Below are 57,671 nucleotides of genomic sequence, written 5' to 3' on the forward strand. Positions count from 1 at the left end.
AAGTACTTGATAATGGTATTAAAAAGGCAATTATGTTTGACGAGTATGGGGTCGGTTCTGCCATGGCTTCCAATAAAGTTAAGGGTATGGTTACCGCAAACGTTAATGAAGAGCGGACCGCTCATATGACGGCAATGCATAATGGTGCAAAGGCAATTGCACTTGGCAGCGGAATAGTTGGTGAGCAACTAGCTTACTCAATTGTTCAACATTATCTTGATACAGACTATGCTGGTGGTCGTCACCAAGTTCGGCTCGATATGCTAGAAAAAATGATTTAGGAGGGATAGGCAAATGTTAGATAATGATCGACCTCAACCAGAATACGTTGATCCTAGAATTGATCAGCAAAAAGTAATCGCTCTAGGAAACGACCATATTGTTACCGCAGTTAAAATGGCAATCTCTGATCACTTAAAGGCGGAAGGCTACCAGGTAATTGATGAAGGAACCCACGATAATACTAGGACGCATTATCCAATCTACGGTAAACGGGTTGCCGAGGATGTTTCTTCTGGCCGAGCTGATTTTGGTATTGTTCTTTGCGGAACAGGAATTGGTATTTCAACAGCTGCTGATAAAAATGAAGGTATTAGAGCCGCAATGGTTGGCGATGCTACACAAGCGCAGTATGCTCGGCGCGAATTAAATGCTAATATTCTTGGCTTTGGTGGTATCGTGTTAGGACGCGACTTTATTTTTGATATTGTCGATTCGTTTCTTACCACAGCTTATGAACCAAGCGACGAAAATAAGCAATTGATTAGTAAGATTGCGGCTATTGCTAAGCCTAACCCAGACCAAAAAGATAATGCTCACTTTTTTGATGAAGAAAATAAAAAATGGGCTGAGGGCGTTTACCACGATTAAGTGGAAATAATTGTTAATAAAAAAGAAAATATTAATCGCACACTAAAAGTCATGACGGTAATTGTCATGACTTTTTTAATACTCTCAGAGCCGCTGCTTTTCTAAAAAAGCGTTTGCATTTCAGGTTATATTTACCTATAATAGCAATAGGCAAGTGAACAAATTCAAACATAAATAAACAAAAATGAAAGCTTGCCATGAGAGCAAAAGGAGTTAGTGCTGTGAGTGAGAATAGCTTGTTTTTACCGAATGCTGTTTTTGTCAGTGATTCAACTAGTGTGACCGATATTTTTCATGAAATTGCTAACCAGCTTAGTGCAGAGAAGCTAGTCAAAAAGCAATTTTTACCTGAAATCATTAAGCGAGAAGAAAAGTATCCAACTGGCATTGATCTTTCGCCTGTTAATAAAAATTTACCTAATATTGCAGTTCCACATACTGAAGGTGAATTTGTCAATACTCGTTTGATTGTTCCGGTTTCCTTAATGACTGCAGTACCATTCAAAAATATGATTGATCCTGACCAAGAATTGCCCGTGAAATTTTTATTTTTAATTTTAAATAATGATCCAGCCGGACAAGCAAACATTTTGGCGCAAATTATGGACTTTCTGCGATTAACACCTGTTGCCAATTTACAAGAGTTATTTAAGCTGACCGAACCCGATAAGATTTACCGGTTTTTAAGTGAGCATTTTAAATAATAGGAGGGTTTTTCTGATGAGTAGAGAAGTTAAATTTATTGCTGCATGTGGTGCGGGAGTTAATTCGTCCCATCAAATTAAGGATGCGGTCGAAGAAGAAATGAAAAAAAGAGGCTACAACGTTAAAGTTGATGCCTATATGGTGAAGGATGTCAACGAAGACTTGCTTTCAAATTATGACGGTTATTTGACAATTGCCAAAACCGATCTTTCATTTAAGCCAAAAGTGCCGCTTATTGAAGCTGGTGCAATCTTGTACCGAATTCCTGCAATGGCTAAGCCAGTCTATGATGAAGTTGAAAAAGTTGTAAAGGATGTTAACGCTAAGTAACTCTTTTTTGAAAGGAGAAAAAAATGAATGGGATAATTAATTTCGCTAATTCTCTTTTTAAACCCCTAATTGACATGGGGGCGGCAACAATCATGCTAATCGTTTTAACACTGATTGCAGTGCTCTTTCGGGTAAAGTTTACTAAAGCGCTTGAAGGTGGTCTAAAGTTAGCGATTGCGATTACTGCAATTGGCAATATTATGAATATGCTGACGACGGCTTTTCAAAAGCCAATGCTGCAATTCGTCAAGCATACGGGAATTCACATGGATATGCAGGATATGGGCTGGGCACCGTTAGCCACAATTACTTGGGGCTCACCTTATACACTGTTTTACTTATTAGTTTTAATTATTTTAAATGTTGTTTTATTGCTCTTGAATAAAACTAATACTTTGGATGTTGATATTTTTGATGTCTGGCACCTAGCCTTTGTTGGTTTGTTTTGTGTCTATGTCGGCGCGCCGCTTTGGCTATCAACTATTCTAGTTTTATTTATTGGTACGATGAAAATCATCAATTCAGATTTAATGAAGCCAACCTTTAACGATCTCTTGGATGCACCTGAAGGCAACCCAATGACGACTACGCACATGAACTACATGATGAACCCGATCATTATGCTCTTTGATAAGTTTTTTGATAAATGCCTCCCTTGGCTTGATAAATTTGACTTTGACTCAACTAAGTTAAATGAAAAAATCGGCTTTTGGGGTAGTCGATTTGCAATCGGTGTCTACTTAGGTATCTTTGTTTCTTTGCTTGCCGGCAACAATTTTGCGACCGAACAAGGTTGGAAAGATATGTTCACGCTATCGTTTATTGGCGGCTCTTGTATTGAACTGTTCTCAGTTATTGGTTCTTGGTTTATTGCGTCAGTTGAGCCCTTATCACAAGGAATTGCCGATTTTGCTACCAAGAAGTTTTCTGGTCGGACCTTTAATATTGGCCTTGACTGGCCATTTTTAGCAGGACGTTCAGAGATTTGGGCAGCAGCTAACGTCTTAGCTCCAATTATGATGCTTGAAGCAATGGTCTTACCGGGCAATCGGTTAATGCCACTTGGCGGTATCATTGCAATGGGTGTTACCCCAGCATTGCTAGTAGTTACTAGAGGAAAAATTATTCGGATGATTATTATCGGAACAATTGAATTACCAATTTTCCTTTGAGCAGGAACAATGGTTGGTCCATTTGTTACTAACATGGCGCACTCTGTTGGTGCAGCCATTCCGGCTCATACTCTAGTTTCAGATACCACGATGGAAGGCCCAGTAGAAAAATTCTTAGCTTATCTTGTCGGTAATGCTTGGAAACAACAGGGGATGTTCATCGTTTATGCCTTAATTGCTTTAGCCGTTTATCTGCTCTTATTCATCTGGTACGCTAAGCAAATGAAGAAGAGAAATGCAGAATATGCCGCAGCAGCTAAGAAATTAGGTTAAATAATAGTCATTTTTGCTCAAGGTGATTAAATTGAAAAAAGTAAAGGTGTCAGCAAAAGAACAGGCACGAAGAAACGGCATTTTATTATGGACAGTATTCGTTATTGTGATAAATTTTTTACAGATGATTTGCAAAAATTGGTTAACTACGATAGTGGCCATGGTTGGCACAATTTATGCACTCTACCGAATCGTTGTTTATGATAATCCCCGAAATCGCCTCAGCCAAAAATATTATAATTGGCAAGGTAAAAAACTAAAGAAATAATTTAATACCGTTAGGGAAAGCTTTCTCTAACGGTATTTTTGCTTCAAAACGGGAAGGTAAAGTGCTTGATTTAAGGAGAAAAATATTTTTGAAAAGGTTTACAAATCCAATTGTATTTAACCGCTTTCTTTGCTACACTCGAAGTGGTATCAACCAGTTAAAAAGGAGGGGATGTCAATGCAAAAACCACTTTATCAGCGGGTTATTCTCGACTTAGAAAAGCTAATCAAAAAGATGAAACCCAATGAAAAGTTACCAAGCGAACGGCAACTATTGGTTAAATATGGTGTCAGTCGCAATACTATTAGGTTAGCATTACAAAACTTAGAAGAGCGAGGGCTAATTTACCGACTTCATGGTAAAGGGACATTTGTCTCGAGCATTTATTTGGATCGACCAAATATTGGTGGAATTTACTCTTTTTCTGAAGAAGTAACGCGGGAAGGTCAAAAGGCAACTACGCAAAATCAAAGCTTAGAACTAGTAACGCCGACAAGAAAGATTGCCGAGCAGCTTAACCTAGCTGAAAATGAACAAGCCTATAAATTGGTCCGTTTGCGTCTTGCCAATAATGAGCCGCGAATGTTTAGTACAACTTATTTGCCAGAAAAATTGTTTCCTAAGTTAAAAATTTCCGATCTGAAGAACAAGACATTATACGGGGTACTTAAAGAAAAATATAATCAATTATCCGTGATCGCGTTTGAAGATGTGCAAGCGGTCAGCCTAAGTAAGCCCGAAAGTGAATATTTAGCGGAAAAAGAAGGTTCACCTAGTCTGAAAATTTACCGCAAAACAATTAATGATAAAAATATTCCGATTGAGTTTACTATTTCTTTAGCACGTGGTGATAAGTTTATTTATCGGTCAAGACAATATAACGATTTAGCAAAATAAGGAGAAAAAATGTTTACGAAAACAGATGCAGAACTTGAAAAATTAGGTGCTAAGATTACTACCCGTGAAATTCAGCAACAGCCTGAATTATGGCAACAAACCTGGTCGATTTACCAAGATAATAAAGCCAAAATTGAGGAATTTCTCGCCAAGGTTAACAGTGAATGTGGCAAGGTACGGGTGATTTTCACTGGTGCAGGAACCAGTGCGTACGTTGGCAACACCATCATGCCGTATTTACAAAAGCATGGTGATCGCAGCAAATATGACTTTACAGCAATTGACACTACTAAAATTGTCTCCACCCCCGAAGATTACCTTGAGCCGGAAACGCCGACCATTTTAGTTTCCTTTGCCCGTAGTGGCAATTCGCCAGAGTCGGTTGCGACAGTTGAATTAGCCAAAAAGCTGGTAAAAAATTTATACAAAATTGCTATTACTTGTGCGCCTGAAGGTCATTTAGCCCAAGACTTACAAGGCGATGCAACGGGGCTAGTTTTATTAATGCCGGAAAAATCACTTGACCAAGGCTTTGCAATGACGGGATCATTTTCATGTATGACCTTAGCAGCATTATTAGTCTTTGATACTCTTGGTGACCAAGAAAAAGAACAGATTATTAAGCAAATTGCGACAATGGGCAAGAGCGTGATTGCCAGAGAAGACGAGATTGCAGCACTTGTCAAAACAGATTTTGACAGAATTACTTATATTGGCAGTGGCTGCTTAGGTGGACTTGCTGAAGAAACGCGGTTAAAGATTTTAGAATTAACTGCGGGCGAAGTGGCAGCATTATTTGACACGTCGATGGGCTTACGTCACGGTCCTAAGTCGTTTTTGGATAAAAAGACGATTGTTTTCGACTTTGTTTCCAACAATTCGTACACCAGACAATATGATTTGGATATTCTCAATGAAATTAGGGATGATCAAATCGTGCCGCTGGTAATGGCAGTTGGGCAAGAAAAAGAGGGGCAAGATTTTGCTGGTCAAACATTTACTTTTGCGGAAAAGAAACTTTTGCCAGATGCTTATTTAGCTCTGCCAGATGTCATGTTTGGTCAGACCATTGCATTATTAACTTCAATTAAAGTAAATAACAAACCAGATACGCCATCGCCAACCGGAACCGTTAATCGGGTCGTTAAAGGTGTCACTATTCACAAGTTTTAGTGTAATTACTTTGTTTATATAAAAAAAGATTTTATAACATAACGATAAAATTATTGTCAATAATTAAAAAGTGCATATTGACAAAAATTGGTTGGTACCTTACTATGTAATTGTGAAAGCGTTTTAAATAATATTTAGATTTCCTTAAAGATATGGAGGAAGACATATGAATATTGTGGGTGCAAGAGTTGATGAACGCTTGGTTCATGGTCAAGTTGCTAATCTTTGGACACCAAAGCTGCAAGTAGAACGAATTATCGTTTTAGATGAAAAAGCAGCTAAGGATGATATCCAAAAAAGTGGCCTTAGAATGGCAACGCCAATGACGACGAGACTAAGTATTCTACCAACAAAAATTGCTGCTGATCATTTATTAAAAAATCGTTATGGTAAGCAGAGACTATTTTTAGTTTCGAAAGAGCCAGACAACTTTTTACAACTGCTTAATGCTGGAGTTAGATTCGACTCGCTTAATCTAGGCAATATGTCGCGCAAAGAAAATACGACAGAACTGACTAAGCAAGTAAATGTTACGCCGGACGATGTTAAGATTTTTAACCAAATTGCTGATCAGGGTGTCGAGATCATCGCACAGGTAAATCCAAGTGTTGATGCAACGAATGTCATGAAACTGATTGGCGAAAAGATGAAGTAGGAGGAAGAAAATGATAGCTTGGTGGCAAATATTACTGCTTACTTTGTATGCAGGCTTAGAAATTCTTGATGAATTGCAAATCTATTCGTCTTTAAATACTCCTGTCGGTGCTGGCTTAATTGCTGGTCTGATTATGGGTGATTTACCTACTGGATTATTTATCGGTGCTTCAATGCAGTTAATGGTTTTAGGTGTTGGTACTTTTGGTGGTGCTTCAAGAATTGATGCAACTACTGGTACAGTTCTTGCAACTGCCTTTTCAACAACTGTTAAGGGCATGACTCCTCAGGCAGCTATTTCTTCTATTGCTGTTCCTGTAGCAGCAATCATGGTAGAGCTCGACGTATTAGCAAGATTTGCTAATACTTACTTCTCTCACAGAATCGACCACTTAATTGATCAAGATAAGATTAACTATAAGGCTGTTGAAAGAAATGTTCTTTATGGTGCAATTCCGTGGTCATTATCTCGTGCGATTCCCGTCTTTATTGCCTTAGCCTTTGGTCAAGGATTAGTTCAAACCATTGCCAATGCTTTAAATGGCGAATTCTTATGGCTAGGTCAAGGCTTAACCGTCGCAGGTGCTGCGCTTCCAGCAGTTGGTTTTGCGATTTTACTTCGCTACTTACCAGTTAAGAAACATGTTGCTTACTTAATTCTTGGCTTTACTATTACCACTTTGTTCTCAGTCCTATTCACTGGTCTGCAGACTTTGGGTACTGGTCTAGCTGCTGTTAATAAAGGCTTTACTTCCATCTTCAATGGTTTACCAATGTTAGCAATTGCAATGTTGGGCTTAGCTTTTGCAATCTTACATTACAAGAACATTTCGATTAGCAGACCTGCACCAACAAAGAGCGCTGAAAGTGCAAGCAATGAAGAAGCAAGTTCAAGTGTTAATAATGATGAAGGAGAGATCACTGATGACGAACTCTAAACCTAAATATAAATTAACTGATGCGGACTTTAAACAGATTAACCGGAGATCATTATTCGGTTTCCAGTTAGGCTGGAACTATGAACGAATGCAGAATAGTGGCTATCTGTACACGATTTTGCCGCAATTGAGAAAAATCTATGGCGATGATACTCCGGAATTAAAAGAAATGATGAAAACTCATATGCAGTTCTTCAACACTTCTAACTTCTTCAATACCATTATTACTGGTATCGACCTTGCGGTTGAGGAAAATGAGGGAATTGCTGGCAAAGATACTGTTGAAAGTATGAAAGTCGGCTTGATGGGTTCATTTGCTGCCATCGGTGACTCAATCTTTGCTTCATTAATTCCAACAATTTTTGGTGCTTTAGCTGCATCAATGGCTCATGAAGGTAATCCAATTGGTGTGATTATCTGGGTCGCAGCCTGCTTGTTAATCTGTGTTTTCCGTTGGAAACAATTACATTTTGCCTATGATAAAGGTGTTTCATTGGTAACTGATATGCGGGATCGGTTAAACGCATTAACTGATTCGGCCACGGTCATGGGTGTCTTCATGGTTGGTGCATTAGTAGCAACTATGGTTAACATTAAATTTGCCTGGACACCACAAATCGGCAAGGTTTCAATGAACATTCAAAATAACCTTGATATGATTATTCCAAAACTGCTCCCAGCTGCAGTAGTTGGTTTTGTCTACTGGTTATTAGGCAAGAAAGGTATGACCTCAACTAAGGCAATTTTAATTGTTTTAGTTCTGTGCATCATCTTAGGCGGTACCGGAATTATTGCTAAAGTCTAGCAAGCTGCTTTAACACAGTAATGTCATAAAACGATAGTAAGAGAAAGAATTCATATGGCTGAAAAAGAATTAATACTAATTAGTCACGGAAAAATGGCAGAGGGCGTAAAAGCCAGTGCCGAATTAATAATGGGCGAACAAGAACATGTCCATACTGTTTGCCTACTTCCATCCGAAGGACCAGAGGATTTCAAGCAGAAATTTGAGAATGAAATAGCAGGAATGGATGTTGCTGATATTACCGTTTTCGCTGATTTGATGGGTGGAACTCCTGCAAATGTTGTTAGTAGAATGATTATGGGTGGACAAAAGATTCATTTGATTTCAGGAATGAATCTTCCACTTGTAATTGAATGGTTAAATAGTCAAATGAACGGGGTAGAATCTGACTATATCACTGCCGGAAAGGCAGGAATGGTCGATGTTACCGAAATGTTGGCTAAAATGAATAAATAAAATTACCAAAGTAAAAAAGCCTAATTCGGTGGATCATCGGAGTTAGGCTTTTTACTATGTATGATTAACTAAATAAAATAGGATTAGCATAGGGGGGCCAATCCTATTTTTATTTTGAAAAGATAAGTTGAATTAACTCAAATGGTTTAAGTTCTTCGTTAATGGTTACGAAACTTCCCGTTTGCCGAAGATTGATTTGCTTGCGCGTTACTGTCGAACCATTTTTTCTAATTAAGGTGGCCTGATTATGAAGTAGCTTTTTACCAATGTGCCAGTTAATTTCTTGGTATGAATCAGACGAAAAATTAGCTAACCAGGCAATTTTACCGTCAGCTTGCAGCAATAATTTTACATTAGGCATCTGTTCTAGGTAATCAAGGGATGTGATGCTAGTAAGCATTTGTTGCAGTAACCCTTGCTTATAAGTAGAAAATTGTGCTTCCCAGCCGTGACGTGGATCTTGGTCAACTGGCAGAACAAGTAGATGATTATCGATTACGGCCATAAAATTGCCTAAGCGCTCATCAACTGAATTATAGGCGGAAGACCAAATATTAACGTTACTTTCTGGATCGTAGGTAAGTTGCAGGTAATTACCGGTATGTTGCAGCATCGTAATGCGGGGATTAATGACACCATCAACTTTCTTCCCATCTGCTTGCTCAAAGGACTGGTAGCCAGTACGGCACTTATGCCAAACTGCTTTTTGAATATGAAGTAAGTTTTCTAAGCCGCGGTCCAGCAACACTTGAATGCTTTCACCATCCAACAAGACAACATTGTCCTGCAGAAGTTGCGTAATTTGTTGATTATTAAAATTTCTAAGTAGCTGGCCGGCAATAGCGATAATTTGCTTTTGTAGTTTAGTGTCAGCACTGACTGGCAAAATTGTTGTAGCAAATCCCATGGCACCTAGTAAACTGGCCCAATTTTTTTCATGCGGCAATAATTCCGTTACATCCAAACCACGCTTAGTTTGTAAGTTATAGCAAGAATCCTGGTCGACCAGGACCTTAATGCCACGCAAGTGTTCAATTGGTAGTCTGTTTTGCAATAATTGGTTAACAAAAGGCTTCGTTTCAGCCAGCATTTCTGCGTAATGCCAGCTTTGGTTAATCCCATTACCCATCATATCAAATAGGTTTAGTAAAATTCCCTGGCTACCGATTAAGGCAGCCGTAATTATTTGAAACTGACTAAAAGTCGTTGATTTTACCAGGGGTGAATACATGTAATTTTCAAGTTCAGGATAAAGTTCAGTTTTTTCTCCTAAAAAAGCAGCTGTAATTCTCGTGTACTCTTCAAAAAAACGTCCATATTGATTTGGCGCAATTTCATTATAGGCTGGCAAGTGGGGACGGGCAATTTGGGGATGGTCCTTTCCGGCTTGTGCCAAAAATAGGTTATTCCAATCACGTCCTTCTAATGCATGCCAATCAGGATAAGATGTCATCTGCGCTAAGTCTGTTTCTGGGCTTACTTGGTGAACAGCTTGTTCGAGTAAGTGTTCTGTTTCGATCATTTCAGTTCGTGCTTGATCAAGGTAGATTTTCCGTTCCATGGTCGGTGGACCTGGCTGCAGCATTTTTTTAACGAATTCACTTCTAGCTTCTTTTCGGCCAAGCTTTTTCTCATAAAGGTGCATGTGGTAGTCACAAAAGCACATTAACCCAAGTGGTGTGTGATTATAATGACGAAAATCATCTTCTAACCATAATCGTTTAGGATGAATACTTGCATATTGCGCGTATGTCTCTGTTAGGTATTTTCGCCATGTTGGATCAGCCGGACAGGCCATATCGTTAGCCTTTTGGCCATTAAGATCGACAAACGTGTTAAAGCCAATTTGCGGATTAACATGATAGCCGCGATCTGAATGCATGATTGTTGTCCAAGGATTTAAGCTGGTGGTAACACCAATTGCAGCTAATTTTGCCTGCAGTGGCTTAATTGCATCAAGCCAAACCTGAGTTTCTCTTTTAGTCAAATGGCTATGATTGAGCTCTTCACCATTAATGAAAAAAGCAACATCATCAATCTGTCCTTTTTTTACAAAGTCTAATAATTGCTGGTCTTTTTCTGCTGTATTGGTACGAGGATCAAGCATATAGCGCAAAGTATAAATAAATTTCATGATTTCATTCCATCCACATAGTAAATATGTAATATATTATTTTTTATAATCAATAAATAAAAGTTAATATTTTTCGTTAAAGTATGTCATAAAATCTATACCTATTATATAATTATATAATAAAACGCTTTCCAGAAATCTAGTAATTTTAATTTTTATCAAGGAGATAGCATATGCTAGGTAAAAATAATCGATTAGGTAAACAAAAGAAAGTTAGTAAATGTATTAATCGTTGGTCTATTAGACGGTTAAATGCGGGCGCAGCGTCTGTCATAATCACTACGGGTTTTATTGGTGCTAGTGCATTATATTGCGGTGTAAAGACGGAAAATGTATTGGCTGCTACTACAGAAAACATTAGTGAAAGTAGTAATTCACAATCACAAACTGATAAGCAGGCAATAGGAGAAAATGGCTCTGAGCAAAATCCCGCACCAAATACTGAGCAGCGGCGAGAAACAAGTAAAGGAAATGAAGTAATGCAGCAATCAATTATTAATATAGTTAAAAAAGAAAATTATTTTGAGGTTACGTATGCAAATGGTCAAGTTGCCAGACTATATGTTTTAAGTCCCAAGATGTTCCGCTATTATCTTGACCCAACTAAAAAATATGATGAGCCTGAGCAATCAGAAGCGGATTTGAACGCTAAAATGCTGGCCAAGGGTCAGGATGCTTACGGTAAAAAGGGTTTGAAAAAAGCAACTGCAACTAAAAGTAGTAAGGGCTGGAAGCTTTCGACCGGTGCAATCGAGATTAATTTTGATCAAGCAGCTGGCACTATGAGTGTGACTAAGGGGAAACGCACAATTTTACAAGAAGCTAAGCCAATCGAAATTACGGATAAGTCAAGTACACAGACTTTAAAGGATCCTGCCGGCAGTCATTATTTTGGTGGTGGTACGCAAAATGGCCGTTTTAATCTAACTGGTGACAATATTAAAATCGAAAATACAAACAATTGGGTTGATCAAGGTGTAGCATCACCTAACCCATTTTACTGGTCCTCGAATGGTTACGGCGTTTTACGTTATACCTTTAAGCCGGGACGATATGACTTTGATAGTGCAGCTGACGGTTTAGTAACGACAACGCACGATGAAAACCGTTTTGACGCAATCTACTTTTTCGATGATTCACCGTATGATTTAATCCATGATTATCAAGAATTAACCGGCTTGCCTGCCTTGACACCAATCTATGGTTTTTATGAGGCCCATTTAAATGCTTATAATCGTGATTATTGGGTTGAAGTTACTCCTGATACCAACGGTGCAATCAAATATCCTGATGGAAAATACTATAAAGAGTATCAACCAAAGGAGTTGCCAGCAGAATACAAGGATAAAGCAATTCGTGAAACGCTAAATGGTGAGCATGGCGGCACGAGTTATCAGTTCAGTGCGCGTGCAATGCTTGACCAATATTTAGATCACGACATGCCGATTGGTTGGTTTTTGCCAAACGATGGTTACGGTGCAGGGTATGGTCAAACGGATACTTTAAAGGGAAATATTGCAAACTTGCATGACTTTATTAAATACGCTAATTCCAAGGGAATTCAGGTCGGTTTATGGACTCAACAAAACCTTTCCCCCGCAGATCCGGCTAACCCTAAGCCAGATGACCGTGATTTTGAGCAAGAAATTGCTGCTGGAGTGACCGCTCTTAAGACGGACGTAGCTTGGGTCGGCAATGGCTATTCCTTTGGTCTTAACGGTACGCAAACAGCCGCCAAAATGATCAAAAAAATTAAAGGAGACAGCTTGCGCCCATTTATTGTGACAGTCGATGGCTGGGCCGGCACCCAGAACACAGCCGCAGTTTGGACTGGTGATGAAACTGGAGGAGAATGGGAATATATTCGCTTCCAAATTCCAACCTATATCGGTGAGGGTCTGTCTGGTCAACCTAATGCAGCCTCAGATATGGACGGTATATTTGGTGGAAAAAATGCAATCATTAACACCAGAGACTATCAATGGAAAGCTTTTACCCCAATTCAATTAAATATGGATGGCTGGGGCAGCAATCCGAAGAATCCGTTTGCCTTTGATGATGACACTACGGCAATTAATCGTGCTTATCTAAAGCAAAAATCAATGTTAATGCCTTACATTTATAGTATTGCGTCTGAAGCGACTTTTGCTGGAAAGCCAATGGTACGGGCGATGTTCCTTGATTATCCTGCCGAACCTGCCGCATACACTGATTTGGTTAAGTACCAGTATTTGTGGGGAGACAATTTCTTAATTGCCCCAATTTATCAAAATACTGCTAGTGATCAAGCCGGAAATGATATTCGCAATGGAATTTATTTACCAGACAAGAACCAGGTTTGGATTGACTATTACACCGGTAAGCAATATCAAGGAGGCCAGGTTATTAATAATTTTGCCGCTCCAATTTGGAAACTTCCAGTCTTTGTTAAAGCAGGTGCAATTATACCGGTTGCCCCAGCGACTAATACCCCGCAAGAATATCAGTCACTAAAGAATCAGCGCCAGTTTGAAATTTATCCTAGTGGACATAGCAGTTTTACTGTGTACGAAGATGACGGCATTTCGGCCCAATATCAATCTGGCCAGCACGCCGAAACTACCATTACCAGCAACTTACAAAATACTACTTTAACTATTAATGTTGCTAAGACGAAGGGACAATATGCTGGCTTTGAACCGAATAGGACGACTGAATTTGCTGTGAAAACCACGCAAGAGCCAGCAACAATTAAGGTGAAAGTTGGCAATAAGAATATTTCTTTACGGCAGGCACATGATCTGGCTGACTTTAATAAATCTAATAATGTTTATTTCCTTGATCAGAATTACAGCACTAACTCATACCTAGATAAGATGGCAGGTGCAGTGAAGCAAATTTTCTTAAGAATTAAGTTGGCTGCAACTGATGTAACTCGCGATTCACTTACAGTTTCAATTACCGGCTTTAACAAAGATACTGCTATTGTTAACCAGTTACCGACAGAGAATGCAAATATTGCTCAACCAACTGCTTTAAAACAAGACAATGAGGGAACAACTGAAAATGCAATCACAGTTACTTGGAATCCTGTAGTAGACAGTACAAGTTACAATTTAAAGGTAGATGGAGTTTTACATACCAATATTAAAGAAACCAAATTTACCTTACCAAATATTAAGCCAGAGTCTGCACACACATTCCAGGTTCAGGCAGTTACACCTAACGGAGCTTCCAAATGGAGCGCTATTCAAACCTTCTCAGCGAAAGAAAGTATTTTGAAAAATACCGTAAAAATAACGTCAGTTAAGACTAGTTCCAACATTAAAGACACCAATATTTGGGAAGACGATCAGCCGGTTGAAAATCTTTTTGACCATGACTTAAGCACAATTGCACATTCTAATTGGTTCTCTGATGGCAACAAACAGGCGGCTACGCCAATGACGATAACCGCACAATTAGCTGAGCCGACAGATCTTGATCGTTTTGTTTATCTTCCGCGTAATGATGGTGGAACTAATGGAATTATTACGGCAATTAAGGTTGAAGTAAGTTTAGACGGAACTAATTGGCAAGAGGTTGGTAGTGCTTCGAATTGGGCAAAAGATAGTTCAACTAAGGAAATTAAGTTTGCGCCGGGAACCAAAGCAGCTTGGATAAGATTTATTATTCCAACTGGAGGTTCAGTTAATGAGTTTGTTTCGGGAACCGAATTCTTAATCTATAAAAAAGCCTAAAATAAATGGTTAAAAGTGGAAAAATAGTTTTTACCTTTAATTTTCTAATAAAGGCTGTTAGGGAGCTGTAAACTTTTTCAAAATTGATCTCAAAGCTGAAAAGTTTTTCGTAAATCCGACCGCTTCTTTAAATGCGCTTACAATGAGTATATAATAACAGTGTGCGATTAAAGAGAATGTTAAAGGAGATTTATAATGAGATCAATATCTTCCGCAGTTGCAAAACATCTGGAAAATTTGTCAACTAAAGATGGCGTAATTAGTGCGTTAGCAATCGATCAGCGTGGTTCTTTAAAGAAAATGCTGGCTGATGCTGCTAATAAACCTGCTGATGAAACAACAATTGTTGATTTTAAAAAGGCAGTTTCAAGTGAATTGACACCTTATGCTTCGTCAATTTTGACTGATCCAGAGTATGGCTTACCGGCAACCAAAGTTCGAGACAAGAATTGTGGCTTGCTTCTTTCTTACGAAAAGACTGGTTATGATACTACTGAACCCGGCAGAATGCCAGATTTAATTGCCAATCAATCTGGGTTGCGCATTAAGAATGAAGGCGGGGATGCGATTAAATTCTTGCTTTACTATGATCCGGATGAAGGCCAAGAAATCAATGATAAGAAGAAGGCCTTTGTAGAGCGGGTTGGCGCTGAAGCAAAAGCTAACGAATTACCATTTTTCCTTGAGCTATTGACTTATGACAGCAAGATTGAAGATACAAAAAGTGCAGAGTTTGCCAAAGTTAAAGCTAATAAGGTTTTACAAGCAATGAAAGAATTCTCAGCGCCGCAGTATGATGTTACTGTTTTGAAAGTGGAAATTCCGTTTAATCTCAAGTTTGTCGAAGGCTTTAATGGAAATAATGAGGTGGTTTATACACAAGAACAGGCTAAAGACTTGCTTAAACAGCAATCTGATATTACTGATCTACCATTTATTTTCCTATCCGCTGGCGTAACGAGTGAAGAATTTATTGCTGAAATCAAAATGGCCGAAGAAGCCGGAGCCGACTTTAACGGGGTCTTATGTGGACGCGCAACTTGGAAGCCTGCTATTAAGCCATTTGCCGGTGAAAGTGAAGCAGCTGGTCGCAAATGGCTATCAACTAAAGGTAAAGAAAATATTGAAAACTTAAACCAAGCGCTCAAAGGAGCAAAATCTTGGCGTGATAAATTGACGGTTCAATAACTACAAATAAGTTAATAAAATTATTACAAAAGCACGATTCTGTGATTAATAACGGAATCGTGCTTTTGCTTGTGCGCTTTTTTAATTGTGATATGAATTTACTGATAAAATTTAACAAACTGGCTGACTAGTAGAAAAACTAGCAGCCTTTTTTAGTTAGCCTTGAAAAAGTTGGTTCTGACTGAATACGCATCGCAAAAGATTCTCGTCATAATCTGCAATGGCAAGCGTGAGCGTACTTCATATTCGGGAAAGTAATTTGTTTTTGACTTATAGCCAATGAAGGACAGCGTTGAAGAAGCTAAAATACTGCCAGCAGGATTAGTGGTAAACGTCAAAATAGGAATATCATTTTTTCGCAATGTTTTGGCAGCTTTGACCAATTCATCTGTTTCGCCATTCAGTGTAATAAAAATAGCGAGAGCATCCCGGTTTAATTTATTAGCAATTGTCATGATGATATTGGGATCAGAATGGAACTCACAGTATTTACCAGTTAGCTGCAATTTAACCATCATTTCATGTGCAATCGATTCTGACAGTCCCCGTGCAAACAAATAAACGATTTTAGCCTGTTTAGTCATGGAGATGCTATCTTCGATCGTACTGTAATTGAGATTGTGCAAGGTATTATTCATTTCAATCTCGTTTTTAGTAATAACGCTCCTAATCTTGTCATCTGCTTCATTTAAAACTGCGAAAGTAGAATTAGATTTACTTTTGAGTTTTAATGCTTCGCGATAAGAAGTATAGCCACTGTAACCCATCTTTTGCATGGTGCGAACAATTGTGGCAGTAGAAACATTAGCAAATTGACTTAACTTAACGATTGACATTTTAGCAATTTTATCCGGATTATTTTCGACAATATTCCAAAGATGCAATTCAGCGGAACTTAGTTCTTTTGTCGGCATGATTATACCTCTTTTGTAAATAGTTTTCTGTTATTTTTAGTAAACGCTATCATTTATGAAAATCGTTACACTTTATTCTCTTTATAATAGTACAAAAGGCAAGGAAAAGGAGAAAAAGCATTGATTTATACAATAACTTTAAATCCAGCAATCGATTTAGTAATTGTGACGAAAAAATTAGAACCAAAAGTTGTTAATCGAACGGAAAGTTTTGAATTGCAGCCTAACGGCAAGGGTGTCAATGTATCATTTATTTTAAAAAAGCTTGGCATTAAAAGTGTTGCGACCGGTATTGGTGGTGGGTTCACGCTTGACTACGTTACTAATGGATTGGCGGCAAAAGGAATCAAAACTAAATTTTTGAAGGTGAATGGTTTAACTAGAGTGAATGTTTTCACTAATGTCATTGACCAGAATACTGAATATAAAGAGGTTAATCCTGGACCAGAAATTAGCACAGAAGTGCAGCAGCAATTTTTGGCTTATTTTGAGGAAACACTTACTGAAGAAGATTTAGTGGTAATTTCCGGTAGCTTTGCCCAGGGGATCGAACCAAGTTATTTGGTGCAAATAGCCCGGATTGTCGCTGCCAAAAAAGCGAAGCTGGTAATTGATAGCAGCTATTTGGCGGTGGTTGATACCCTACCGTACCATCCGTTTTTACTTAAGCCTAACGAAACCGAACTGGCCAGTTTTTACCATTATAAAGGTGAAATGACTAGTGCCAAAACAGTTGAATTAGCGCAGAAATTGGTGCAGGCGGGCTGTCAAAATGTCCTAGTTTCGCTTGGTGCAAGAGGAGCAGCACTAATTAATGAAAAAGAAGTTTTATTTGCCAATGCTCCTAAAATCAAAGTGGTCAATTCAGCGTGTGCTGGTGACACGATGTTGGGTACTTTTCTTGCCTTCATAGAAAAAGGTCAGTCAGTTAGTGAGGCACTAAAAGTAGCAGTAGCTGCCGGCAGTGATACGGCAAGCAGAACGGGCTTGACGGATTTTAAATTAGATAAATTATTGCCACAAATTACGGTTAAAGAAGGGATGAAATAAAATGGCTAAATATGATTTAGTGGGTGCGACTGGGTGTGCAACCGGCGTTGCCCATACTTTTATGGCACAAGAGGCTTTGGAAAAAGCCGCCCAAAAATTAGGCTATACAATTAAAATTGAGACTCACGGACAAACTGGGGTCGAAAATCGCTTGACTAGTGACGAAATTGAAGCAGCACAAGCAGTAATCGTCGCTTCAGATATTGATGTTGGTACAGAGAGATTTGCAGGTAAAAAACTAGTAGTTGTCCCAGTTGCCAAGGGATTAAAAGAGCCGGAAGAATTAATTAACAAGGCTCTGAATGCACCAGTTTATCGCCAAGATAAAAAACTGCAGTCAACGGAAACTGTGGCAAGTAATCAAACTATTGGTAACAAGCTTTATACTTCATTAATGAATGGGGTATCCCACATGTTGCCGTTTGTAGTTGCTGGTGGGGTATTGATTGCCATCTCCTTTTTTTGGGGGATAAACTCGGCTGATCCGAAAAATAGTGAATACAACCAATTTGCTGCAATGTTAAATACAGTTGGCAGCACAACGATGAACCTAATGGCGCCAGTTTTAGGAGCTTATATTGCAGAGGCATTAGCTCAAAGGACTGGCTTTGTAGTCGGACTAGCGGCGGGCTTTATAACTTTTAACGGCGGTGGCGGCTTTTTAGGCGCAATTGTTGGTGGTTATCTGGCTGTTATCGTTGTCTGGCTTCTGCAGAAATTATTTCAGCCTTTACCAGATGATAAATTTAGGGGACTAAAATCAATTTTTCTATTTCCAGTCTTAGGCGTATTAATTACCGGTGCAATTATGTACTGGTTAAATACACCGATAAAAGCAATTAATCTGGGATTGATGTCATGGCTAAAAGGCTTTGAAAATACTAGCCCAGTATTACTTGGAATTATCGTCGGGATGATGTGTGCTGCTGACTTTGGTGGTCCGATTAATAAGGCTGCTTATGTAACGGGCACGGTTTTACTAGCCCAAGGCAATTATTACTTTATGGCTGGCGTTTCTGCTGCATGTATTGCACCACCACTAGCTACGGGATTTGCTGTTTTAATGAATCCAAAAGCATATACCAAGAGTGAAAAAACGGCGGGCTATGTCAACTTCTTATTAGGTTCAACGCATATCACAGAAGGAGCAATTCCGTTTGCTGCCAAGCACCCATTATGGAACATTCCTGCTTTTATGGTTGGTTCAGCTGTCGCATCAGTTTTAACTTACCTGACCCGGATCACAGTTCCTGCTCCACACGGTGGTTTCATTGTTTTACCATTGGTCAATAAGCCATTTTTATGGGTACTTTGGATTGTCATTGGAGCGATAATTTCTGGTGCATTACTGGCTTTAATTGCCGGCAGATTTGCTAAAAAAGAAGCTGTAGTTTCAAGTAATGAAAGTTCAACCATTACGGAAACTGCTCAGGATAATCCAGAAGACCATGATCCAAGTAAAATTTTGGCATTAAATAATATTCAAGTTGACGTTGATGTAAAAGACCGTGATGATGCCCTTAAGTATTTAGCTGATTTTGCAGTACAAAATAACTTGGCTACCGATGCCGCTAAGGTTTTGGCCAGTTACAAGCAGCGAGAACAAGAGGGTAGCACGGGAATGACTGAAGGTTTTGCAATTCCGCATGCTCAATCAGCAGCAATTAATAAATCGGCAATGATAATCTTGAAATTAAAGAAACCAATTGATTGGCAGTCGCTAGATGGACAGAAAATCGATACTGTAATTTCGTTCTTAATTCCAGAAGTAGATAGTAACTCACATTTAAAATATCTTTCCAATACGGCAAAATTATTAACTCATGAGGATTTCATTGCTAGTCTAAAAAAGGCTAATACACCGGAAGAAATCTATCACTTATTTAAAAATGAATAGCATATAAAAAAGGCAAGGCTTCGAAGAGGCCTTGCCTTTTATTTAAAACGATAGTTGGCAATATAGTTTAAGTATTTTTGGCGTTTTGACAATTTAGCAAACGTGATGCCGCCAAAATGAAGCCAATGACGCCTCTTCATTCCAAGTTGCTTTAAAGTATGATTGATGAATACTCGTTTAATGGCGTTGCCACAGAAGAATTGAAGATAAAATTTGGGCGAGGTGGAAGTTGTTAGAACATAGGTATGCTTTATGTTGGTCAGTTCACCATGAATGCCAAGAGAAGAAACGGTATGTGAAAGACCAGCTCCTTCCTTCATCACCTTGTCGATAAAGCCTTTAAGCATTCCTGGTATGCTGTTCCACCAAAGAGGTGTAATAAAAATAATACTAGATGAATTTTGTAACATGGTTAAATACTTTGTTACTAATGGATCATGTGTTTCGCCATCATGGTATAACCGTAATTCTTCCTTATCGTAGACCGGATTAAAATGTTCAGCATAAAGGTCAATTATCTGGAAATGTTGCTTTTGCTTGTTTAAGTTAGTTTTTACCATGCTCAAAATGGCGTGATTAAAGCTTTTTTCATAAGGGTGACAATAGACTATTAACGTGCTCAAGTTAGTTCGCCCCCTTCATTATTTCTGTTAAAGTTTTGCGTACTAGGTCGGGGTGATAAGTAGTAACTTTATTTTTAATTAAAAAGGTATATCCCTGGATAAATGACCAAATTTGAATAAAAAAATCTTGATTATTCATATTAGAGTTAGTGTTAATTTGATCAATTAATTGTAGTAATTTATGTAAAAAAGGATAAGTAAGATCTTTTTGCTTTAGAGCGATAATAGATTGGTCATTAAAAAACAGAAATTCCATCTTATTTGGGTGTTTTTGCATTTGATTGACAAAATAATCAGCAATTTGTAACAGCTGTTCAGTAGGTGAACTGCTGTTAAAGTCAATTGCTTCAATAAACTCCTGTGATAATTCTTGGGCTACTGCTTTAAATAAATCGTCTTTATCTTTAAAGTGTTTATAAAAGGCTCCTGTCGTTAGATTAAGCGCAGCCGTAAGTTTACGCAAAGACAAATTTTGATAGCCATTCTTATCAATTACTTGTATAGCCCGCAAAATCAACTGGTCTTTAGTATGTTTCATAGTAATTTTCTCCTTGATAACGGCGTTATCTTTTAACTTATGATAACACTGTTACCCTAATTGAACAAATCTGTAGGAACTCATAGTTCGAACTATTTCTACCATTATATTTAAAAAGTCATTGACTTACTTTTAAGTTTTAGATTAAAGTTGGAGTTATGATAAAGCGCTTTTTTAGCTAAATGTTTAAATTTACCAACCTGTATAATTGCGACTAAAGAGCCTTATTATATCAGCGAAAATAAGCAATTTGCAAAAACAAGTTAAAGACTATCTTGGGAGTATAAAAGGGAGGTTAAATTGAATCTGAAAGAAAAAATTTTTGCCCAAATTCAGCAGCAAACAGCAAGTAATTTATACTCAACTACCGAAATTGCTCAAAATTTAGGAGTGAGAAGAAATACCGTAAGTTATTATTTAAATCAATTAGTAGCAGAGAAAAAAATTATTAAAATCGGTGGTAAACCTGTTGTTTTCGTTGACCGTGCTGCACCAAAATTGCGGGATTTAGCTCTTCAAAATAAGTATCAGAATATGGCTAGTTTTAAAGCTGCCCTGACAAAAAAGGATGTTTTTACTGAAGTTATTGGCTATAACAGTTCACTATATAACCAGATTCGTGAACTAAAGGCAGCTGCATCTTACCCCGGCGGGTTACCAGTTTTGTTAACAGGAGCCACGGGAACTGGCAAAAGCTATTTAGCTGGCAAATTTTATGAATATTGCGTGAATAAGGGTTATCTTCAAAAAGATGGCAAGTTTGTTAGTTTTAACTGTGCCGAATATGCCGATAATCCTGAATTGCTTACCAGTACGCTATTTGGCTATACCAAAGGAGCTTTTACTGGTGCAGATACGGCTAAACCGGGCTTGTTTGATAAAGCCGACGGCGGGATGCTTTTTCTGGATGAGGTACACCGGTTGGATGCAAAAGGGCAAGAAAAATTATTTTCTTACTTGGATAAAGGGGAATTTTCTCCTGTTGGAGCAGCTAGTGCAACGAAAAAAGTTCATGTCAGGTTGATTTTTGCTACAACTGAAAACATTAAAAGTAATTTTTTACGCACTTTTATTCGGCGAATTCCTGTCCAGATTACCCTACCGCCAATAAAAAAGCGGACAAGTGAGGAGATTCGTTCATTAATCTTACACTTTTACCTTGAACATGCTCGAAAAATTAACCGTGAGATTATTGTGGATGACAAAGTATTTTCAACGCTAGTTCATATTGGTTACGAAAATAATATTGGCCAATTAAAAAATATTGTTTTGCTATCTTTGGCAAATGCGTTGAAGCGTCGTTCAGATGAAGAGAAAACTGCAATTTCGGTAAAGCTAGTTGATTTACCGTACAAGGTGTTAATGTCAAATTATGTTAAGGAATATGCCGTTTCAAGTCGTGAAGCTGCCCAACTGGTGATTAAGCCTACTAGTCACATCAAGGACTTTTTGATTCAAAGGTCAGACTCAAACCATATTGAAGAAACGATGCGGCAAATTTTAACGGCCTATACCAAACATTACCCGATTGCTACATTTAAAAAAATGGCTGACGAAAAAATTGCGGAACTATGCGATTTTTTGGTTTTTAAGCAGCAACGATTAGGTGTCGGACCATTACCGCTCAGTTTTTTTCAGGAAATACTAAATCAAAAATTTGGTTATTTACAAAATGATTTTGGTAATGACCTCAATGGTAATGTCATTTTAACCCTGGCATTTTATTTTTATTACAGGCAAGCTAATCAGTGGCACTTGTCTTTATCAGAACAAAAAACTTGTAAGCAAATAATGCAGGAATGGGATATTACCAGTGACAATGATCAGCTTACTTCCCTAATTATGTCCACGTCTACCGAGATTTTTAATCTTCACGTAGACGAATTTGATAACTTATTTTTACTGCTTTTTCTCAATAGTATTCAAAAAAGTGAAAACCCTGATATTATTCATGGCGTTGTATTGGCGCATGGTTATTCAACGGCCAGTAGTATTGCTAATGTCGTTAATAAATTAGAAGGAAAGAATTTATTAGACTCATTTGATATGCCGATTGATATTGAGCCCGAGGATATTGCCCAAAAAATTCGCAGTTATGTCAAAATTCATCAGGTTAAAAATGGCTTGATATTAATGGTTGATATGGGTTCATTGGAACAGATTCCGCAATTGCTAAAAACCAGCCTAGATTATCCCATTGCGATTTTTAATAATGTTTCAACGCAACTAGCTTTGTTTGTGGCAGACTGTCTAAAGAAAAAGATGACCCTAGAAATGATTGTTAAAGAAACTAAGGCAGCCGTTAACAATGATTACAAAATTATTTATCCAGCGGTATTAAAGAAAAATATTTTGATTATTTGTTGTAATACCGGTGTGGGTACGGCCAGCAAAATTAAGCAGCTGCTTCTTGCCAGTTTGCCAAAAAAGATAAACTTATTGATCAAAACCTACGATTATGACTTTTTAAATTTAACCGGTCAAGAAAAATTGCTAAAGGAAAAGTACCATATCTTAGCGATTGTCGGCACGGTTAATCCTAAATACCAGGATATTGCTTATATCTCTCTTGATCAATTAGTTAACGGGGAAAAGATTGAAGACTTGCAAAATGCGCTGGCCGGTTTCTTAACTAAGAAAGAGTCACTGGAATTTAATAGTAATGTTGTTCGCAACTTTACCATTGAAAAAGTGCTGAACTCGTTAACAATTTTGGATACTCACGTAGTCATGAAAAATATCGACCTTGTTTTAAAAGAGCTCGATGCATTTTTAACCAAACCATTGAAAAATCGAACAAGGATGTTACTGTATGTTCACATTAGCTGCATGATTGAACGGATTATTCGAAAGCAGCCGCTAACGTCGGAACCAGAAGGCTTGTCTTTTGCCAATGAACAAGAGCTTTTGGATAAATTAAAAAGTTCGCTCAATATTCTGGAAACAATTTACAGTATTAGTATTCCGAAAAATGAGGTGAAGTATATTTGCGAATTAATCATTAATTCTGAAAGTGATATCAATACGTCTGCAGATGATAACAATTCTTTTGACACTTCTACAATTACCGAATAATGTGTCAAAAATGGTGCAATTAAAATAAGCAAAATAACGCCCAATCATGATTATGGAGGCAATCATGGTTGGGTCTTTTTTATCTGACAGATCTTGGCACGAAATTTGCTATTAAATAAATGAAAGTGGGGGTGAGAAGTAGATGAAGCGGCATTTAGAATTAGCTTCACATGGACATTTGGCATCCGGGGCATTAAGTGCCTTAAAGATTTTAGTTGGAAACAAAAATAATATTTCGGCAGTGGATTGTTACGTGGATAATTCTTTTGATTTGCAAAAAACGGTGGAAAAAGTCATCAGTGATCATAAAGAAGAGGACTTAATTGTGGTAACAGACTTATTTGGCGGCAGTGTCAATAACGAATTCATGCAGCATCTGACTGATAACGTCTTTTTGATTGCGGGGATGAATTTGCCATTCTTATTAGAATTAGCAGTCAATTTAGATTCGCCTGTGCCAACTAAAGAAATTATCCAAAATGCACTGAATGCCTCAGCCAAGAGCTTAAAATTTTGCAACGCAATTGACTTGTCCGAGACACTTCAAGATGAGAACTTTTAGAAAGGAAAAATTATGATTGTTTTAACAAGAGTAGATCACCGTTTATTACATGGTCAGGTAGCTTTTTCGTGGACGTCACATTTATCAGCTAATTGTATTTTATTAGCTAATGATAAAATCGCGCAGGATGAAACCCAAAAGGCAATTACCAAGTTAGCTAAGCCAAGTGGGGTTAAATTAGTAATAAAAACCGTTGCTGATTCGATCAAAGCGCTTAATAGCGGTGTGACAGATAAATATAAATTGTTTATTGTTGTTGCCAGTGTTGACGATGCTTATCAGCTTGTCAAACAGGTGCCACAAATCAAGGCACTTAATTTAGGTGGTACTAAGGCCGGTGAAAACAAGAAATCCTTATCGGCAGCTATTTTTGTTACTGCTGATGAAGAAGCCAAGTTAAAAGAATTAAGTGATGCCGGGATAGAAATCTATTGCCAGCAGGTACCAACAGAAAAGAAAAAAGAGCTTTTTAAGTAAAAGGAGGAGCAATTATGCAAACCTTTTTAATTTTTCTAGTGGCGATCTTTGGTTATGCCGAATATTTTTTATTTGGAAGAAGCCAAACTTATCGGCCAATCGTGATGTGCGCTCTGACAGGATTGGTATTAGGTAACTTATCTGCCGGAGTTATTATTGGCGCACAAATGGAACTAGCTTTTATCGGGGTGCAGGAAATTGGATTGTCAACGCCGCAGGATATGGTTTCCGCCAGCATTGTGGGCACTAGTATTGCAATTCAGTCAGGCAGCAACTTTGCAACGGCAATTGCCTTCGGTTTACCAATTTCGATGGTAGTGCTATTTGTTCAAAATCTCGTCTATGTTTTAATTTCTCCGGCATTTGTTGCTAAATGTGAGCAGATTGCTGGTGAAGGAAAAACTAAATTATTCAGTCGGTTTACTTTTTGGGGCGGAACCATTCTACACTTTGCGCCTTCCATAATTTTAGTTACGGCAACATTTGTTTTAGGTAATCATTTTGCCAAAAGCATTATTAACTTGATTCCCAATTTTGTTCAAGACGGTTTAATTGTTGCAAGTGAAATTTTACCTGCCTTTGGTTTTGCCATGCTACTTGAAGTCATTATGAAAAAAGAAATTTTTCCCTTCTTCTTTCTTGGCTTCCTGATTGCAGCCTATCTAAAAGTCCCAATAATGGGGATTGCCTTCTTTGGCGTAATCTTGATTGCAATTATGTACTATCGTGACCAAAAACTAGCAACAGAAACGGAGAGTGAAGCAAATGACGACGACTTCTAGTAAATTACGGCCGAAAGATTTTCGGCGCGCTTTTTGGCGCACGTTTTCAATGGGTGCTTCGTGGGAGTACAGTAAGCAGTTAGGCGTTGGCTATGCTTATGCAATGACACCGCTATTAGAGCGAATTTTTCAAAATAAACCGGACAAGTTGAAGGAATCATTAAAGCGAAACACTGAGTTCTTCAATGTCTCTAACTTTTGTGCATCAACCATTATGGGCATTTCGGCCTCAATGGAGGAGCGCTATGCTGACAGCGATGATTTTGATCCCAATACAATTAGTAATATTAAGGCTAGTTTAATGGGACCTTTATCAGCAATCGGTGATTCGCTAATGATGGGGACTTGGCGAATTATTTGTACTAGTATCGCTACTGTGTTCGCACTGAAGGGTAATTTCTTAGGACCGCTTTTGTTTATCCTTGCTTACAATATCCCTTGCACATTGGTCAGATGGTATGGCTTAAAATACGGTTACCAATTTGGTGTTGGCTTTTTGGATAAGTTGAACATGTCAGGAGCCTTTGAAAAATTATCATATTATTCTTCAATCTTGGGCATGATTGTGATTGGAGCAATGACCTCTAATTACGTTGTGATTAACACGCCACTGAGCTTTGGCAAGGGAAAAGCCAAATTAACGCTGCAAGGCGATGTCTTAAACCAAATAGTTCCGGGATTATTACCGTTACTAGCAGTTTTTATCATGTATAAATTGCTAAAAAAAGGTGTGAATGTGGGCTGGATAATTTTTGGGACATTTGTTCTGGGAATTGTTTGTTCATACTTTAAAATCTTTGTCCCATAACCAAAAATAAGAAAGAATTTTAAAACTGAGGTAAAAAAATGAAATTAAATGAACAAGAACTAGTTAAGAAGTTAACTGAGCGTGAGATAAGCGACTTTTATTTTGCAGCTTGCGGAGGCTCATTAAATGATCTTTATCCGGCACACTATTTTATTGAAAAAGAGAGTCGCCGGCTCCATTCCACCTATCTGCCAGCAAGGGAATTAACGTTGACTGATCCGCCACGCTGGAATGAGCATAGCGTAACCTTTGTCTTGTCTCATAGCGGTAATACGCCAGAAGTAATTGAAGCAGCAAGATTGGCTAAACAGAATGGTTCGTTTGTCATTGCTATTAGTCATGACCCAGAATCAAAGCTTGCTAATCCTGACTTATACGATGTTTTTTATACCTATGAGTGGGATGAAAAGACGTCACAACAAGATGTTCCAATGGGAATGGAGTTGCGTATTTTAAACGAATACTTGCATCAAACAGAGGATACTTACCAAAATTATAGCCAGATGCTTGCCGGCCTAGGTAAAATTGATCAGATTATTGCTAATGCGGAGAAATATCAGCTGCCAGCTGCCCAAAAATTTGCGCAAAAGTATCGTAAACAGGATTTTATGTATATTCTAGGTTCTGGTGCAGCAAGATCACAAGCGTATGGCTTTGCGATTTGTTCTATGATGGAAATGCAATGGATGGATTGTGCTTTTATTGATTCAGCCGAATTTTTCCATGGTCCATTCGAAGTATTGCAAGATGATAAATTATTCATTCAATGTGTCAATGTGGGGAAAAATCGGGTTCTGGATACTCGTTCCAGAGATTTTATTCAAAAATATCACGGGCAAATTGAAATTATTGATGCTAAAAACTTTGGCATGGAAGTTATTGACGATGCTGTTGTTGATTACTTTAACCCATTTGTCTTTTACAAGATGGGCGTTCTGTACCGTGATCAACTAGCATTAAAGAGAGCCCATGACACAGATTTTAGACAATATATGGGAAAAGTCGATTATTCTTATAAATCAATTTTTTCTTAAATAGCGGTAGATTAACACGGATAAATACCAAAAGCCTTTGTTTTAGTGGTCACTAAATAAAGGCTTTTTTGGGTAAAGAAAAAAGCTTCTTTATATGAGAAGCTTTACTGCATCAAATTAAGAGAACTTAATCTGCAATTTTTTTAGCATTTGCTAATGCCTTCATGATTGATGGGTTCTTTAAGTGACAATCCTTAATCATTTGAATGTCTTTTTCGTCTAATTCAACAGTATATTTACTCATAATTAGTTTCCTTTCTCCAAAATATAATTTAACTATAGCATTTTGGATCAAGGAATGAAAAGCCGGACTAGAAGTTTTTCATTTTTGTTGCAAATTACTAATTCGTCTAGACCATTTGCTTAGTACAAACGGACGTTCTTGTATTTAGCAAATTTAGTGTAATTAGTTGCTATAATAGGAACTTACTAAATGCTGTTTGCTGTAATAAATATGTTACAAATATGACAAGCAATTTTTACCAAGTAACTTTTTTTTAAAAATCGAGTGATAACTTTGTTATGATTCTGAAATTTTTACGCTGTAGTATATATACAATCAAATTGATCAGTAAGAACTTTACTTGTTAGTTTGATATAGAAAAAAGATAGGGTTTTTTTATTAAGGAGAGATATTTTTTGAAGGTAAAATCTATCTTAGCTAAAACGGCGGCAGTAGCAGCTGTATCAGTTACTGGTGTAGTTGCAATGAACAGTGCAAATCAGGAAACTGTTCACGCTGCAACAGTAGAAAATGATGCAGAAGTCGTAACTGTTAACTACGTTGATGGTAACTCAATCCACGTTTGGAACAGCTACAAGACTCCTGAAGCTACTGGGCAAATTTTACCAAGTAATTCTTCATGGAAAGTTATTAAAACTGCTTATGATAAAAATGGTCACAAGTGGTATGACTTGGGTAAGAATCAATGGGTAAAAGCTGAGTATGTTAACAAAGGTTATTACCCAGAAAACGCTTCTAACCAAGAAGCAGTAGTTGCTGATAACAGTGCTGCAAATACAGCTAGCACAAATGTTTCTTACAATGCTACTACTCAAAATTATGCTGGTGGTTCTGATTATGAATCTTCTGCTAAGGCATGGATTGCAAATCGTGAATCAGGCGGCTCATACAGTGCTCAAAACGGCCAATACATTGGTAAATACCAACTTTCAGCTTCATACCTTAACGGTGACTACTCTGCTGCCAACCAAGAACGTGTTGCCAACAGTTACGTTGCTAACCGGTATGGTTCATGGTCAGCTGCTAAGGCCTTTTGGCAAGCAAATGGCTGGTACTAATCGCCTGAAATAGACAATAAATATAAATAACAACTTAATAAGTAAAAAGGGTCTAGTCAATTCGACTAGGCCCTTTTTTGGTAGTTAATTTTAATGATCAATGGCATAAGTGAACTTGTCACTGCGCAAAACTTGTTGCGAAATGTGCATTGGCAAGTTGTGATTATCATACACAAAGTCTTTAATTTGCATTAAGGCTGTTTTTTCGTCTACGTTTAATAAGAAAGATTCTTCTCTAGTGGCAAAAGTAATTTTAAAAGTTTTTTTGCCTGTGCTTGGAGATACCATGAAGTTCTTTTTCAATAGTTGGTATAACGGCGAATCAAGATCAGATTTTTCAATCCCGGCAAATTTAGGTGGCAGCCAAATCCACTCAACGCAGAAAGGCACCTCATCAATGTATCTTAACCGTTTAATTTCAATTAATTGCTCATCGTCTTGTAGTTGCAAAAAACTTCTTTGCTCAGGTTGACCTGGGACTTCCTGAACGCTAATTAGCCGGGTAGACATCGTCTTTCCGGCTTTTTTTACGCTATCAGTGAGACTAGAAAAATGATGATTCTGTGTTTTGACCTCGTTACCCTGATCTGAAACATAAGTTCCTTTTCCCGGTAATTTAATCAAAATATTTTGATCAGACAATAATTTTAATGCCTTGCGCACAGTAGTCCTGCTTAATTTGAATTCCTCTTGCAAAGTCATTTCTGAGGGGATCGCGTGACCTTCTTGATACTTTTTGTCATCAATGCGTTTTTTGATAATATCCGCTAAATGAATATAAAGGGGCGTATGTCCTTCTTCTTTTTCTAACATAAATCTGCCTATACCTTAATTAGTTTATTAATATTATAGCAAAAGAAGTTTACTTAAGCACAGGTGTTAGTTTTTATTTGCTAAAAATAAATACATGTATTATATTTTTGGCCTTTACTTTTTAAATAAAGCGCTTTATTATGATAATTAAAAGATACAGGTATCATTTTAAGGGAGGAAAAGATGAAAATACAAGAAGAAGTGAAAAAAGTAGTCAAGCAGGCGATAGCCAAGATAGCAAAGCACGGCAAGATTAAACAAATTTTGTGGGTAGGAGCTGGTGGCTCATTTGGTGGCTTTTATGCAGCTAATTATTTTTTGCAACAAGAAGCAAAAAACATTTTTACCGCAATGTATACCAGTGGTGAATTTATTTATGCAGCCCCGAAAAATCTGGACCAAAACACCTTAGTAGTTTTGTGTTCAATGAGAGGTACTAAGGAAACAATTGCTGCTTCCCAAATTGCACAAAATGCGGGCGCAACCACAATCTCCTTATATGTGGAAAAATCAGCACTATTAGACTACTCTGACTACCAAATTAAGTATGAGAGTTTGGCACTTGATGAAAGTAGGATTGAACGGGTTAATAGCAGTATTGGTCTATGTATTGCTATGAATGTATTAAATGAAGTAGAAGGCTATGATAATTATGCAGCTGCGATGGCGGCTTTTGCCGATTTAGATCCAATTTACCGCAGGGCGGTCGAATACACGACTCCTTTAGCCAAAAAATGGGCAGAATTAAATAAAAAGCAAAGGACAATCTACGTTATTGCCAGCGGGCCCGCCTATGGAGCCGCTTATATCTTCTCGATTTGTAATTTGGAAGAAATGCTGCAGTTGAATTCACCCACCATTCACAGCTACGAGTACTTCAACGGACCATTTGAAGTGACCGATAAGGGAAAATCAATTTTTCAATTGCTCGCTACTGGAAAAACGCGTCCAGAGGATGAACGTGCTTTAAGATTTGAACAAAGATTTGCTGGAGAGAAATTATACGTATTAGATGGTAAAGAAATTGGCCTAGATGATCTCCCAGAAGAGATTGCCCCATATTTTAACCATTCAATTTTTTCTTCTATCTTAAATAACGTTTATATGAGGGAACTATCATATACAACACATGAAAGTTATCTGACTCGGCGCTATATGTGGAAAGAAGAGTATAAGTAATGCTGCTAATTGCTGTAGCCCTTAACAAGAGCGCAGCTTTTGGCAGAATACCCTTAAGATTGATCAATAATTAAAAATCTCATTAAAAAGCAATGACACCGCTTTAAAATGATAATAATGCAAAAATAATTTAATTATTTTCAAAGAAAAGCTTTACAGAATTTAGGCATTATAATATTATTTAGATATACGTATTAATACATCATACTTTTAGAAAAGACATTTTAGAATATTTGATTTTTGATTAGGGGTGAAAAGAAGTGAAAATAATTTTAGTTAGTCACGGCAAGCTTGCAAAAGGCATGAAGGATACAGTTGAGATGATTGCTGGTAAGCAAGACAATCTTGAGGCGTATGAAGCTTATGGCAGTGGTTCCGAAGACGAAGGTTTTATTACCGAAGTCAAACAATCTGTTGCTGCAAGTAAAGAGGACAAAGTTATTGTTGTGACGGATGTATTGGGTGGATCTGTTAATAATGAAATGATCCAGTTATTAAAAGATCACCATAACTTAACGCTTTTGACTGGCATGAATTTACCTCTGATTATTACTTTAGTTACCACAGTGAATGCGCAGGATAGTGAAGATGCTATTTTGGAGGCAATTGCCGAAGGACAGAAGGGAGTTTTATCAGTTAATAAGTTAATGAGCGAAGATGATGATGAAGGAGATTTATTATGATAAAGGTAATTAGGGTTGATCACCGTTTATTGCACGGACAGGTAATATTTTCGTGGACCAAGTTTGCAAATATTGAGCGCGTAATCGTAATTGACACAGCCACTGCTAAAGATGATTTTAAGAAAATGTCGTTAAAGTTAGCTAAACCAGAAGATGTTCGCTTAAACGTTTTTAGTGTCGATGCTGCAATTGCTAAAATCGATCAAATCAAGGCCTTGAAAGATAACATTATGTTGATCTTTGAAAATGTCACTGAATTGAGTAAATTTATTGATCAATTTGGACCAGTTGAAGAAATTAACTATGGCTTAATTCCAGCAAAGCCTGATGCCAAGCGCTTTAGCAATGCTGTTTACTTGACGCCTGAAGAGGTTAAATTATCAAAAAAGATGTGTGATCAAGGAATAAAGATTTCAATGCAACAGGTTCCTTCATCTAATAAAGAGCTTCTAAATAATGTTATTTAGAAAGAAAGGCTAGAAAAATGTTTTGGAAAGCATTAATCGTCGGACTAATTGGTGTTTTTGCCATGTTCGACTCAAGACTTCTTGGACGTGAAAATTTTGAACAACCATTAATCATCAGTACCCTAGTGGGGTTGGCATTAGGAGATCCTGCCAAAGGACTAATGGTTGGTGCCACACTGCAATTAGTATCAATGGGGATTGTGGCCGTTGGAGCCGCTGTTCCTCCCGATATGGTTCTGGGCTCAGTTGTAGCCTCAGCTTTTGCGATTTTATCGCATACAAGTGCTCAAGCGGCACTAACTGTGGCTTTGCCAGTTGCGGTTTTAGGTCAATTGGTTGCTATTGTCGTCAGAATGCTGTTTTCTTCATTTAACTCGCTAGTTGAAAAAGCAATTGATGATGGCAAATTTAGAAAGGCCCGTAGTTACCATATCGTCTATGGTCCAATTATTTATGGCTTGCTTTATTTCATCCCAATCTTTTTTGCAATCTACCTAGGAACCGATGCGGTTACCGCATTGGTAAAAATGATTCCTGCTTGGTTGACAAACGGCTTGACCTTAGCAAGTAAAATTTTGCCAGCATACGGATTTGCGTTACTAATGTCAACCATGATTGATAAGAAAAATGCTGTTTACTTATTCTTAGGTTTCTTTATTGCGGCATACGGCAAGATGTCGGTAATCAGTGTTGCCATTTTTGCAGTGATTTTAGTAATTATCTTGAATAAGTTTATGAATAATAATGGTAATAACGATTCTGGCTCTTCTGCCAAAGATGATAGCCTAGATGATTTGGAAGAATTATAGGAGTAAAAATTATGGCTGAACAAAAACACACAAGTAAGCAATTACGTCATAAATTTTGGCAATTCTTCTGGCGGTCATGGGCCATTCAAACTTCGTGGAACTATGAGCGGCAGATGAACATGGGCTTTATGTACGGCATGGCGCCAACAATTGATGAGATTTATGGTGAAAAACCGGATAGCCCAGAAAAATTACAGAAGAAAAAAGAGGCCTATCACCGGCATATGGCATTCTTCAACTGTACTCCGCAGTTAACCTCGTTTGTTTTAGGTTTATCTTCGGCAATGGAAGAAGAATATGCGGAAAATCCTGATACCTTTGATCCGGAGTCAATCAACAGTGTAAAGACTTCATTGATGGGGCCATTGTCAGGAATTGGTGATTCCTTTTTCCAAGGAACAATAAAGATTATTGCTTTTGGGTTAGGAGTTAATATGGCCCAGCAAGGCAATATCTTTGGTCCAATCCTGGCAATGATAATTTCCATCATTCCGTCCGCTGCTGTTACTTATTGGGGCGGCAAATGGGGCTATCTGCAAGGAAAGAAGAATATCCAAAAGCTGATTGGCAACGGAACGATTAACCGCATTATGTCATTGATGAATGTGGTTGGTTTGATGGTAATTGGGGCCATGATTGCCACAATGATTGGGATTACGACGCCAATTAAATTTGGTAAGACTTTTGTTTTACAAACGACGTTGGATTCGATTTTCCCACAGATGCTGTCCTTGGCCTTTACCTTTGGCATGTTTTACCTAATCAAGAAAAAGGTTAATACCGCTTGGATTATGGTGATCTGTATTGTCGGCGGTATCTTGCTGAGTGTATTAGGAATTTTTAACTAAATATTGGTAACCAGTTATTTAAAATTTGATTTTATTGATAGGAGAAAAAATTATTATGGATTTTGAAAAAGTTAAGGCAATTGTTAGTGATATCAAGTCAAAGCAACCTAACATTGACCGGGTTTTGTTTGTTGGCTGTGGTGCTTCAATGGCTGATTTGTATCCAGGCTACTACTTTATTTCTCATGAAAGCACTAAGTTGTTGTCTGCGATTTATACTGCCAATGAATTTAACTATGATACGCCAAAGGGTGTTGGTGAAAATACCATTGTCATCACAGCATCACTTGGTGGTACTACACCGGAATCAGTTGCTGCTACTAAGAAGGCCAGAGAGCTTGGTACCCATGTCGTAACTTTATCAATGGCAGAAGATTCACCTATTATTAAGGAAACTGAATATAAGGTAGTTCACGGCTTCCACGAAAACTATGCTGCTAAAACTGAAAAGATGACCTACTGCTTGGCTTTGGCAGTCGAGATTGTACAAGAATTTGAAGGCTATGAATTCTACGATGAGGCTTTGGACGCATTCAAAGGGATGCCAGATTTGATTGAAAATGCAGTTAAGTCAGTTGGACCAATGGCAAAAGAATTTGGTGAAAAATACCGGAACGAAAAAACAATTTATGTTTTGAGTAGCGGTGCTTCACTTGGTGTAGCATACTCAACCGCTTCGTTCTTATTCATGGAAATGCAGTGGATTGCTGCCCCAACAGTTCATACTGGTGAATATTTCCACGGACCATTTGAACTTACAGAAAAAGATGCACCATACTTGTTGTTCATGAATGATGGCAAAACCCGTCATTTAGACGCCCGCGCATTGACCTTCTTGCAAAGATTTGATGCACAAATCACTAATATTGATGCCAAAGATTATGGCTTAAATGAAGTGGCTAGTGAGAATGTGATTGACTACTTCAACCCAATGATTCACACCGGCGTAATGCGCGTCTTTGCTGAAGAATTAGCTAAAGCAAGAAAGCATCCATTAACTAAGCGTCGCTATATGTGGAAGTTGACTTATTAATTAAGTTAATTGAACAATTTTAAGTGATTAGAAAAGGATCCTATGAAAAGTAGAATCCTTTTTTATTACAAATTTTATTTTAACTGATATAGTAAAATGACTTTAACTAGTAGGACAACTTTTGATTATCGGCGATTAAAAGCATACCACCTTCTAATTTTGCTGGAACAAGCTGTTAAAATGAAAGAATGGCTCGTTAGTTTAATAGCTGAATTGTTAGTTTCTATGCTATTAAGGCTAATATGAAAGCTATTTGCGCATAAAGTTGTAGCGTACTTTAATCTGATTTTGTTTTATACTGTTCATAATAAAAAGAAACAATTTAACTGGATAGATAGAAAAGTTTTTGGATAACTAATGCCGTTGGGGCAAAGTAAAGAATGATATAGGTAGTGGTGACTTTTGAAAGAGACAGGTTCGTTATATTCTCAGGTAATGGAGAAAATCAGACAAAAAATTATTACTGGTGAATACCCCGTTAACAGTAAACTGCCAAATGAGTTTGAGCTAAGTGAACAATTTGCAGTTAGCCGGGTTACTTTGCGTAAAGCAATTAAGGGACTAGCTGAAGACGGCTTAGTCGAAAAAATCCAGGGAGTTGGGACGTTTGTCCGCAAACCGCAAAAAGTAAAAAGAATTATTAGTTCACCGGCAGCTGAAAGTTTTTCTCAGATTGCCAAAAAAGAGGGTTTTAAGGCAAGCGTTGAGGTAATCAAGGTTAAGGAAGTAGAAACGCCACCTAAGTTACGCAAAATTCTGGAAACTAAGCATTCGTTGTTTATTGAAAGAGTTCACTCTGTCAATGACGAACCAATTATGTTGGAATGCAATTATTTCCCATTACCACGTTTTGCTGGGTTAGCAAAAGAAGACCTAAGTCAGTCTTTGTACCAAATTTTGCAAGATAACTACCAAATTGCCAAGTTGAATTCTCGCGACTTGATTATTAGTGTTGCACTAGCTAGTTTAAGCGAAGCCAAATTTTTAAAGAAATCGATCGGCTTCCCGCTACTTCTTTTGCAAGTCTGCATTGAAGATGAGCATAATAATGTTGTTCATGCTGGGGAACAGTATATTATCTCCGACAGATATGAATTTCACGTATAATTAGCTTGTTAATCGACCAATATGGTTAAAGGGTGTATTGTAAGTAATGATTAAATTCCAACAAATGCCTCTGGCACTACACCTAATTTATTTGCTTTAACGGTTGAATTGTCTAATTTTGTTATTTTGAGTGGAAAAATTAATTGGCATTAAATTCTAAATAGATTTAGAATGACATATAAAGCCATCAGAGCCAATCAGTAAATACTCTTGAGGGAAGATAAATGAAAAAAAGCAAATTAGCTATTGCCATTATTAATGTTATTTTTTTGACAACTATTCCTGCACTTGTACTGTATGAACCTACACCAGTTTCAGCTGCTACAGTTAAAGGTTTTGTCAAAACAAAGAAAAATAAAAAAGTCCGGCTTTATAAACTTTCTGGAAAGCATTCCAATTATTATGCCAGTCCTAAGTATCAATACCCATATAGCAGTAAAAAGAAGATTGGTAAAAAGAAGCTAACAGCTTATAAGATAGGTAATAATTCACATTGGCTTTTAGCTAAGGATGCTAAAGTTATTAAAACGATTAAGCCAAATGTCAATGTTCAAGCTACAATGAAATTGCCAGCGGGTTATACCAGAGCTGAATTGCTTCAGGCTTATCAAGGGAATCCATCTAAGGAGTTTATTGATGCCTCAATGAGCGGGATGGATACTAATGATTTTAGTCGGATTAAAAACGGTGAAACCAAGGCCGATGATCAAACTATCGTTGATTTAAGCCAGCTTACGCCGGAACAAACCGATACTTTAACGACCTTTTCTCTGCGTCTGATCAATCAGGCTCGCAATGACTTGGGGTTAGATCCTTGGCGCGATAGTATCGGTGCGCGCAAGTTGGCTCAAGATATTGCGACTGAATATGCCGTAAATAAGAAGACCATTCGCGATAGTCATTATGTCCCAGGCATCGTTCGTGCATGTAAAGCTAACGGCCTAGATTTAAATGATAATTACGTTGAAGACATGGCCGGCTTTTATAATCAAAATAATACGATGACAATGACTGAACTTAAAAAGAGCGTCTATTTTGGCTTAAAGCAAATGATGTTCGGCTATACTGGCAGTGGCGAGCAAGGACGAAAGCAGCGTAGTAATTACCAGGAATGGGAACATGCCGGCGACTTGTTTAATACGCAAGGTTCGCTTCACGATGGCGATTATAATTACTATGGTTTCAGCATCTCGCATACTGATGACATTTGTTCAATGCATTTTATTAGCGTACCGACTTATATTGCTAAGAATAAAAAGTATAATACTGGTTTTAAACCTTAATTAAATAATTTTGGTTTTGAGACAGCTGCAAGAGGCTGTCTTTTTTTGTCCTATTTTTTACTGCTAAAAAGAAACAATTGCGCTAAAATTAACCTTATTATTAAAGTGAGGATTTATGCATGGCAATTTATATTCGATTAGCGCAAGAAAATGATTTAACGCAAATAATGGCAATTATTAATGAAGCAAAGCAATTGCTGAAAAGCGATGGTATCCCGCAATGGCAAAATGGTCGCCCGAATGAACAAATTTTACTGGATGACATTGTCAAAAAGCGGGCATATTGTTTAATGGTTGATCAAGCAGTTGCCGGTATTGCTGTTTTGCAAACTAGTATTGAGCCTAGCTATGCTGCAATAGACGGCGAGTGGCAAAATGAAACCGATCAGTATGCCACTATCCACCGGATTGCGATTTCGGCTAAATTTCGCGGACAGCATTTAGGACAAATATTTATTTCTAACTTAATTTCTCGTGGCCTGTTTTTAGGAATACCAAATTTCCGCATTGACACCCATGCAGTTAATCTCCGGATGCAGGCGCTGATTAAATCTGCCGGCTTTAAATATCGCGGCGTCATTCGCATTGATCAAACAAAAGATGGGCTCAGAAATGCCTATGAACTAAACTTAGTTTAAAAGTTTTAGTTACCGTGCCACGTAAAAATTTGCGCTAATTAATTAGGGCAAAATAGGACTTTGTTTTAACTAATTAAGGAAATGCAATATTTGCTTAAGCGACCGCATGTGAGCTCAAATCAGAAAAAATAAATTTTTCTCTTGACTTGCGCACGACATTTTTCTATACTATTAAATGTTGAGCGGTCAAGTAAAAGCTCAATTGCATTGGGTTATAGCCAAGCGGTAAGGCACTAGTTTTTGGTACTAGTATGCGCTGGTTCGAATCCAGCTAACCCAATTGTTCTTACGAACACCCAACCCAAGAAAGACAGTTCATTAAGTTGAGCTGTCTTTTTTTGCCGTAAATTATTACTGGATGCCGGGAGTAATTGGCTTGATTAGCCTTTGTAAATAAGTACACGATTAATTAAAGTGACTAAAATGAATTAGATATTAAAAAAATATGGTAGAAAATAGTTTTTATTAAATGTATAATTAACAAAAATGAAAAGGAAAGTTTGGTGAAAAAATGGTTGATTTAATAAAGTACACGAGAAAGGGCTTAGCAGACGCACCCTCGAATCCAATTTTGAAGTTTTCGGATTATGCCAGCAAGATTCCTGATGTAGTCAAGTTTACCTTAGGTGAACCTGATTTTAATACACCGGATCATATTAAAAATGCTGCCAAGAAAGGGATTGATGAAAATCACTCCCATTATGCACCGTCAAACGGAACGATGGGCTTACGCAAAGCGGCAGCCGACTTTTTGGCGCAAAAATATGGGCAAAAGTATGACCCAGAAACTGAAGTGCTGGTTACAAATGGCGTAACGGAATCGATTTTTGATACGGTTTGCGCTTGCTTGAATCCGGGAGACATTATGGTGGTTCCGACTCCAATATTTCCGCTCTATATGTCTGATGTCAATATTTTAAATGATGGTGCTAAAATCGTTACGATTGATACTTCAAAAGATGGTTTTAAGTTAACGCCAGCTAAGTTGCAAGCAGTTCTTGATGAATACGGTGACAAAGTACGGATGTTGGTCATGAATTATCCGACAAATCCGACTGGGGTAATGTATAGCCAAGAAGAGCTTGACGCCATCGCAGATGTGATTCGGGACAAACCAATCTTTGCCTTATGTGATGAAATATATAGTGAACTGAATTATGATCAGCCTCATGCTTCAATGGAAAAATCTCTGCATGACCAGGTAGTTCTGATGAACGGTGTGTCCAAGGCTTGGGCAATGACCGGGTATCGAATCGGAATTGTTTGTGCACCGCAGGCTATTTTGGAACAAATTGCTAAGGTTCACCAAACCATCGTGACTACTGAGCCAACGCCTATGCAGGACGCTGCTGAGGAAGCCTTCAAAAATGGTATGAATGATTCTGAACCAATGAAGCGTGAATTTCAAAAGCGGCGAGATGTTTTGTACCAGGGCTTAACTGATATTGGCTTTGAATGTGCAAAACCGCAAGGAGCTTTCTATATTTTTGCTAAAATTCCGGCAGGATTAGAACAAGACGATTCTAAATTTATCTATGATTTGGTTGATAAAGCACACGTTGCTGTGACTGCGGGCTCAAGCTTTGCTCTGGGCGGCCAAGGCTATATTCGTTTTTCTTATGCTGTCAGCATGGATCAGATCAATGAAGGCTTGCGCCGAATTAAAAAATACGTTGAAGAAAATAAGTAAATAATTTCGCAAATTTTTGCTTGCAATTACGCATGTTTTTAGTTAAGATAATTAACGTGCGTAACGGAGGAGTAGCGAAGTGGCTAAACGCGGCGGTCTGTAAAACCGCTCTCTCTGAGTTCGGCGGTTCGAATCCACCCTCCTCCATTATCACTGGGTTATAGCCAAGCGGTAAGGCACTAGTTTTTGGTACTAGTATGCGCTGGTTCGAATCCAGCTAACCCAATAAAAATTATCGAAAAAAGGCAGCTTTTGGGTTGTCTTTTTATTTTTCTAAAGTTTTTCCTGTGAATTGCGTCAATTAAACTTACCATTTAACTAATCAGTCTAAAAAATAGTACAATAAAGGCTAGTTTACTTTTATAAGAAGGGAATTTTATGTCGAGACTAGTTAACGTTGGTGCTGGAGGCGGCGAAATCAGTTGGCATGAAGCCCTCAAGGACTTACGTGCAGATGACGTTTTATTGCTGGAGCCAGGTTTTTATGAATTACCTGCAAAAACCTTGTTTTCCAACATTACGATTAAAGGCACTGGCAGTTTGCCAGAAGACACCACAATTCTAGGTTGTGTCAACTTAGCCACCGACAGTCAATTTGTTAATTTAGAAAATTTATGTATTAACACTAACAATGATTCTAATAGTTTATATGTACCGGCAGAAGCTAATACATATTTGACGCTGCGAAATTGCGTTATTAAGGGCTTTGGCACGGATACGGCGGCAGTAGCTATTAATGGCAAGGCCACCTTGGAGTTATATTCAACGGTAATTTTAAATGGCTCTGTTTCAATTTATGCTGATGCTGATTTTCGGTTAGAAATGAATGATTCCTCAATTGAGCATGTTTCTGAAGAATTTGGTGCGCTAGCAATTGAGGGCCACGGGACGGCAATTATCAATAACTCGCGTGTTTACGGCAGTATTGATACCTTTACTAAAACAAATGCAGAGGTCGATTTAAACAATTCAATTGCTGATTCAATGCTCTTGCAAGGGCAGGTTTGGTTAAATATGCTTAACAGCAAGCTTTTGTCTACTGATGATACCTGCATGTATATTACGGAAGAAACATGGGTTAACATTGTTGGCAGTAATTTTAATGGGGGCATTTATCTTGATCAAAAACCGCACATAATTGTGCAAAACTGTCAGATTAATCGCTTAATTGCTGTCAATGACGCAGTCATTACGCTTAATAATTCAGTTATTATTAATCACGCCGATTTTCAAGACCACGTTAAATGTACTGCGCGACGCGCTACTTTTAATGGCGGTGCGGATTACCAGTATTTCTTGGCATTAGGTGATTATGCACTTCTTGAAGGGCACGATTTAATTTTAAATTCTAACGGTGCTGATCTAGCCGTTAAAGACCAAGCTCAAATGCGTGCTAGTGTGATTGCTAGCAGTGATTCTTCGATTACAGTTGAATGCGGTCAAAAAGCTGATATTCGTCTTTTAGGAATGAAGTGGACCACTAAGAAAAAATAAGCTAAAAAAATAAATTTAATAAAGCTTGTGCAAGGTAGACCAATTTGGATTATAATAAGAATTATCGTTGGAGGTGTACTAATGGAAGAGCCGATGTATATAAAAATTCATAATCAGATTAAACGTGAAATTGAAAATCACGTTTATCAAGTTGGTAGCCGGATACCGGCTGAACGACAACTTGCACTAAAGTTTGGGGTTTCACGAATGACCTTACGTCAGGCTATTAAAACGCTGGAAGATGAGGGTATTTTAGAACAACGCCTTGGCAGCGGCACTTACGTGGCAAATCAAAAAGTCCAAGAGAAAATGTCGGGGATTATGTCTTTTACTGATATTACTCATGCTAACGGTCAGACACCTTCAAGTAAGTTGATTTCTTATCGTTTTGGTAAGCCATCTTTATCAGAAACTGAACGGCTAAATTTAAAAGACGACCAAGAGGTTCTACGGATGGAGCGAATTCGCTATGCTGATAATGTTCCAATCTGCTATGAAGTGGTTACCATCCCACAAGAGTTGATTAGTAAAATTTCTAAGGCCGACATTTCTTCGCACTTGTATCAGGCCCTTGAAAAGAACGGTTATCAAATTGGTCGTGTTACTGAACATATTTCGGCAGCTGTAGCCAACGAAAATTCTGCGCGGCTGCTTGATGCCAAAAAGGGCGAAGCCCTAATAACGCGCTTGCAGGTAACCGAGCTGTCAACAGGGCAGCCATTTGAATATACGCGTGCAAGTTATGTGGCCGACCGCTTTGAATTCACTTTTTCCAAATAAAAAACTCTGAACTGGTTAATATCAACTAGTTCAGAGTTTTTTTATTTCAGGTCCTTTTTGATTTTAGTGGTTGAAATTCCCGGAGTGCGGGGCAGGTAGACGACATTGCAAACTGATTTCAGAAAATCGAATTTACCTTGCCAGTCACTGCCCATAACAAAAGTATCAATATGATACTTAGTGATATCCGTCACCTTTTGGTCCCAATCTTCTTCGGGAATCACTTCGTCCACATAGCGAATAGCCTCAAGAATAAACTTGCGTTCAGCATAATTATTATATGATTCTTTGTGTTTTTGAAATTCATTAAATTCATCGGTTGAAAGGCCAACGATTAGGTAATCACCTAATTCACGTGCACGCTTAAGTAAACGAACATGACCATAATGCAATAAATCAAATGTGCCGTAAGTAATAACTTTTTTCATATTTGGTGCTCCTATTGCTTTGACGATTTAATATTATCATATTTGTAGAAAAGGTAAAACATATCCCGTATTAACTAATAGTCTGCTAAAATAAAGTTAATTAACCACGAGAGGAGATTATCATGGATAAAGTAGATGTTTTAGGTGTTGATTTTGATAACAAAAGTTTTCATCAATTTCAAAACGAATTTATCGGGCGAATCAATGTTCACCAGTCAACATTTGTGGTTACTGCTAATCCTGAGATTGTGCTGGCAGCCAACGAAAATCCTGAATTCATGAAAATTTTAAACTATGATGCGGACTATATTACTCCTGATGGAATAGGAATTATTAAAGCTGCTAATATACTGGGTACACCGTTAAAGGAACGAGTAACTGGCTATGATTTATTTACTTGGTTAATGAAACTAGCCAATGATCGTAGCCTTCGCGTCTACTTAATCGGAGCAAAGCCAAACGTTATCCATGCAATTCAAGCTAAAATAGCCCATGAATATTCTGATATTCAACTAGTCGGAGCGGAGGATGGTTATTTCAAAGAAGATTTGGAAGTAATAGCCTATCAAATTGAGCGCGCTGAGCCTGATTTAGTATTTGCTGCGTTAGGATCACCACGCCAAGAGCAGCTATTAGCACTTTTACGCCGTAATCTGCTCCCAGCCTTAATGATGGGAGTTGGCGGTAGTTTCGATGTCTTTTCGGGTATGGTTAAACGTGCGCCCCAATTATGGCAAAGAGCTCATCTTGAATGGTTTTACCGTTTGCTTAAAGAGCCATCGCGGTTTAAGCGTGTGAGCAAGTTGCCAAGATTTATGCTTGATGTTCATCAAGCTAAAAAGGAAAAGAAATAAAACATGAAAGTTCTGCATGTCAATGCTGGTCTTGAATCTGGCGGTGGGTTGACCCATATTATCAATTTGCTAAAAGAAGCCAAAAGCGAAAAAAAGGATTTTACATTGTTATGCTTAGCGGATGGACCAGTTGCTAAGGCCGCTCAAGAAGCAAAAATAAATTATCATGTTTTGGGGGTAAAGAGTCGCTATGATTTGACCAGTCTTCGCCGCTTATCCGACTTTATCAACCATGGTAATTTTGACATTGTGCATACGCATGGACCGCGAGCTAACCTCTATTTAGCTTTAATTAAGGGAAAAATCACGGCGAGGTGGTGCGTTACCGTCCATTCTGATCCCTATTTAGACTTCAAGGGGCGAGGTTTTTTAGGCAAAGTCTTTACCCGCCAAAATATTCGTGCGCTCAAAAAAGCTGATTGTATTTTTGCTATAACCAAAAGATTTGCCGACTTAATCACTACCAAAGCTGGCATTTCGGCCGCTAAAGTGCATGTGATTTATAACGGTACTTTTTTCCATGATGATTCAGCCATTCCGGCTAAATATGAGCACCCGCATTTTAACATTGTTAATGTTGCCCGGTTAGAAAAAGTAAAGGGGCAAGAATTGCTTTTGCAGGCACTAAAGAAGCTCGACAATGGTAATGTTCACTTGTATATCGCAGGTGATGGAACCCAAAAACGGTCTTTGCAAGAGTTAACGCAAAAATTGGAGTTGGGTCCACAGGTGACTTTTCAGGGCTTTATGACTCATAAGCAGTTGAAACATCTCTACCGGCGAATGGATCTTGCGGTTCTAACTTCTTATTCCGAAAGTTTCCCCTTAGTCCTTTTGGAAGCAAGTGATAATCTCTTACCTATTTTATCGACTGATGTGGGTGACATTGAAATGATGATACCTGACAAACGCCATGGCTTCATCGCTAACACGGGCGATGTGGCATCGATTACGGCGGCACTGCAAGCAGCAGTTAATACTCCTAAAGAAGAACTTAAGCAGATGGCATTTCGTGAAAAAGCTTATGTTGCGGATAACTTCTCTTTGAATAAACAATTGTCTAGTATTCTTACCGTCTATCAGTCTTTAATAAAAGGTGACTAAATTGTTTAAACTTGCTTAAATGTTTATAATTAAACCAAAACTATTATAGATAAGTTAAGAGGACATAATGTTTTACCAAGAATTAGATCAAGATGATTCCTTGACCTTACATACAGATTTGTATGAAATTAATATGATGTATACCTACTTTAAAAAAGGGATTTCCGAACGTAATGCCGTTTTTGAAGCTTATTATCGCAAAGAGCCATTTGGCAACGGCTACTCGGTTTTTGCCGGTCTTGAGCACGTGATTTTATATCTCCAAAACCTGCATTTTAAGGAAAGCGATTTGAAGTATCTTAAAGATGAAGTAGGTTATGATGATGACTTCATCGATTATTTACGTAATTTCAAATTGCAACTAACTGTTCGCTCAATGAGTGAAGGCGAAATTGTTTTTGCCAATGAACCACTTATTCAAGTGGAGGGCCCGTTAGCACAATGTCAATTGGTTGAAACAGCAATTTTAAATATTATTAATTACCAAATTCTTTTAGCAACTAAAGCAGCGCGGGTGAAGCTGGCTGTTCAGGGCGATGGCGTCATGGAATTTGGAACGAGAAGAGCCCAGGAAACAGATGCTGCATTATGGGGAACAAGAGCGGCTTATATCGGCGGTTTTGATTCAACAAGCAATGTTCGTGCCGGTAAGTTATTTGGAATCCCTGTTTCTGGAACCCATGCGCACTCTTTAGTTGAGGCTTTTGGCAGCGAATACGAAGCCTTTAAGGCCTATGCCGAAACTCATCATGATTGTGTCTTTTTGGTCGATACCTATGACACAGTCAGAAGCGGCGTTCCAAATGCAATTCGGGTAGCCGATGAAATGGGTGATAAAATCAATTTCCAAGGTGTCAGGATTGATTCGGGTGACATGGCTTATATCTCTAAGCAGGTAAGACATGAACTAGATAACGCTGGCTATCCTGATGCCAAGATTTATGCGTCTAATGACTTGGATGAAACGACAATTACTAGTTTAAAAATGCAGGGAGCTAAAATCGACGTTTGGGGAATTGGTACTAAGTATATAACAGCTTACGACCAGCCGGCTTTGGGTGCAGTTTATAAATTGGTTTCAATTGAGGATGATCAGCACCAAATGCGTGACACGTTAAAGATTTCTTCTAATGCGGTTAAGGTTTCCACCCCAGGTAAAAAACAGGTTTGGCGGATATCTGCTAATACAGAAAAGAAAAATGAGGGTGACTGGATTGCCCGTGCTGGTGTCGACCCGCGGAAGTTTGATTCGCTTTATATGTTTCATCCGCAATATAACTACATTAATAAGATAGTGACAGATTACACGGCTCAGCCGCTGCTTCACGATATTTTTGTAAATGGTAAATTAGTATACGAAAAACCAAAACTAATTGATATTAAGAAGTTCTGTGCTGCTAACTTAGATGGTCTATGGGATGAATACAAGCGAAGCCTGAATCCGCAAGAATACCCGGTGGATCTTTCCCAGGATTTATATGACAGTAAGATGAATATGATTCAGGACATTCGCAGTCAAATCAATAAAGGAGAAACTACTCGATGAGACCATTACAAAAAGAAATTATTGCTTATGAACACGTCTTGCCTAAAATAGATCCACAAAAGGAAATTAGACGGTCAGTTGATTTTTTGAAAAACTATTTAAAGGCTAACCCATTTTTAAAAACCTACGTATTGGGGATTTCTGGTGGTCAGGACTCGACTTTAACCGGTAAATTGTGTCAAATGGCCATTACCGAAATGCGGAAGGAAACCGGAGATCAGTCTTATCAATTTATTGCGGTTCGCTTACCCTATGGCGTGCAAGCCGATGCTGCTGATGCCGCCGATGCGGTTGCTTTTCAACAGCCTGATCAAGATTTAATTGTCAACATTAAGCCTGCTGTTGATGCTATGGTTGCTAGTTTAACCGCTGCTGGCGAAAAAATTTCGGATTTTAACAAGGGCAATATCAAGGCCCGTGAAAGAATGGTTATACAATACGCAATCGCTGGCGCCAACAACGGTGCAGTCGTTGGCACTGACCATGCTGCAGAGAATTTTAGCGGCTTTTATACTAAGTACGGTGATGGTGCAGCTGATTTAACCCCATTGTTCCGTCTGGATAAACGGCAAGGCAAACAGATGCTGCAAGAATTAAATTGCCCTGAGCATTTGTATTTGAAGGCACCAACTGCTGATTTGGAAGAAGAACAACCTGCTCTTCCAGATGAAACGGCTCTGGGCGTTCGTTACCAAGATGTTGATGACTATCTTGAAGGGCGTGAAGTTTCGGAAGAAGCTGCAGAACGAATTGAAGACTTGTGGCGTAAAAGTGAACATAAGAGACGGCTGCCAGTAACCGTTTTTGACGATTTTTATCTTAAGTAAAGAAACAAAGAAGCTTATTAAAGCTTCTTTTCTTTTTCCTTAATGTTATTGACAGTTTGCTGATACCGGAAGTAAATTGAGTGTAATGATATTGGTAATTAAAAATAAGCTTAGGAGGAAAACAAGATGATTCGATCTGCACAAGAAAGCGACGCAGAACAAATTCAAAAAATTAATCAAGAGCAGCTTGGGTATGATTATCCTGTGGCCAAAACGGCTGCCAATCTCAAACGGCTACTTGCTGATCAAGAGCACCACCTTATTCTCGTTTATGTTGACGATACATCTAAGAAGGTAATTGGCTATATTCATATCGAACTATTTGAGGAACTTTATTTTGCCCCAATGTATAATATTTTAGCGTTAGCTGTTAGCCCGCAAACGCAGCATCAAGGAATTGGTTCCAAGTTAATGACTGAGGTTGAGCACATTGCACAAAAAACTGGTATTACTGAAATTAGGCTAAGTTCAGGGGAGGAACGAACCGGTGCGCACAAATTCTATGAACATTTGGGTTACACCTACCTTAAAAAGCAAAAACGCTTTGGGAAAAAGTTGGGATAAATTATTTAAATAAATATGCATACAGCTGTAATCAAACTTAACTGCTTATTGACAAAGATAAGCCAAGTAGTACAATTGTTTTTGACTTAAGATATGTTTTTTAGGCTAATCAATCAAAGAGAGAATCGGTTGCTGAGAAAGATTTATTGATTACTTAAAAAATGCTCCTTACGTTTTTATATAATAAAGATTATTAAGAGGTAACAAGCACTGTTGCAATTGAGGTGGTACCGCGTTTTAGGCGTCCTTAAAGATAGCAATGGTGTTTTTTATTTTGACAAAAGGGAGAAAATTAATGAAGAAACTGACAAGTTCTGAATTTAGACAAATGTTTTTAGACTTCTTTAAACAGCATGGTCACATGGTCTTGCCTAGTCAGTCACTAATTCCACAAGATGATCCAACTCTTCTTTGGATTAACTCTGGTGTGGCGACAATGAAGAAATATTTTGACGGTTCCGTTGTGCCAAAGAATCACAGAATCACAAGTTCGCAAAAATCAATCCGGACTAATGATATTGAAAATGTCGGTAAAACGGCGCGACACCAAACTTTCTTTGAAATGCTTGGCAACTTTTCTGTAGGTGATTACTTTAAAAAAGAAGCAATTACTTGGGCTTGGGAATTTTTGACCAGTCCTGATTGGCTTGATTTTGATTCGCAAAAATTATACTGTACCGTTTATCCTAAGGATACCGAGGCCCAAAAGATTTGGCTTGAAGTCGGAATGCCGGAAGATCATATTGTCAAACTTGAAGAAAACTTTTGGGATATTGGGGAAGGTCCTTGTGGTCCCGATTCCGAAATTTTTTATGATCGTGGGCAAGAAAATAATGATGTGGCCGAAGATGACCCTGAAAACTTCCCTGGTGGGGAAAACGCGCGTTACCTTGAAATTTGGAACATTGTTTTCTCACAATACAACCACTTGGCAAATGGTCAATATGTTGATCAACCCCATAAGAATATTGATACCGGTATGGGATTAGAGCGTGTCTTGTCAATTTTACAAGATGCTCCAACCAATTTTGAAACAGACCTCTTCTTACCAATTATCCATGAAACAGAAAAAATGACTGCCAATAAGAAGTATGGCGAAAATAAGGCAGATACAACTGCTTTTAAAATCATTGCTGATCACGTAAGAACAGTTAGTTTCGCAATTGCCGATGGCGCTTTGCCTTCCAACACAGGACGTGGCTATGTTTTACGGCGGTTAATCAGACGGGCAGATTTAAATGGTCAACGGTTAGGAATTAAAGGCGCATTTTTGTATAAATTGGTTCCAGTAGTTGGCAAGATTATGGAAAGCCATTACCCTGAAGTCACAGACCAGAAGAGCTTTATCGCTAAGGTAATCAAGAACGAGGAAGAAAGATTCCAATTGACGCTTGATTCCGGCTTGAGCTTATTAGACGATTTAATTCAAGCTGCGAAAAAGGATCATGATAAAACAATTGCGGGTAAGGATGCGTTCAAGCTCTTTGATACTTACGGCTTTCCGTATGAATTAACCTTTGAGACCGCTCAAGATGCAGGCTTAAAAGTTGATAAAAAGGGCTTTGATGCAGAAATGAAGGCACAAAAAGAGCGTGCCCGTAAGGCTCGTGGTAATCTGCAATCCATGGGTGCACAAGATGAAACCCTGATGAACTTAAAGGATAAGTCAGAGTTTGAATATGGTGTCTATGAAGAAAAGCACGCTAAGCTAATCGACATTATTGTTGATGATAAGTTAGTTGATAAAGCCGATGGCGAGCAGGCTACGTTAATTTTTGACAAGACCCCATTTTACGCTGAACGCGGTGGTCAAGTGGCTGATCACGGTGATATCTACAACCATGATGGTGATTTGGTAGCTAAAGTAACAGACGTGCAACATGCACCAAACGACCAAAACATGCACTTTGTTGATGTTATTTTGCCACTGGAAAAAGGACAAGAATATACCTTAAAGATTGACCGCGTCCGTCGTGAAGGCCTCCGTCATTCACATACCGCAACGCATTTGCTACACGCCGCTTTACGGAGTGTGCTCGGTGAACATACCCACCAAGCAGGAAGTTTAGTTGAACCAGATTTTCTCCGCTTTGACTTTACTGCCGTTGAGCCAATGACTCCTAAAGAACTTAAGTCAGTTGAAAACATGGTTAACCAAAAGATTTGGGAAGCAATTGATGTTAAAACGACTATTACTGATCCCGAAAGCGGAAAAGAAATGGGCGCTTTGGCTTTGTTTGATGGCAAATATGGCGATCAGGTTCGGGTAGTTCAAGTTAGTGATTTCTCCATTGAATTTTGTGGGGGAACGCACTGTGCTAATACCAACCAAATCGGTATTTTTAAGATTACCTCGGAATCAGCTATCGGAGCCGGCTTAAGACGAATTGAAGCCGTAATGTCGAAGAAGGCTTATGAATACTTAGCTAACCGTTCAGAATTACTGGATGAGATTCAAGCTGAAGTAAAATCGACTAAACCACAAGATATTTTGGATAAGGTTGACAGTCTAGAACAAGACTTGCATGATAGTCAAAAGCAAGTAGAAGAACTTAATTCTAAGATTAATCAGATTAAAGCCGGAGCAATTTTTAATAACGTTGAACAAGCCGGTGACTTAACGGTTATCGCTCAAAAAGCCGATGTTAACGGCATGAATGACTTACGTGAACTTGCAGATACGTGGAAGAGCGGTAATAAGTCAGATGTTTTAGTTTTAGCTGCTGGAAAAGATGGCAAAGCAAACATGATTATTAGCTTGAATCAAAAAGCTCTTGATCACGGTTTAAAGGCTGGCGATTTAATTAAACAAGTTGCCCCAATCTTCGGTGGTGGCGGCGGTGGCCGTCCAAACATGGCTCAAGCTGGTGGTAAAAAACCTGAGTGTCTTGACGAGGCGATTAAGCAAGTTCTCACACTAGTTTCAAATAATAAATAATTGAGTTTATCCTGCTTTTCAAGTAGAATTAAGCAAGGAGGAATAATTATGAGTTCGCTAGATAAGACAATGCATTTTGACTTTAATGAAAATAAAGGCAAAAATGTTTATGATACTCTGCAAGATGTTTACAATGCCCTTGAAGAAAAAGGGTATAATCCCGTTAATCAGATTGTTGGTTACTTATTGTCTGGTGATCCGGCTTATATTCCACGGCATAATGACGCTCGTAATTTGATTTTAAAGCACGAACGTGATGAAATTATTGAAGAGCTTGTTAAAAGTTATCTTGGAAAAAACAAATAGATGAGACTGCTTGGTTTAGATGTTGGATCAAAAACTGTTGGTGTAGCTGTTAGCGATGAGCTAGGCATAACCGCCCAAAAGGTCACAACAATTCCAATTGATGAAACACGATTTAATTTTGGCATGCGCCCACTGAAAAAAATTGTCCGTGAATACGATCCAGATGGTTTTGTCTTGGGTTTGCCCAAAAATATGGATGGCTCATCTGGAGCATCTGTTGCTCGCAGTAAGGCATACGGTAAAAGGCTGAAAGATAAATTCGGATTGCCCGTTTATTATTCTGATGAACGATTAACGACAGTTGAATCAAGTCGGGTTTTGGTCGAAGAAGCCGGAATTCATGATCGGCACAAGCGTAAGAAAGTAATCGACCAAATGGCCGCGGTTTTGATTTTGCAGAATTATTTAGACTTAAACCGAAAGGATTAATATGACACAAGAAGTTCACGGTGATGACCGTCAAATTACCTTAGTTGATGATCAAGGTAATGAAGAATTATACGAAATTTTATTCACATTTCATTCAGATGACTATGATAAGTCGTACGTTTTGCTTTATCCTGCTTCAGCTGGTGAGGATGAAGAAATTGAGGTTCTTGCTTTTAGTTATGATGCAGACGATGCAGGCGATGTAACCAGCAGTGATTTGCACGAAATTGAGGCAGACGATGAATGGAACATGGTTCAAGGAGTCCTAAATACCTTCTTGGATGATGATCGCTTAAGTGGTGAATAAACAAAAAAGACTGGCTTAGCCAGCCTTTTTTATTAATAGAAATTTTTTGAAGAAAATGAATGACAAAATATTAGAAACATTAGAATTTGCAAAGATTACGGATCGCTTGCAGGAAATGGCAATTACCGCCCCAGCAAAAAGGCAGGCGGCTAATTTGGTACCTAGTAGCAAATTTTCGTGGGTACAACAAGCTTTAAAGCAGACATTAACTGGCGCCAATATGCTGCGCATCAAGGGGCAACTACCCTTAACGGACTTTATGGATGTGAAGCCAAGTACGAAACGACTGCGGATTAATGCTAATTTAAATGCGGCTGAGCTTGGTAATTTACTGCTGGTTTTAACTTTGGCTAATGATGTCAATGGCTTTTTAGAAGACGTTGATGATGAAGAGCTTGATCTGACTGCAATTGAAACTATTCTGGAAGATTTAAACGTTCCAGAAGACTTTTTTAATCAGTTAAAAAAGTCGCTAACTTTTGATGGTGAAGTACTCGATACCGCGTCAAGCGAGTTAGCACAATTACGGCGAGAATTAAAAGCAAACGATGAAGAAATCAAAAAGCGCATGGACGGCTATCTTAAGGGAAATAGCAGTAAATATTTGTCTGAGCAAATTGTTACCATTAGGGATGAACGTTACGTTATTCCGGTTAGACAAGAATACCGCAATAAATTTGGCGGTGTAGTCCATGATCAGAGTGCCAGCGGGCAAACCCTGTTTATCGAGCCTAGCAGCGTCCTTAATTTAAATAATCGGGTACAAAACCTATTAGCTCAGGAACGCAGGGAAATTCAGCGGATTTTACATTCTCTTTCTTCGCAGGCACGGCAAGAAGTTGATTCGATTGAGCAGATTGCTGCTGCATTAACTGCGTTAGACTTTATTCAGGCTAAAGCAAAATTAGCACGTGAACTGAAGGCGACAGAGCCTCAACTAACTGAAGATCATTCGCTTGTTTTTTTGCAGGCGCGACATCCGTTAATTGATCCCAATAAAGTAGTTGCTAATGATATTCGTTTGGGTGAAGATTTTGACACAATGCTGATTACTGGTCCGAATACCGGTGGTAAGACAATTACGTTAAAGACTGTGGGCATTTTGCAATTAATGGTGCAAGCAGGACTATTCATTCCTGTTGCTGAAAATAGTAAGGCTGGCGTTTTCAAGGATATTTGTGCCGATATTGGTGATGAACAGTCAATCGAACAATCACTTAGTACTTTTTCTTCGCATATTAATGGCATCATTAAAATAATGAAAAATGTTGATGAGCAAACTTTAGTGCTAATCGATGAGATTGGAGCTGGAACTGATCCCGAGGAAGGGGCAAGTTTGGCAATTAGTATCTTGGATTTCTTGCGAAAAAAGCAAGCTAAGATAATTGTTACCACTCATTACCCTGAGTTGAAACTATATGGCTACAACCGCCCCAAAGCAATAAATGCTTCAATGGAATTTGATTTAAAAACTTTATCACCAACTTATCGCCTGCAAATCGGTATTCCTGGGCACAGTAACGCCTTTGCAATTGCACGGCGCTTAGGAATGCGTGAAGATGTTGTAAAAAATGCGGAAGGTCTAATGTCTGATGATAATGCAGATATTAACCAAATGATTGCCGAACTAGCCAAACAGACTAAAAAGGCGTTAACTGCACGCCGGCATTTAGAAACCAGCCTTGATCGGAGTAGAAAGCTTGAAGTAAAATTGCAGCAAGCACTTGATTGGTATAACCAGCGTGTGCAAAAGCAGTTAGAATTTGCCCAGGAACGGGCCAATGAAGTTGTCGCCAAAAGCCGAAAGAAAGCCGAAAAAATCATTGAACAGCTGCAAAAGCAGCCGAATAATGTTAAGCAAAACGAACTGATTGATGCGAAGGGAAAGTTAACGCAGCTTGAAAAGCAAAATGAAAACCTAGCTCATAATCGCGTCCTGCAAAAAGAAAAAAGACGGCATCACGTCAAGGTGGGCGACCAGGTTAAAGTTTTATCTTACAATCAAACAGGAACAATCACTAAAAAACTATCTGAGCATCAATATGAAGTCCAGATGGGCATTATCAAAGTAAAAGTAAGTGATCGTGATGTTGAAAAGATAAATCAGCAAAAGCAGCAAACCAAGAAAACCGTCCGTGCTGTTAGTTCCAACCGGCGAAGTAACGCCCGTAGCGAACTTGATTTACGTGGACAGCGTTATGATGAGGCAATGACCAACCTTGATCGGTATATTGATTCTGTTTTACTTGCTGGCCTTGATGTCGTCACAATCATTCACGGAATTGGAACAGGTGCAATCAGAAAAGGTGTGTGGCAATATTTGCGTTCCAGTAGTCACGTAAAAAGCTTTAATTATGCTCCTGCTAACGAGGGTGGTAACGGTGCAACTATTGTCCATTTGAAATAAAACAGCTTACTTGTAAAAAGTAAGTCGGCTTGCTATAATGAATTTTATAAGATAAGAAATATTGCATTATATATAGGGAGGTATATTCATGGTTGATGAACTAACAGATCAGAACTTTGAAGAAGAAACAAAAGATGGCGTTGTGCTAACAGATTTTTGGGCAACTTGGTGTGGTCCTTGCAAGATGCAATCACCTGTTGTCGATGAATTGGCTGAAGAACGGCAAGATGTTAAGTTTACGAAGATGGATATTGATCAAAATAAAGAAACACCAAGTTCTCTTGGCATTATGGCTATCCCAACTTTACTCATTAAGAAAAATGGGGAAATTGTTGATCGGATAACTGGCTATACCCCAAAGGCCAAGCTTGATCAAATTCTCAATCAATATACTGATTAAACGCAAAAAAAGAGGCTTTCTCAGAAGAGAGAGCCTTATTTTTTTAGTTATTTTTTGCTTGGAGCAAATCCCGAATATCTTTTAAGTAATCTTCAGCAGATGGCTGAGCTGGAGCCGGTTGCGGTTTGGTTACTTTATTGACAGCCTTCACAAGTAAGAAAACAATGAATGCAATAATTAAGAAGTTAATCACAGTGTTAATAAATGAACCATACCTAAAGGTTGCGCCGCCAACCTTGACTACTAAATTTGATAAATCAATTTTGCCAATAAATAGACCAATTAATGGGTTAATTAAGTTTGTTACTAATGAATTTACAATATTAGTAAAAGCTCCGCCGATGATAACACCAACAGCCAAGTCAATTACATTTCCACGTTCAATAAATTGTTTAAACTCTTTTAGCATCTTTATTTCCTCCATTCTCACTTTAATCATATTGCAAAAATGGGCAAAAACTCAATTAAAAAGCTTTTAAACTTAGTCAAATTTGGCTGCTATTTGAACGATTTTCCTTTTATCATCAATCTTTAGTTCGCATTCTGTAGTCCGACCAGTTTCTTTTTGGACTGCTTCTGCTAAAATTCCGGCTTCTAGAGAAAACTCATGACTATCGCTGTTCAAGCGATCGGTTACACTTTGGCCGCTTAATTCAAAAACGGTCTCAGTTCGCCGCTGCTTTACTCTTGTTAAATCGCCAAATTCAGTGGTAGCAAAAAAACTGACTACGTCGTCAAAAGACGACAAATCATATTTGCGGGCAATTTTTTTGCCACCCCAATATAAGATTGCCTCATTGTCTTCACCTAAAATGGTGGGTAAAAGAAAGTCGCGGTATAACTGATTAACAAAATACACGTGTTCGCTTTGTTGCTTGTTGTCTTGCATAAAGAATTTCATCCCTTTTATTTTCTTTTATTTTACCGTAAAATTGAGAGAAATAGAAAAAATTGAGGGGATTTATATTATGGATAATCGGCCAATCGGCCTGTTAGATTCTGGCGTTGGTGGTTTAACTGTTGTCAAAAAAATCATTCAAAAGATGCCAGGCGAATCAACTGTTTTTATCGGTGATAATGCCCATATCCCATATGGTGATAAGACGAAAGAAGAAATAGTCGAACTGACTAGAAACAGTGTCAATTTTTTATTAAGTAAAAATGTTAAGTTGATTATTTTTGCTTGCAATACTGCCACGGCAGTCGCGATGGATATCATCCAAAAAGAAATAACCGTTCCAATTATCGGCGTGATTCAATCTGGAAGCAGTGCGGCAATTCGCGCAACTCAAACTAATCGGGTTGCAGTAGTTGCCACGCAAATGACAGTGGCACTCCATGCTTACCAAACAGAAATTAATGCGCGCGATCCTAAAGTTCAGGTGACAGAGCTTGCGGCACCACAATTAGTGCCTTTGATTGAAAAAAATGCTGGCAGATCAAACTATTTGTCAGCCTTGCAGCAAACCCTAAAGCCACTAGAAAATAGCACATTTGATACCTTGATTTTAGGGTGCACACATTATCCAATTATTCGTGATGAGTTCGTTCAGTGTCTGCCGACTGGGGTTCAGGTAGTCGATCCTGCAGATCAGGTAGCGGAAAGTACCTTTGAATTGATGAAGCAAAAAGGGCTGTTAGGTGCCAGTACCAAATCTGCTCAACATGAATATTACACAACTGGTGAGGTTGAGCTAGTAGAAAAATTGGGCAAAATAGTGCTCAATGACGCTAATTTTACCGCTCATCATTTATAAAAAAGAAAAGGCAAGTTATGAAAGAAATTTTGTTTGCTACGACCAATTATGGCAAGGTTAAGGAATTAAAAGAGGCTTTTAAAAAAGCCAAAATAGATGTTGCTATCAAAACTAACAAAGATTTGGCTCATGCGCCAATTGTTGAGGAATATGGAACAACCTTTGAGCAAAATGCTAAATTAAAGGCGCATGCTCTGGCTGATTACAGTCAAATGGTGACCATTGCTGATGACTCAGGATTAATGGTGGATGCTCTTGATGGGGCGCCCGGAGTTCGGTCCGCTCGGTTTGCCGGAGAAGAGCATAATGACAGCAAAAATAATGCTAAATTGTTGGTAGAACTTGGTGGGGTAAAACCTGAAAAAAGGACAGCACGTTTTAATACCACGATTGTGGCCTCGATGCCGGGCAATTTTGCTCAGGATCTAGTCGTTTCGGGTCAGTGTAGTGGCCTTATTCTGGCGGCTCCTCGAGGAGAAGATGGCTTTGGCTATGATCCTTTGTTTTATGTTCCGGAAAAAGGCAAAACCTTTGCTGAAATGACGGTTGAAGAAAAAAATAGTTTGTCACACCGTGGCAGGGCAATCCAAAAATTATTGGCTGCTTTTCCTGCCTGGCTAGCACAATTTTAAAAAAAGGTTAATCCTAACTATGGGATTAACCTTTTTCATTATTGTGCTAATAAAATGCCATTTGCTTGCAGCGTTTTTAAGTAATGCGTCAAATATTGATCTTGAACAGCTTTTTCATACCCTGGTTCGACTTGAAAATGAATGACATATGTAGCTGTTTGAGCTGTCTGTGCGGTAATCCCGATAATATTGGGACCTTGGACAAGGACATTTTTACCTATGTCTATGTCATTATTTACTTGCTCAATGAGTTGATGAACCTTGTTAAAGTCATTGGAAACTTTTAACTGCAATTCAATATCAAGACCAATACCGCCGTGGGCGAGATTTTGGACGATTGAAATGTTGCGGTTAGGGATGTAGATAATCGAACCATCTGTTCCTTTTAGTCTGGTTGTCCGTAATCCTAGCTGAACAACCACCCCAGTTTGATTATTAATCTGGACAATGTCACCAACATCAAATTGATCTTCACTCAAAATGAAAAAGCCGTTGACTAAATCACTGACAAATCCCTGAGCTCCCATGCCTAAAGCAAGGGAAAAGATACCGGCACTAGCTAGCAAAGTCCCAATTGGAATACCCAATATTGATAAAACAGCAAATAAATAAAAGAAGATAACTGTATAAGAAAAAATACTATTAATTAAAGCCGCAACTGTTTTCGATCGCTTGGTTTGTGGGCGCTTGCTATGGTTTAAATAATGATTAATAATTTTTTTGCCAAATTGATTAATTAAATAGAATATCAAAGATGATATTGCTAATTGCCACACAACTGAGATTAATTGCTCGCCAATTTGATCCCAATTGATTTTTAAAACTTTTTGGTTGATTTGAAACGCTTGTTTCATGGTTCCCGCCTTTCTTATATGCATATTAACTATAGCAAAATATTACATATAGATTGAGATTGAAGCATTTTCATGCTAGACTTTTTTTAGGTATAGAATTGGAGGTTGAAGATGATAATGTCTTATGGTGCATTAGCAGGTATAATTGCTGCGGTTGCATTATTAATTTTAGTACTTTTCACAATTCCTGTGCTTATTCGTGCCACAAAGGCGACAAAACAAGCAGAAGAAATGATCAAGAGTGCCAATGAATCAATACAGCAGATTTCGAAAGAAGCTGATGTCTTGCTTCAGCAAACAGGTGATTTACTTGATAAAACCAATGTGTTATTGGCGGACGTGAACGTTAAAATGGAAACCCTAGATCCGGTGGTTCAAGCAGCCGCAGATTTAGGTGTTAGCGTTTCGGATGTTAACGCGTCCTCCCGTAAGATGGCAAAACGCGTCAGCAACTTCCGTCTGAAAGGCAATAACGGAATAATGTCTTCTGCTTTATCGTCGATGTTTGCACGTCGTAGGCGTCGTAAAGGTAAGGATTAGTAAAAAGGAGTTACTACGATGAGAAAATTTACTGATTTTGTATTAGGTGCTATTGTAGGTGGAGCAGCAGGTTTTTTAGCTGGCTCATTGCTTGTTAGCGATAATCAAATTGATGAATTAAAGAGAAAAGTTAAGAATAATGATACCGTTCAAGATTTGAAGAAAAAATATGATAACGGTACAGAAGTAGTTAAAAATCAATTGGCATCATTCCCTAAGAATGTCGAGGATGATTCTGAATTAAAAGATTTTGATGATATTGTCATTGATAATTCAAAAGATGATGACCCAATTCAAAAGGACAATGCAG

At 38.2% G+C, this 57,671-nt stretch carries 58 protein-coding genes, 3 tRNA genes and 1 pseudogene (2 of these 62 cut by a window edge); 53 read left to right on the plus strand and 9 right to left on the minus strand.

Annotated elements, in window-relative coordinates; genetic code table 11:
• From lacA to J3U69_RS07015, 12 genes and pseudogenes are all read left to right on the plus strand, one after another.
• Positions 1 to 281 carry the 3' portion of a galactose-6-phosphate isomerase subunit LacA gene (gene lacA, locus J3U69_RS06960; protein WP_267413529.1) on the plus strand. 148 nt of this gene lie to the left of the window's left edge, so only the last 281 of its 429 coding nucleotides appear in the window; its start codon lies beyond the left edge, outside the window; its stop codon occupies positions 279 to 281.
• 13 nt (positions 282 to 294) lie between these two features.
• Positions 295 to 870: a galactose-6-phosphate isomerase subunit LacB gene (gene lacB, locus J3U69_RS06965; RefSeq protein WP_267413530.1), complete on the plus strand. Its 576-nt coding sequence runs from the start codon at positions 295 to 297 to the stop codon at positions 868 to 870.
• A 221-nt stretch (positions 871 to 1,091) separates the two neighbouring features.
• Positions 1,092 to 1,574: a PTS sugar transporter subunit IIA gene (locus J3U69_RS06970; RefSeq protein ID WP_244986839.1), complete on the plus strand. Its 483-nt coding sequence runs from the start codon at positions 1,092 to 1,094 to the stop codon at positions 1,572 to 1,574.
• 16 nt (positions 1,575 to 1,590) lie between these two features.
• Positions 1,591 to 1,905, plus strand: a complete 315-nt coding sequence (locus tag J3U69_RS06975) for a PTS fructose transporter subunit IIB (RefSeq protein ID WP_220220761.1) — start codon at positions 1,591 to 1,593, stop codon at positions 1,903 to 1,905.
• Between the two features lie 23 nt (positions 1,906 to 1,928).
• Positions 1,929 to 3,350 (plus strand): annotated as a pseudogene (locus tag J3U69_RS06980) (PTS transporter subunit IIC).
• 22 nt (positions 3,351 to 3,372) lie between these two features.
• Positions 3,373 to 3,618, plus strand: coding sequence for a hypothetical protein (locus tag J3U69_RS06985; protein ID WP_267413534.1), 246 nt, complete (start codon positions 3,373 to 3,375; stop codon positions 3,616 to 3,618).
• A 177-nt stretch (positions 3,619 to 3,795) separates the two neighbouring features.
• Positions 3,796 to 4,515, plus strand: a complete 720-nt coding sequence (locus J3U69_RS06990; protein WP_220232789.1) for a GntR family transcriptional regulator — start codon at positions 3,796 to 3,798, stop codon at positions 4,513 to 4,515.
• A gap of 9 nt (positions 4,516 to 4,524) precedes the next feature.
• Positions 4,525 to 5,688: an SIS domain-containing protein gene (locus J3U69_RS06995; RefSeq protein WP_267413535.1), complete on the plus strand. Its 1,164-nt coding sequence runs from the start codon at positions 4,525 to 4,527 to the stop codon at positions 5,686 to 5,688.
• A 166-nt stretch (positions 5,689 to 5,854) separates the two neighbouring features.
• Positions 5,855 to 6,343 (plus strand): PTS system mannose/fructose/N-acetylgalactosamine-transporter subunit IIB, encoded by a 489-nt coding sequence (locus J3U69_RS07000; protein WP_267413536.1) that lies wholly within the window; start codon positions 5,855 to 5,857, stop codon positions 6,341 to 6,343.
• A gap of 10 nt (positions 6,344 to 6,353) precedes the next feature.
• A complete protein-coding gene (locus J3U69_RS07005) occupies positions 6,354 to 7,280 on the plus strand; it encodes a PTS mannose/fructose/sorbose/N-acetylgalactosamine transporter subunit IIC (protein ID WP_220220767.1) in 927 nt (308 codons plus the stop codon).
• Entirely contained in the window at positions 7,267 to 8,085 is an 819-nt protein-coding gene (locus J3U69_RS07010) for a PTS system mannose/fructose/sorbose family transporter subunit IID (RefSeq protein WP_220220768.1), read from the plus strand. Before J3U69_RS07005 ends, J3U69_RS07010 begins: the two co-directional genes overlap by 14 nt.
• Positions 8,086 to 8,139: 54 nt before the next feature.
• Positions 8,140 to 8,541: a PTS sugar transporter subunit IIA gene (locus J3U69_RS07015; RefSeq protein ID WP_220220769.1), complete on the plus strand. Its 402-nt coding sequence runs from the start codon at positions 8,140 to 8,142 to the stop codon at positions 8,539 to 8,541.
• Positions 8,542 to 8,650: 109 nt separating this feature from the next.
• On the opposite strand, the gene J3U69_RS07020 is transcribed toward J3U69_RS07015, so the two are convergent.
• Complete coding sequence (locus J3U69_RS07020; RefSeq protein ID WP_267413537.1) at positions 8,651 to 10,675, minus strand: hypothetical protein; 2,025 nt, start codon at positions 10,673 to 10,675, stop codon at positions 8,651 to 8,653.
• A gap of 173 nt (positions 10,676 to 10,848) precedes the next feature.
• Here J3U69_RS07020 and J3U69_RS07025 point away from each other — a divergent pair, with 173 nt between their 5' ends.
• Complete coding sequence (locus J3U69_RS07025) at positions 10,849 to 14,394, plus strand: TIM-barrel domain-containing protein (protein WP_267413538.1); 3,546 nt, start codon at positions 10,849 to 10,851, stop codon at positions 14,392 to 14,394.
• A 195-nt stretch (positions 14,395 to 14,589) separates the two neighbouring features.
• Positions 14,590 to 15,582 (plus strand): tagatose 1,6-diphosphate aldolase, encoded by a 993-nt coding sequence (locus J3U69_RS07030; RefSeq protein ID WP_220220772.1) that lies wholly within the window; start codon positions 14,590 to 14,592, stop codon positions 15,580 to 15,582.
• A gap of 152 nt (positions 15,583 to 15,734) precedes the next feature.
• Here the strand turns inward: J3U69_RS07030 and J3U69_RS07035 are convergent, their stop codons facing one another.
• Positions 15,735 to 16,496, minus strand: coding sequence for a MurR/RpiR family transcriptional regulator (locus tag J3U69_RS07035; RefSeq protein ID WP_103753092.1), 762 nt, complete (start codon positions 16,494 to 16,496; stop codon positions 15,735 to 15,737).
• 120 nt (positions 16,497 to 16,616) lie between these two features.
• Between J3U69_RS07035 and pfkB the strand changes: the two genes are divergently transcribed.
• Both pfkB and J3U69_RS07045 read left to right on the plus strand, forming a co-directional pair.
• A complete protein-coding gene (pfkB, locus tag J3U69_RS07040) occupies positions 16,617 to 17,546 on the plus strand; it encodes a 1-phosphofructokinase (protein ID WP_267413541.1) in 930 nt (309 codons plus the stop codon).
• A 1-nt stretch (position 17,547) separates the two neighbouring features.
• The gene (locus J3U69_RS07045) at positions 17,548 to 19,443 is read left to right on the plus strand and encodes a fructose-specific PTS transporter subunit EIIC (protein WP_267413542.1); all 1,896 of its coding nucleotides are present in this window, start codon (positions 17,548 to 17,550) and stop codon (positions 19,441 to 19,443) included.
• Between the two features lie 38 nt (positions 19,444 to 19,481).
• Here J3U69_RS07045 and J3U69_RS07050 read toward each other — a convergent pair whose 3' ends face one another.
• Together J3U69_RS07050 and J3U69_RS07055 are read right to left on the minus strand one after the other, a co-directional pair.
• Complete coding sequence (locus tag J3U69_RS07050) at positions 19,482 to 20,066, minus strand: NAD(P)H-dependent oxidoreductase (protein ID WP_267413543.1); 585 nt, start codon at positions 20,064 to 20,066, stop codon at positions 19,482 to 19,484.
• Position 20,067: 1 nt separating this feature from the next.
• On the minus strand, positions 20,068 to 20,604 hold the full coding sequence (locus tag J3U69_RS07055; RefSeq protein ID WP_267413544.1) for a TetR/AcrR family transcriptional regulator: 537 nt from the start codon (positions 20,602 to 20,604) through the stop codon (positions 20,068 to 20,070).
• A gap of 300 nt (positions 20,605 to 20,904) precedes the next feature.
• Between J3U69_RS07055 and J3U69_RS07060 the strand changes: the two genes are divergently transcribed.
• From J3U69_RS07060 to J3U69_RS07090, 7 genes are all read left to right on the plus strand, one after another.
• Positions 20,905 to 23,679: a sigma 54-interacting transcriptional regulator gene (locus J3U69_RS07060; RefSeq protein WP_267413545.1), complete on the plus strand. Its 2,775-nt coding sequence runs from the start codon at positions 20,905 to 20,907 to the stop codon at positions 23,677 to 23,679.
• 142 nt (positions 23,680 to 23,821) lie between these two features.
• Positions 23,822 to 24,241 (plus strand): PTS sugar transporter subunit IIA, encoded by a 420-nt coding sequence (locus J3U69_RS07065; RefSeq protein WP_220220777.1) that lies wholly within the window; start codon positions 23,822 to 23,824, stop codon positions 24,239 to 24,241.
• A 12-nt stretch (positions 24,242 to 24,253) separates the two neighbouring features.
• A complete protein-coding gene (locus J3U69_RS07070; RefSeq protein ID WP_220220778.1) occupies positions 24,254 to 24,718 on the plus strand; it encodes a PTS sugar transporter subunit IIB in 465 nt (154 codons plus the stop codon).
• Positions 24,719 to 24,732: 14 nt separating this feature from the next.
• Positions 24,733 to 25,500, plus strand: a complete 768-nt coding sequence (locus tag J3U69_RS07075; protein WP_220220779.1) for a PTS mannose/fructose/sorbose/N-acetylgalactosamine transporter subunit IIC — start codon at positions 24,733 to 24,735, stop codon at positions 25,498 to 25,500.
• A complete protein-coding gene (locus tag J3U69_RS07080) occupies positions 25,484 to 26,308 on the plus strand; it encodes a PTS system mannose/fructose/sorbose family transporter subunit IID (protein WP_244986841.1) in 825 nt (274 codons plus the stop codon). Before J3U69_RS07075 ends, J3U69_RS07080 begins: the two co-directional genes overlap by 17 nt.
• Before the next feature lie 38 nt (positions 26,309 to 26,346).
• Complete coding sequence (locus J3U69_RS07085) at positions 26,347 to 27,342, plus strand: SIS domain-containing protein (protein WP_267413547.1); 996 nt, start codon at positions 26,347 to 26,349, stop codon at positions 27,340 to 27,342.
• 639 nt (positions 27,343 to 27,981) lie between these two features.
• Positions 27,982 to 28,644: an SLAP domain-containing protein gene (locus tag J3U69_RS07090; protein WP_267413548.1), complete on the plus strand. Its 663-nt coding sequence runs from the start codon at positions 27,982 to 27,984 to the stop codon at positions 28,642 to 28,644.
• 90 nt (positions 28,645 to 28,734) lie between these two features.
• Here J3U69_RS07090 and J3U69_RS07095 read toward each other — a convergent pair whose 3' ends face one another.
• Positions 28,735 to 29,457 carry a GntR family transcriptional regulator gene (locus tag J3U69_RS07095; protein WP_267413549.1) on the minus strand — a complete coding sequence of 241 codons (723 nt, stop codon included), beginning with the start codon at positions 29,455 to 29,457 and terminating at the stop codon, positions 28,735 to 28,737.
• Positions 29,458 to 29,640: 183 nt separating this feature from the next.
• On the opposite strand from J3U69_RS07095, the gene J3U69_RS07100 reads away from it, so the two are divergent.
• The 15 genes from J3U69_RS07100 to J3U69_RS07170 all read left to right on the plus strand — a co-directional run bounded on the left by J3U69_RS07100 (position 29,641) and on the right by J3U69_RS07170 (position 41,468).
• Positions 29,641 to 30,636: a sugar isomerase gene (locus J3U69_RS07100; protein ID WP_103753085.1), complete on the plus strand. Its 996-nt coding sequence runs from the start codon at positions 29,641 to 29,643 to the stop codon at positions 30,634 to 30,636.
• Positions 30,637 to 30,896: 260 nt separating this feature from the next.
• Positions 30,897 to 31,319 (plus strand): PTS sugar transporter subunit IIA, encoded by a 423-nt coding sequence (locus J3U69_RS07105; protein WP_220220784.1) that lies wholly within the window; start codon positions 30,897 to 30,899, stop codon positions 31,317 to 31,319.
• The gene (locus tag J3U69_RS07110) at positions 31,316 to 31,786 is read left to right on the plus strand and encodes a PTS sugar transporter subunit IIB (protein ID WP_103753083.1); all 471 of its coding nucleotides are present in this window, start codon (positions 31,316 to 31,318) and stop codon (positions 31,784 to 31,786) included. The genes J3U69_RS07105 and J3U69_RS07110 overlap by 4 nt, the downstream gene beginning before the upstream one ends.
• Positions 31,787 to 31,803: 17 nt before the next feature.
• On the plus strand, positions 31,804 to 32,595 hold the full coding sequence (locus J3U69_RS07115; RefSeq protein ID WP_220220785.1) for a PTS mannose/fructose/sorbose/N-acetylgalactosamine transporter subunit IIC: 792 nt from the start codon (positions 31,804 to 31,806) through the stop codon (positions 32,593 to 32,595).
• Between the two features lie 11 nt (positions 32,596 to 32,606).
• A complete protein-coding gene (locus J3U69_RS07120; protein ID WP_103753081.1) occupies positions 32,607 to 33,443 on the plus strand; it encodes a PTS system mannose/fructose/sorbose family transporter subunit IID in 837 nt (278 codons plus the stop codon).
• 55 nt (positions 33,444 to 33,498) lie between these two features.
• Complete coding sequence (locus tag J3U69_RS07125) at positions 33,499 to 34,476, plus strand: SIS domain-containing protein (RefSeq protein ID WP_103753080.1); 978 nt, start codon at positions 33,499 to 33,501, stop codon at positions 34,474 to 34,476.
• 402 nt (positions 34,477 to 34,878) lie between these two features.
• Entirely contained in the window at positions 34,879 to 35,583 is a 705-nt protein-coding gene (locus tag J3U69_RS07130) for a GntR family transcriptional regulator (protein WP_220232803.1), read from the plus strand.
• Positions 35,584 to 35,807: 224 nt separating this feature from the next.
• Entirely contained in the window at positions 35,808 to 36,866 is a 1,059-nt protein-coding gene (locus J3U69_RS07135; RefSeq protein WP_267410398.1) for an SEC10/PgrA surface exclusion domain-containing protein, read from the plus strand.
• A gap of 119 nt (positions 36,867 to 36,985) precedes the next feature.
• Positions 36,986 to 37,504, plus strand: coding sequence for a GNAT family N-acetyltransferase (locus tag J3U69_RS07140; RefSeq protein ID WP_267413550.1), 519 nt, complete (start codon positions 36,986 to 36,988; stop codon positions 37,502 to 37,504).
• A gap of 208 nt (positions 37,505 to 37,712) precedes the next feature.
• Positions 37,713 to 37,784 (plus strand) — tRNA-Gln (locus J3U69_RS07145).
• A 231-nt stretch (positions 37,785 to 38,015) separates the two neighbouring features.
• The gene (locus tag J3U69_RS07150; RefSeq protein ID WP_103753076.1) at positions 38,016 to 39,194 is read left to right on the plus strand and encodes an aminotransferase class I/II-fold pyridoxal phosphate-dependent enzyme; all 1,179 of its coding nucleotides are present in this window, start codon (positions 38,016 to 38,018) and stop codon (positions 39,192 to 39,194) included.
• Between the two features lie 65 nt (positions 39,195 to 39,259).
• A tRNA-Tyr gene (locus J3U69_RS07155) sits at positions 39,260 to 39,341 on the plus strand.
• A 7-nt stretch (positions 39,342 to 39,348) separates the two neighbouring features.
• Positions 39,349 to 39,420, plus strand: a tRNA-Gln gene (locus J3U69_RS07160).
• Between the two features lie 152 nt (positions 39,421 to 39,572).
• Positions 39,573 to 40,688, plus strand: a complete 1,116-nt coding sequence (locus J3U69_RS07165) for a hypothetical protein (RefSeq protein WP_267413552.1) — start codon at positions 39,573 to 39,575, stop codon at positions 40,686 to 40,688.
• An 81-nt stretch (positions 40,689 to 40,769) separates the two neighbouring features.
• Positions 40,770 to 41,468 carry a GntR family transcriptional regulator gene (locus J3U69_RS07170; RefSeq protein ID WP_103753074.1) on the plus strand — a complete coding sequence of 233 codons (699 nt, stop codon included), beginning with the start codon at positions 40,770 to 40,772 and terminating at the stop codon, positions 41,466 to 41,468.
• Between the two features lie 41 nt (positions 41,469 to 41,509).
• Here J3U69_RS07170 and tagD read toward each other — a convergent pair whose 3' ends face one another.
• A complete protein-coding gene (gene tagD, locus J3U69_RS07175) occupies positions 41,510 to 41,896 on the minus strand; it encodes a glycerol-3-phosphate cytidylyltransferase (RefSeq protein WP_267385716.1) in 387 nt (128 codons plus the stop codon).
• Between the two features lie 122 nt (positions 41,897 to 42,018).
• On the opposite strand from tagD, the gene J3U69_RS07180 reads away from it, so the two are divergent.
• The 11 genes from J3U69_RS07180 to trxA all read left to right on the plus strand — a co-directional run bounded on the left by J3U69_RS07180 (position 42,019) and on the right by trxA (position 53,578).
• A complete protein-coding gene (locus J3U69_RS07180; RefSeq protein WP_103753072.1) occupies positions 42,019 to 42,750 on the plus strand; it encodes a WecB/TagA/CpsF family glycosyltransferase in 732 nt (243 codons plus the stop codon).
• A 3-nt stretch (positions 42,751 to 42,753) separates the two neighbouring features.
• The gene (locus J3U69_RS07185) at positions 42,754 to 43,854 is read left to right on the plus strand and encodes a glycosyltransferase (protein ID WP_267413553.1); all 1,101 of its coding nucleotides are present in this window, start codon (positions 42,754 to 42,756) and stop codon (positions 43,852 to 43,854) included.
• A 67-nt stretch (positions 43,855 to 43,921) separates the two neighbouring features.
• Positions 43,922 to 45,400, plus strand: a complete 1,479-nt coding sequence (locus J3U69_RS07190; protein ID WP_103753070.1) for a nicotinate phosphoribosyltransferase — start codon at positions 43,922 to 43,924, stop codon at positions 45,398 to 45,400.
• A complete protein-coding gene (gene nadE, locus J3U69_RS07195; RefSeq protein WP_267413554.1) occupies positions 45,397 to 46,227 on the plus strand; it encodes an ammonia-dependent NAD(+) synthetase in 831 nt (276 codons plus the stop codon). Before J3U69_RS07190 ends, nadE begins: the two co-directional genes overlap by 4 nt.
• Positions 46,228 to 46,353: 126 nt before the next feature.
• Positions 46,354 to 46,791, plus strand: a complete 438-nt coding sequence (locus tag J3U69_RS07200; RefSeq protein ID WP_267413555.1) for a GNAT family N-acetyltransferase — start codon at positions 46,354 to 46,356, stop codon at positions 46,789 to 46,791.
• A 295-nt stretch (positions 46,792 to 47,086) separates the two neighbouring features.
• On the plus strand, positions 47,087 to 49,729 hold the full coding sequence (alaS, locus tag J3U69_RS07205; RefSeq protein ID WP_267413556.1) for an alanine--tRNA ligase: 2,643 nt from the start codon (positions 47,087 to 47,089) through the stop codon (positions 49,727 to 49,729).
• A gap of 48 nt (positions 49,730 to 49,777) precedes the next feature.
• Positions 49,778 to 50,035 (plus strand): IreB family regulatory phosphoprotein, encoded by a 258-nt coding sequence (locus J3U69_RS07210; RefSeq protein WP_103753066.1) that lies wholly within the window; start codon positions 49,778 to 49,780, stop codon positions 50,033 to 50,035.
• A complete protein-coding gene (ruvX, locus tag J3U69_RS07215) occupies positions 50,036 to 50,464 on the plus strand; it encodes a Holliday junction resolvase RuvX (protein WP_103753065.1) in 429 nt (142 codons plus the stop codon). It begins immediately after the preceding gene.
• Position 50,465: 1 nt separating this feature from the next.
• A complete protein-coding gene (locus J3U69_RS07220) occupies positions 50,466 to 50,771 on the plus strand; it encodes a DUF1292 domain-containing protein (RefSeq protein ID WP_103753064.1) in 306 nt (101 codons plus the stop codon).
• A 55-nt stretch (positions 50,772 to 50,826) separates the two neighbouring features.
• Entirely contained in the window at positions 50,827 to 53,178 is a 2,352-nt protein-coding gene (locus J3U69_RS07225) for an endonuclease MutS2 (RefSeq protein ID WP_267413557.1), read from the plus strand.
• Between the two features lie 88 nt (positions 53,179 to 53,266).
• Entirely contained in the window at positions 53,267 to 53,578 is a 312-nt protein-coding gene (gene trxA / locus J3U69_RS07230; RefSeq protein WP_220220797.1) for a thioredoxin, read from the plus strand.
• Between the two features lie 43 nt (positions 53,579 to 53,621).
• Here trxA and mscL read toward each other — a convergent pair whose 3' ends face one another.
• Together mscL and J3U69_RS07240 are read right to left on the minus strand one after the other, a co-directional pair.
• The gene (mscL, locus tag J3U69_RS07235; protein ID WP_103753061.1) at positions 53,622 to 53,987 is read right to left on the minus strand and encodes a large-conductance mechanosensitive channel protein MscL; all 366 of its coding nucleotides are present in this window, start codon (positions 53,985 to 53,987) and stop codon (positions 53,622 to 53,624) included.
• A gap of 72 nt (positions 53,988 to 54,059) precedes the next feature.
• Positions 54,060 to 54,479, minus strand: coding sequence for a YslB family protein (locus tag J3U69_RS07240; RefSeq protein WP_103753060.1), 420 nt, complete (start codon positions 54,477 to 54,479; stop codon positions 54,060 to 54,062).
• Between the two features lie 67 nt (positions 54,480 to 54,546).
• Between J3U69_RS07240 and murI the strand changes: the two genes are divergently transcribed.
• Entirely contained in the window at positions 54,547 to 55,335 is a 789-nt protein-coding gene (murI, locus tag J3U69_RS07245; protein WP_267413558.1) for a glutamate racemase, read from the plus strand.
• Positions 55,336 to 55,352: 17 nt separating this feature from the next.
• On the plus strand, positions 55,353 to 55,967 hold the full coding sequence (locus J3U69_RS07250; protein ID WP_220220799.1) for an XTP/dITP diphosphatase: 615 nt from the start codon (positions 55,353 to 55,355) through the stop codon (positions 55,965 to 55,967).
• Between the two features lie 38 nt (positions 55,968 to 56,005).
• On the opposite strand, the gene J3U69_RS07255 is transcribed toward J3U69_RS07250, so the two are convergent.
• Positions 56,006 to 56,821: a mechanosensitive ion channel family protein gene (locus J3U69_RS07255; protein ID WP_267413559.1), complete on the minus strand. Its 816-nt coding sequence runs from the start codon at positions 56,819 to 56,821 to the stop codon at positions 56,006 to 56,008.
• 111 nt (positions 56,822 to 56,932) lie between these two features.
• On the opposite strand from J3U69_RS07255, the gene J3U69_RS07260 reads away from it, so the two are divergent.
• Positions 56,933 to 57,361 (plus strand): DUF948 domain-containing protein, encoded by a 429-nt coding sequence (locus J3U69_RS07260; protein WP_103753056.1) that lies wholly within the window; start codon positions 56,933 to 56,935, stop codon positions 57,359 to 57,361.
• Between the two features lie 18 nt (positions 57,362 to 57,379).
• Positions 57,380 to 57,671: the 5' portion of a DUF1269 domain-containing family protein gene (locus J3U69_RS07265; RefSeq protein WP_103753055.1), read on the plus strand. The gene runs 86 nt beyond the window's last position; the window shows 292 of its 378 coding nt (coding positions 1-292); it begins with the start codon at positions 57,380 to 57,382; the stop codon falls past the right edge of the window.

Origin of the sequence: Lactobacillus sp. B4026, from assembly GCF_026535825.1 — a bacterium.
Classification (GTDB): Bacteria; Bacillota; Bacilli; order Lactobacillales; family Lactobacillaceae; genus Lactobacillus; species Lactobacillus panisapium.

Excerpts from the sequence above, each read along its gene's own strand:
- lacB (WP_267413530.1), top strand. The coding sequence starts at position 295 with ATGTTAGATAATGATCGACCTCAACCAGAATACGTTGATCCTAGAATT.
- J3U69_RS06975 (WP_220220761.1), top strand. The coding sequence starts at position 1,591 with ATGAGTAGAGAAGTTAAATTTATTGCTGCATGTGGTGCGGGAGTTAAT.
- J3U69_RS06990 (WP_220232789.1), top strand. The coding sequence starts at position 3,796 with ATGCAAAAACCACTTTATCAGCGGGTTATTCTCGACTTAGAAAAGCTA.
- J3U69_RS06995 (WP_267413535.1), top strand. The coding sequence starts at position 4,525 with ATGTTTACGAAAACAGATGCAGAACTTGAAAAATTAGGTGCTAAGATT.
- J3U69_RS07000 (WP_267413536.1), top strand. The coding sequence starts at position 5,855 with ATGAATATTGTGGGTGCAAGAGTTGATGAACGCTTGGTTCATGGTCAA.
- J3U69_RS07005 (WP_220220767.1), top strand. The coding sequence starts at position 6,354 with ATGATAGCTTGGTGGCAAATATTACTGCTTACTTTGTATGCAGGCTTA.
- J3U69_RS07010 (WP_220220768.1), top strand. The coding sequence starts at position 7,267 with ATGACGAACTCTAAACCTAAATATAAATTAACTGATGCGGACTTTAAA.
- J3U69_RS07015 (WP_220220769.1), top strand. The coding sequence starts at position 8,140 with ATGGCTGAAAAAGAATTAATACTAATTAGTCACGGAAAAATGGCAGAG.
- J3U69_RS07020 (WP_267413537.1), bottom strand. The coding sequence starts at position 10,675 with ATGAAATTTATTTATACTTTGCGCTATATGCTTGATCCTCGTACCAAT.
- J3U69_RS07025 (WP_267413538.1), top strand. The coding sequence starts at position 10,849 with ATGCTAGGTAAAAATAATCGATTAGGTAAACAAAAGAAAGTTAGTAAA.
- J3U69_RS07030 (WP_220220772.1), top strand. The coding sequence starts at position 14,590 with ATGAGATCAATATCTTCCGCAGTTGCAAAACATCTGGAAAATTTGTCA.
- J3U69_RS07035 (WP_103753092.1), bottom strand. The coding sequence starts at position 16,496 with ATGCCGACAAAAGAACTAAGTTCCGCTGAATTGCATCTTTGGAATATT.
- J3U69_RS07045 (WP_267413542.1), top strand. The coding sequence starts at position 17,548 with ATGGCTAAATATGATTTAGTGGGTGCGACTGGGTGTGCAACCGGCGTT.
- J3U69_RS07055 (WP_267413544.1), bottom strand. The coding sequence starts at position 20,604 with ATGAAACATACTAAAGACCAGTTGATTTTGCGGGCTATACAAGTAATT.
- J3U69_RS07065 (WP_220220777.1), top strand. The coding sequence starts at position 23,822 with ATGAAGCGGCATTTAGAATTAGCTTCACATGGACATTTGGCATCCGGG.
- J3U69_RS07070 (WP_220220778.1), top strand. The coding sequence starts at position 24,254 with ATGATTGTTTTAACAAGAGTAGATCACCGTTTATTACATGGTCAGGTA.
- J3U69_RS07075 (WP_220220779.1), top strand. The coding sequence starts at position 24,733 with ATGCAAACCTTTTTAATTTTTCTAGTGGCGATCTTTGGTTATGCCGAA.
- J3U69_RS07080 (WP_244986841.1), top strand. The coding sequence starts at position 25,484 with ATGACGACGACTTCTAGTAAATTACGGCCGAAAGATTTTCGGCGCGCT.
- J3U69_RS07085 (WP_267413547.1), top strand. The coding sequence starts at position 26,347 with ATGAAATTAAATGAACAAGAACTAGTTAAGAAGTTAACTGAGCGTGAG.
- J3U69_RS07095 (WP_267413549.1), bottom strand. The coding sequence starts at position 29,457 with ATGTTAGAAAAAGAAGAAGGACATACGCCCCTTTATATTCATTTAGCG.
- J3U69_RS07100 (WP_103753085.1), top strand. The coding sequence starts at position 29,641 with ATGAAAATACAAGAAGAAGTGAAAAAAGTAGTCAAGCAGGCGATAGCC.
- J3U69_RS07110 (WP_103753083.1), top strand. The coding sequence starts at position 31,316 with ATGATAAAGGTAATTAGGGTTGATCACCGTTTATTGCACGGACAGGTA.
- J3U69_RS07115 (WP_220220785.1), top strand. The coding sequence starts at position 31,804 with ATGTTTTGGAAAGCATTAATCGTCGGACTAATTGGTGTTTTTGCCATG.
- J3U69_RS07120 (WP_103753081.1), top strand. The coding sequence starts at position 32,607 with ATGGCTGAACAAAAACACACAAGTAAGCAATTACGTCATAAATTTTGG.
- J3U69_RS07125 (WP_103753080.1), top strand. The coding sequence starts at position 33,499 with ATGGATTTTGAAAAAGTTAAGGCAATTGTTAGTGATATCAAGTCAAAG.
- J3U69_RS07135 (WP_267410398.1), top strand. The coding sequence starts at position 35,808 with ATGAAAAAAAGCAAATTAGCTATTGCCATTATTAATGTTATTTTTTTG.
- J3U69_RS07140 (WP_267413550.1), top strand. The coding sequence starts at position 36,986 with ATGGCAATTTATATTCGATTAGCGCAAGAAAATGATTTAACGCAAATA.
- J3U69_RS07150 (WP_103753076.1), top strand. The coding sequence starts at position 38,016 with ATGGTTGATTTAATAAAGTACACGAGAAAGGGCTTAGCAGACGCACCC.
- J3U69_RS07165 (WP_267413552.1), top strand. The coding sequence starts at position 39,573 with ATGTCGAGACTAGTTAACGTTGGTGCTGGAGGCGGCGAAATCAGTTGG.
- J3U69_RS07170 (WP_103753074.1), top strand. The coding sequence starts at position 40,770 with ATGGAAGAGCCGATGTATATAAAAATTCATAATCAGATTAAACGTGAA.
- tagD (WP_267385716.1), bottom strand. The coding sequence starts at position 41,896 with ATGAAAAAAGTTATTACTTACGGCACATTTGATTTATTGCATTATGGT.
- J3U69_RS07180 (WP_103753072.1), top strand. The coding sequence starts at position 42,019 with ATGGATAAAGTAGATGTTTTAGGTGTTGATTTTGATAACAAAAGTTTT.
- J3U69_RS07185 (WP_267413553.1), top strand. The coding sequence starts at position 42,754 with ATGAAAGTTCTGCATGTCAATGCTGGTCTTGAATCTGGCGGTGGGTTG.
- J3U69_RS07190 (WP_103753070.1), top strand. The coding sequence starts at position 43,922 with ATGTTTTACCAAGAATTAGATCAAGATGATTCCTTGACCTTACATACA.
- nadE (WP_267413554.1), top strand. The coding sequence starts at position 45,397 with ATGAGACCATTACAAAAAGAAATTATTGCTTATGAACACGTCTTGCCT.
- J3U69_RS07200 (WP_267413555.1), top strand. The coding sequence starts at position 46,354 with ATGATTCGATCTGCACAAGAAAGCGACGCAGAACAAATTCAAAAAATT.
- alaS (WP_267413556.1), top strand. The coding sequence starts at position 47,087 with ATGAAGAAACTGACAAGTTCTGAATTTAGACAAATGTTTTTAGACTTC.
- J3U69_RS07210 (WP_103753066.1), top strand. The coding sequence starts at position 49,778 with ATGAGTTCGCTAGATAAGACAATGCATTTTGACTTTAATGAAAATAAA.
- ruvX (WP_103753065.1), top strand. The coding sequence starts at position 50,036 with ATGAGACTGCTTGGTTTAGATGTTGGATCAAAAACTGTTGGTGTAGCT.
- J3U69_RS07220 (WP_103753064.1), top strand. The coding sequence starts at position 50,466 with ATGACACAAGAAGTTCACGGTGATGACCGTCAAATTACCTTAGTTGAT.
- J3U69_RS07225 (WP_267413557.1), top strand. The coding sequence starts at position 50,827 with ATGAATGACAAAATATTAGAAACATTAGAATTTGCAAAGATTACGGAT.
- trxA (WP_220220797.1), top strand. The coding sequence starts at position 53,267 with ATGGTTGATGAACTAACAGATCAGAACTTTGAAGAAGAAACAAAAGAT.
- mscL (WP_103753061.1), bottom strand. The coding sequence starts at position 53,987 with ATGCTAAAAGAGTTTAAACAATTTATTGAACGTGGAAATGTAATTGAC.
- J3U69_RS07240 (WP_103753060.1), bottom strand. The coding sequence starts at position 54,479 with ATGAAATTCTTTATGCAAGACAACAAGCAACAAAGCGAACACGTGTAT.
- murI (WP_267413558.1), top strand. The coding sequence starts at position 54,547 with ATGGATAATCGGCCAATCGGCCTGTTAGATTCTGGCGTTGGTGGTTTA.
- J3U69_RS07250 (WP_220220799.1), top strand. The coding sequence starts at position 55,353 with ATGAAAGAAATTTTGTTTGCTACGACCAATTATGGCAAGGTTAAGGAA.
- J3U69_RS07255 (WP_267413559.1), bottom strand. The coding sequence starts at position 56,821 with ATGAAACAAGCGTTTCAAATCAACCAAAAAGTTTTAAAAATCAATTGG.
- J3U69_RS07260 (WP_103753056.1), top strand. The coding sequence starts at position 56,933 with ATGATAATGTCTTATGGTGCATTAGCAGGTATAATTGCTGCGGTTGCA.